Genomic DNA, 41,799 nt, shown 5'->3' with positions numbered 1-41,799 from the left:
CACCGGCGGGGCCCCGCGCGGGTTACGGCCGAACGGCCCACCCTCCGCCGATCGGCCGAGCGTGACAGGAGAAGAACGCCGCGCTGCCGGAGCCTGAGGGGAGACGGCCCGGCGACCGGCCGGGCGTCGCCCCTGCCGACACCCGGAGGGCACCATGCGCCACATCATCCGAGGTGACCGCGCGGCGCTGGCCGCGATCGCCATAGTCCTCGCCGGCTGTTCCGCGACGGCCGGCTCCCAGAACTCCGCGACATCCGACGACCGGGCGCCGAAGGCGCCGGGGAACGCACAGGAGGACTCCCACCAGAATCCGCAGCGGGACAGATCGGACAGGGCGCGGGGCGATGCCGGGGGCGGGTCCGGCGAGAGCGACCCGGCGGCGGTGCGGGCCAACGAACTGGGCGCGGTACCGGTACTCATGTACCACAAGATCACCGACGAACCCCAGAGTATCGACGACCGCACCCCCCAGGGGTTCCGCGCCGAGCTGGAGCGGCTGGCACAGGAGGGCTACGTACCGGTCACCGCACAGGAGTTCACGGGCGGAGACATGGACATACCCGCTGGAAAGCACCCGGTGGTGCTCACCTTCGACGACTCCGCCCCCAGCCAGTTCCGGCTCGGCGAGGACGGCCGGCCCGCCCCGGGCACCGCGGTGGACATCCTCCTGGACGTGGCCGGGAGCCACCCGGGCTTCCGGCCCGTGGCGACCTTCTTCGTCAACGCCGACCCGTTCGGCGAACCCGGCGGACGCAAGACGCTGAAGTGGCTGGACGACCACGGGTTCGAGATCGGCAACCACACTCTGAAGCACAGCGTCCTGGAGGACGCCGACGACGCGATGGTCCAGTGGGACATCGCCTCCAACCAGTGGCTGATCGACAAGGCGCTGCCCGACTCGCCGGTGGTGTCGATGGCGCTTCCCTACGGGGCCATGCCCCGCAACCGGCAACTCGCCCTCACCGGCGAGTACGGCGGCGTGCGCTACCGCCACCAGGGCGTCTACCTCGCCGGCGGCCACCCCGCGCCCTCGCCCTACTCCGCCGACCTCGACCCCGGCGCCATCCCGCGCATCCGCTCCCAGGAGACCGACACCGAGGAGGGCGCGTACAGCTCCTCGGCCTGGCTGGACAAGCTGGCCGACGGCACGGTCGAGCGCTACACCTCCGACGGCGATCCGGAGACGGTCAGCTTCCCCCGGGAGATGGCGCACCGGATCGCCTTCGACCACCAGGAGGCCGCACGGCCGTACTGACCCGCCGGGCCGCCTGCCCGCCGCACTGCCCGGGCGCTCACCTGGAGCGGGGGTGCGGTACGGCGACGACCTGGTCGTCGTCCTCGTAGACGATCCGGCCGGGGTCCGAGGACCGCAGGCACCGGTAGGCGACACCGTGCGCGGTGAGGATCTCCAGATAGCCGTCCACCCGCTCGATCAGGTGCCGGGCCGAGGACTTGAACCACGCCACCGCGCCGGGATTCACCGCGGGGTCGTAGACCGTGGGGTCCACGGTGGTGGGGTTGGTGTAGTTGGCGTTGTACCAGGCGTTGTTGACCCGCCGGAAGAGTTCCTGCTCCACGGTCAGCCGGCCCGCCCGGCCCAGATTGTTGACCAGTGCGAAGACACCGGGGTGGATGTCCCGTCCACCCCGGTCCGCACCCTGGAAACGCACGTACCGCTCCTGCTCCACGCCGGCTCCCGCCCTTCTCGGACCCCGTCGCGCCCCGTCCGCCCCGCCTCCCGGGCCGGGCGTCTCAGGTGACGGCGCGGGGAATGTCCTGCTCCGCCCAGACGACCTTCCCACCGGGAGTGCGGCACGAACCCCAGTTGCGGCTGAGCATGTTGACCAGTTGCAGACCGCGCCCACCCTCGTCGCTGAGCTCCGCGTGCTGGATCTGGGGCAGATCGGGGCCGGTGTCGGACACCTCCAGCGTCAGCCTCTCGTGCCGCATCACACGCAGTTGCCCGGGCCCGCCGCCGTACCGCAGGGCGTTGCCGACCAGCTCGCTGACGACCAGCTCGGCGATGTCGGAGAGTTCCTCCAGGCCCCACAGGGCGAGCCGCTCGGTGACCAGGGAGCGGGCCACGGACGCGGCGGTGCCGTCCGGCGGCAGCGGCCACACGCACAGGTCGGTGCCCGGCGGCAGCTTCCCTCCGGCGGCCACCAGCAGGACGGACTCGTCCAGGCGCTCCACGCCCCCCGGAGCGATCCCGTCCGGGTTCCGGTGCTCCAGAAGCCGGTCCACCAGCTCCGGAGCGGTCTTCGCCAGCTGCCGCAGCTGCACCTCGATGTCCCCCCGGCGCGTCTTGACCAGGCCGTCGGTGTACAGCACCAGCCGGCTCCCGGCCGGCACCCGCACGGTGGTCGCGTCGTAGGGGATCACCCCGGCGCCCAGCGGCGCCCCGGCGGGTACCTCGACCCGCGAGACGGTGCCGTCGGCGTCCACCAGCAGCGGCGGCATGTGCCCCGCGCCGGCGATGGTGCAGTTCGCGGTGGCCGGGTCGTAGACGGCGCACAGGCAGGTGGCGACCTGGTCGTCCTCCAGATCGCGGGCGGCTAGGTCCAGCCGGGCCAGTACGCGGTCGGGGGAGGTGTCCAGGGCCAGCAGCGTGCGGCCGACCGTGCGCAGCCGCCCCATCGTGGCCGCCGCGGGCACCCCGTGGCCCATGACGTCCCCCACCACCAGGGCCGTCCGGCCGCCGGGCAGGGCGACCACGTCGAACCAGTCGCCACCGACTCCGCTGGGGTCGAGACTCGGCGTGTAGTGGGTGAGGACCTCCAGGCCCGGTGTGTTCGGCGTGGCGCGGGGCAGCAGGCTGCGCTGCAGGGAGAGGACGTGCTCGCGCTCGCGCCCGTAGAGGCGGGCGTTGTCGATGAAGACCGCCGCCTTGGAGGCCAGCTCCGTCGCCAGTTCGACGTCGGCGCGGGTGAACGGGGGGCTGCCGGGGCCGCGGATGAAGTCGGCGACCCCGAGCAGCACACCGCGCGCTGTCAGCGGTACGGCCATGTAGCTGTGCACCCCGGCCTGGCGCAGTTTGAGCGCCGCGCTGGGGGTCGGGGCCACCCGCACGTAGTCGTCGCGCCTCATGCGGCTCAGCAGGACCGGCTCCTGGGCGCGCAGGCAGTGGACCGAGAGCAGCGTCTGGGGGTGGAAGGAGAGTTCGCCGGGCTCGTCCGGCTCCAGGTCCTCCATCTCGACGACCGAGGACACCGCGACGGCCCGGGTGACCGGCGGTTCCGGTCCCGTCCAGCGCTCGCCACCCCCGCCGCGCAGTACCGACTCCAGCAGATCGACGGCCGCACCGTCGGCCAGCCGGGGGACGGCGAAGTCGGCCAGTTCCTGCGCGGTCAGCTCCAGGTCGAGCGTCGTACCGATCATGGTGCTCGCCTGGTTGAGCCACGCCAGGCGGCTGCGGGACGCGCGGGGGCGGGCCAGGGCGGCGGTCGCGCGGCGCATGCGCACGGGCGTCCGGCCGCTCCGTACGGGCCGATGCCGCCGGTGGCCACCGCTGCCGTTCGCTGTCACGACTCTCCCCACTCGCACTCCGCCACCGGTGCCTCAAGGGTCTTCCAGGCCGTGGGCGGCGGCTTGTCGGGAAGATGGGGCGCTGAGCCGAACGGAGGCGTCTGTTCCGCTTCCGTCGGCCCGCCCCGAGGCTCAGCGACCGTTGACGGGTGCCGATCATCGCACACGGCCGTCGGCCGTGAACCGCTTTCCCGGAGTTCCCGGAGTTCCGCGACGAGGACCGCCGCCCTGCCTTTCGAGGGTAGGGCAGCCGTCCCCGGAGCGCCCCCGGGGAGCGGGGGAGGAGCGGTTCGCGGTCCCCGGTTCTTGACGCGCCGTCGGCCCGGTGGCTTGATGTCCCTGCTGGGAGCGCTCCCATTCGACCGGAAGGACGACTGTGCGCAACAGAGACCTCTTACGGGCGGCTTCGGCCGCCCTGATCGTACTGCTCGGGTTCCTCGGTCCGCTGGGAGCGGGTGCCGCGGTCGCCGCCCCGGCGGGCGCCGTCGCGGCCTGACCGCGGTTCGGCCGCTGCCGGGTCCGCGCGGGCCGTCCGGCCCGTGCGAACCCGGTGGGTCGGCGGAGTGCCGCCCGCCGAAGCCGCCGGACGGGCGGCCGCCACCCGGTCTTTCGGAGTCTGTCGGAGAACCCGGCGCGGGAACCGGTCCGCAGGCACTACCATCCTCGACTGTCGAACGGTGCTGCAATTACATCTGCGCTTGCAGATGTAATTGCAGCACCGTCGGCGCCGACACGCGGAGCAATGGAACGTCATGGCCGCGGCCCGGTCCGAGGGGACGGCCGCGGCCGGTGAGGGGCGACAGTGCAGCAGACCGTCAACGGCATGCCGGCCGCGGAGATCGAGGGCGCGGTGTGGCGCAAGAGCCGCCGCAGCAGCATGGGCAACTGCGTCGAACTCGCCCCGCTGCCGGACGGCGCGGTGGCCGTGCGCAACTCCCGCCACCCCGACGGCCCCGCCCTCGTCTACACCCGCGAGGAGATGACGGCCTTCCTGCAGGGCGCCAGGGACGGCGAGTTCGACGACATGGTCGGCTGAGTCACTGCCGGGCGGAGGCGGAAGAATGACTTCCGCGGGGCCGGCCGAGCCCGCGGACACCCGGGGGGACCGCTGTACGGCGCGGTGGCGGCGGTGGCACACTGAGTGTCTGTCCCTTCACCCAGGAGAGCACCCATGGCCGCCGGATCGAGCCACTCCTTGTCGATAAAGCGCCATATCGAGCACCCCAAGGGCAGCCCGACGGTGCTGCGCCTGGTGGTCGGCTCCCAGCTCCGGCGGCTGCGCAAGGAGCGCGGCATCGACCTGGAGGAGGCGGCAAAGGCGATCCGCGGCTCCACCGCCAAGGTCAGCCGTCTGGAGCGGGGCCAGGGCGCGTGCAAGGAGCGCGACATCGCGGACCTGCTCACGCTCTACGGGGTGCTGGACGAGGACGAGCGGGCGGACTTCCTCGCCCTGACCCGCCAGACGAACACCCGCGGCTGGTGGCACCGGTACAGCGACGTCCTCCCCGAGTGGTTCGAGCGGCACCTCGGCCTGGAGGAGGCCGCCTCGGTCATCCGCACCTACGAGGTGCAGTTCGTCCCCGGCCTGCTGCAGACGGAGGAGTACGCCCACGCGGTGACCCGTCTGTGCCACCCCCGCGCCTCCGCCCAGGAGAACGACCGGCGGGTCCGGCTGCGCATGGAGCGGCAGGCGCTGCTCACCCGGCCGGACGCCCCGCGTCTGTGGGCGGTCCTGGACGAGGCCGCCCTGCGGCGCCCGCTCGGCGACACGGAGGTGATGCGTGGTCAGCTCCGCCACCTGATCGAGGCGGCGCGGCGGCCGAACGTCACGCTGCAGGTCGCGCCATTCGAGACCGGCGGCCTGGCCGCGGTGGGCGGGCCGGTGACGATACTGCGCTTCCCCGAGCCGGATCTGCCCGACATCGTCTACCTGGAGCAGCTGACCAGCGCCCTCTACCTGGACAAGGAGGAGGACGTCGACCACTACCTGTCCATCATGGACCGGCTGTGCGCGGTCGCGGAGACCCCCGCGGACAGCGTGGGCTTCCTGGAAGGGCTTGTGGACAGGCTCGGCTGAACACGGGGCGGGAGCGCCCCGTTCATCCGTGCGGGGCCGCCCTCTCCCGGAGGAGGGCGGCCCCGCACGCGGCCCGGCGGCAGGCCTCAGGGCATACGGGCGACGCCTCCGAACTCCTGCCACTCCCACGTGCGCTGCCTGGGCCCCACGTCGGAGTCCGGGCGCCAGGTGGAGACCTCCACCAGACCGGGCTCGAGGATCTCCAGCCCGTCGAAGAACCGCTCGACCTCGTGCGGCTCCCTGACCCTGCCCCAGTTGCCCCCGGTGCTCCTGTCCATGAACTCGGTCACGGACCTGCGCGTCCCGGCGTCCTCGCTGACCAGCTGGCAGATCACGAAGAAGCTCCCCGGCGCCAGCCGGTCGGCCACGCGCTTGACCACGCCGGCCGGGTCCGCGGAGTCGGGAACGCAGTGGAAGACGGAGTTGAACAGGGCGGCGACGGGACGGTCGAAGTCGATCAGCCGGGCGGTGTCCGGGTGGTCGAGGACGCCGTCGGTGTCGCACATGTCCGCCTGGATGACGGTGGTGTTCTCGTTCTCCGCCAGCAGCGCGCGGCCGTGGGCCAGCACGATCGGGTCGTTGTCCACGTAGACCACGCGCGCATCGGGGTCCACCCGCTGCGCGACCTGGTGGACGTTGTCCTGGGTGGGCAGGCCGGAGCCGTGGTCTATGAACTGCCGGATCCCGTAGTCCCGGGCCAGGACACGCACCGCGCGCTGCAGGAAGCGGCGGTTGTTGAGCGCCAGCGCCTGGGTGCTGGGGACGACCTCCAGCAGTTTCTCGGCCGCCTCCCGGTCGACGGCGTAGTTGTTCTTGCCACCCAGGTAGTAGTCGTACATGCGTGCGGCCGTGGGGACGGTGACGTCGATCTTGCTGGTGAGGGGTTCCCTGGACTGGTTCATCCGGGCCTTCACAACCTTCCGCCTGGGAGATGTGTCGAGATTGGGGCGGCACCCGCCGAGTGGGGCCCATGCTGCCAGGCACGGCCCCTCCTCGCTGCGGAAAGACGAACACTCGCCGACCGCTTTCCGCAGCGCGCCCCGGTGGCCCGGTCGGCGACAACTCCCCTGATCCCGAAGCCGGTTGAGCGGAAGCGGGGAAGGCCGCCGAGCCGCGGGCGGACGGCGTCAGGCGGAGTCGCGGACGACGAGGGAGGTGGGGAGCACCTTGTGCCGCCGCGCACCGCCGGGTTCGCCGATCTCCCGCAGCAGCAGCTCGGTGATCGTCCGCCCGATCTCCTCGACCGGCTGCCGAACGGTGGTCAGCGGCGGGTCGGTGTGCCGGGCGACGATCGAGTCGTCGAAGCCCACCACCGCCACGTCGTCCGGCACCCGCCGCCCCTGGCGGCGCAGTTCGGCCAGGGCGCCAGCCGCCATCACGTCGGAGGCGGCGAAGACCGCGTCCAGCCGGGGACGGCGCTCCAGCAGCCCGCGCATGGCGGAGCGTCCGCCCTCCTCGGTGAAGTCGGCGGGGGCGACCAGCTCCCCGCCGGACTCCCGTCCGGCCTCCTCCAGCGCGTCCCGCCAGCCCCGCAGACGGCTGTCGGCCACATCCATGTCCGGCGGGCCGGTGATGGTCGCGATCTCGCCCCGCCCGCGCTCGATCAGGTGGCGCACCGCGTCGCGCGCCCCTCCGATGTTGTCCGAGTGCACATGGTGCAGCGGCTCGGCCGGGGAGCGGCGCCCGGCCAGAACGGTCGGCAGACCGAGCTCCTCCAGCAGGCCGGGCAGCGGGTCGTCGCGGTGCACCGAGACCAGCAGTACGCCGTCCACCCGGCGCGCGGTGAGGAAGCGGGTGAGCTGGTCCATCTCCCGCTGGTCGCGGACCAGGGTGAGCAGCAGCTGGATCTGGGTGCCGGCCAGGCCGTTGCTCACCCCGCGGATCACGGCGGAGAAGTAGGGCTCCGAACCCAGCCGGCTCTCCGACTCGGGTATCACCAGGGCGATGGAGTCGGTCCTGCTGGTCACCAGCGACCGCGCCACGGAGTTGGGCACGTAGCCCAGTTCGGCGATCGCCGTCTGCACCGCCTGCCGGGCCGCGTCGCTGACCAGGGCGGAGCCGTTGAGGACTCGGGAGACGGTGGTGCGCCCCACCCCGGCCCGGGCGGCCACGGTCTTGATGGTCGGCCGCCGAGTGGCCCCCATGGCGTACCCGCCTCCTTCTGCCTCCATCACGCCGCGCACGGCGCTCACCAGCGCATTGTGCCAGACGGCCGTGTGGCGACCGGTGTGGCGCCGGTGCTCGCGAAGGGCCTCGGCAGGCAACGGATCCTGTCCCCGTCCTTGACAGCGCCCGTTCCTGAGGACAGTCTTCCACAACCTGATGGGAACGCTCCCACCTTCGAGTGGGAACGATTCCACCCGCCGGGCCCGTGCGGCCCGTCGGGGCCGTACCGCGGTGATTTCCGTCGCCGCCCGCAAGGAGGACGCCATGGGCAGGGCCCGCAAGCTGTTCGGTACAAGAGTCGTGGCCGCCGCGTCGGTCGCCGCCCTCACGCTCGTGGCGGGCTGTTCGGGCGGCGGCGACAGCGACGGAAAGACCGAGGACGGGAAGACCGTCATCACCATGGGGCTGTTCGGTGTCATGGGCATCAAGGAGACCGGTCTCCTCGAGAAGTACATGGAGGAGAACCCGGACGTCGTCATCAAGGCCGAGATAGCCGGCGACGAGCAGACGTACTACACCGCGCTGCAGACCCGGCTGGCCGCCGGCAGCGGCCTCAAGGACATCCAGGGCATAGAGGTCGGCCGAGCCAAGGAACTCGCCGACACCCGGGCCGACAGGTTCGCCGACCTCTCCGGCGTTCCGGACACCGACCACTTCCTGCCCTGGAAGCAGAGCCAGGTCACCACCGGCGACGGCAGGGTGATCGGCCTGGGCACGGACATCGGCCCGATGGCGGTCTGCTACCGCAAGGACATGTTCGAGGAGGCGGGACTGCCCGCCGACCGGGAGGAGGTCGCCGCACTCTGGGACGGCGACTGGTCGAAGTACGTCGAGGTCGGCAAGGACTTCAAGAAGAACTTCAAGGGCGACGCCGCCTATCTGGACAGCGCCAGCGGCCTGTTCAACGCCATGATCTACGGCAGCTCCGAGCAGTTCTACGACAAGAGCGGCAAGCTGATCTACCAGGACAACCCGGCCATCAAGGACGCCTGGGAGCTGGCCACCGGAGCGGCCAGGGACGGACTGACCGCCAAACTCCGCCAGTTCCAGCCCGGCTGGGACCCCGGCCTGGCCAACAGCAGCTTCGCCACCACCGTCTGCCCGGCCTGGATGCTCGCCCACATCAGCGAGAAGGCCGGCGAGGCCAACAAGGGCAAGTGGGACGTGGCCAAGGCCCCCAAGGGCGCCAACTGGGGAGGCTCCTTCCTCGGCGTCATGGAGAACAGCCCCGTGAAGGAGGAGGCCAAGAAGCTGGTGGCCTGGCTGACCGCGCCGGAGCAGCAGGAGCACATCTTCAAGGAGATCGGCAACTTCCCCTCCTCCGCGAAGGCCCTTGAGTCCCCGGCGGTGACCGGGGCGGAGTCCGAGTACTTCAACAACGCCCCGATCGGTGAGGTCTTCGGCGCGGCCGCCCAGGACATCCCCGACGAGCAGGTGCTCGGCCCCAAGGACGGCACCATCAAGGACACCTTCTCCCAGGGCCTCCAGCTCGTCGAGCAGGGCAAGAGCCCGGCCGAGGCCTGGGAGACCACCGACGAGCGCATCAGGAAGGCCGTCGACTGACACCCCTCCCGGGGCAACCCGGGGCCCCGGCGGCCACCGCCTCCCCGTGCGGCCGCCGGGGCCCCGTCCCCACTGCCTCCCAACAAGCACTCCCAGGAAGGAAGCCCTCCGTGGCCACCTCCACCCCGGCATCCGGCCTCGGCGGGCCGCAGAGCGGACCGGCCGGCCCCACCAAGGAGAGCCCCGACGACCGGAAGGGCGCACGTCCCCGGCGGCCGTGGAGCACCCTCCTGCACCGCTTCGACATCAAGGCGGCCCCCTACGCGTTCGTCGCCCCCTTCTTCGTCGTCTTCGGCGCCTTCAGCCTCTACCCGCTGCTCTACACGGCCTGGATCTCCCTCCACGACGTGGAGCTGGCGACCATGGACATCATGGAGTGGGAGGGCTTCGGGAACTACTCGCAGCTCTGGCAGGACGACCGCTTCTGGAACGCGCTGGCGAACACCTTCACCATCGGCGTGATCTCCACCGTCCCGCAGCTGCTGATGGCCCTCGGCCTGGCTCACCTGCTGAACTACAAGCTGAAGGGATCGGCGTTCTTCCGGGTCGCCGCCCTGACGCCCTACGCCACCTCGATCGGCGCCGCCGCGCTGGTGTTCACCATGCTCTTCGAGCGCGACTTCGGAATGATCAACTGGTTCCTGAGCCTGTTCGGGGTCGACAACGTCGACTGGGAAAGCAGCAAGTGGCCCGCCCAGTTCGCGATCTCCTCCATCGTGATCTGGCGCTGGACCGGCTACAACGCCCTGCTGTACCTGGCCGCGATGCAGGCCATTCCGCAGGAGCGGTACGAGGCGGCGGCCATCGACGGCGCCTCGCGCTGGCAGCAGTTCACCAAGGTCACCGTCCCCGGCATCCGCTCCACGATCGTCTTCACCATCGTGCTGTCCACCATCGGAGCCACCCAGCTCTTCGGTGAGCCGCTGATCTTCGGCCAGGGACCGAACGGCGTCAGCGGCGGAGCGGACAACCAGTACCAGACGCTCGGCCTGCTGCTGTACGAGGAGGGCTGGAAGAACTACGAGATGGGACGGGCCGCCACGGTCGCCTGGGCGATGTTCCTCCTGCTCATCCTCGCCTTCGTACTGCAACGCGTCGTCAAGCGCGTCAAGTCCCGCACGTCCTGACCAGGGAGCGGTAATCCGATGACCACCGACACCGCCCGCCCCCGGGCGGACGTACCCGAGCCGCTCGCGGACACCGTCGCGCCCGCCGGCCGCCGTATCCGGCTGTCCCTGCGCCCGAGGGCGGGCCAGCAGCGGAAGGCCGGGCCCGTCGCCTACGCGCTGCTCGCCCTGGCCGCGCTGCTCTCCCTCTTCCCGCTGTACTGGACGATGGTGGCGGCCTCCACCGACAACACCCGGGTCTCCCAGACCCCGCCGCCGTTCCTCCCCGGCCCCAACCTGCTGAAGAACCTCTCGGCGGCCTGGGAGGACGCGGCGATGGGCACGGCGCTGGTCAACAGCCTCATCGTCGCCATGACGATCGCCCTGTCCACCGTCCTCTTCGCCACCCTGGCCGGCTTCGCCTTCGCCAAACTGCGCTTCCGCGGCCGCAACATCCTGCTGATGCTGGTCATCGGCACGATGATGGTGCCGCCGCAACTGAGTGTGGTGCCGCTGTTCATGATGATGACCGAGCTGGGCTGGGGGCAGAAGCTGCCCGCCGTCATCTTCCCCACCCTGGTCAGCGCCGTCGGCGTGTTCTTCATGCGGCAGTACCTGCTGGAGGCGCTGCCCGACGAGCTCATCGAGGCCGGCCGCGTGGACGGCGCGCACAGCCTGCGGATCTTCTGGAGCGTCGTCCTGCCGGTCGCCCGCCCGGCGATGGCGGTGGTCTTCATGATCACCTTCGTGCACGCCTGGAACGACTTCTTCTGGCCTTTCATCGTGCTCGACATGACCAACCCCACGATCCCCGTGGCCCTGACCCAGCTCAGCGCGGGATACGTGCGCGACCAGTCGCTCATCATGGCCGGCGCGCTGCTGGGCACCCTGCCGCTGCTGGCGATGTTCGTCGTCTTCGGCAAGCAGATCGTCGGCGGCATCATGCAGGGCGCGGTCAAGGGCTGACACGGCACCGGCCGGAAGGCCCGGGCGACCCCGCGGTCCCGGGTCTCCCGGCCCCGACCACCTGATCCCCCCCGACCACCTGCTCCCACTCCTCGACACCACCGATCCGGAAAGGACCTTCGTGGCCACCGCATCCCGTACAGCCGAACCCGCCCCGGCGACCCGGAGCGCCCGGGTGTTCCCGCCCGGCTTCCTGTGGGGCACCGCGACCGCCGCCTACCAGATCGAGGGCGCCGCCTCCGAGGGCGGCCGCACCCCCTCCATCTGGGACACCTTCTCCCGCACCCCGGGCAGGACGCGCAACGGCGACACCGGCGACACCGCCTGCGACCACTACCACCGCTGGCGCGAGGACCTGGAGATCATGGCCGGCCTCGGGGTGGGCGCCTACCGGTTCTCCGTCTCCTGGTCGCGCGTCCAGCCCGGCGGCGGCCCCGCCTCCCGCGAGGGACTGGACTTCTACAGCCGCCTGGTGGACGGGCTGCTGGACAAGGGCATCCAGCCCGTCGTCACCCTCTACCACTGGGACCTGCCGCAGGAGCTGGAGGACGCCGGCGGCTGGCCGGAGCGTGCCACCGCCGAGCGGTTCGCCGAGTACGCCTCGCTGGTCGCCGGCGCGCTCGGCGACCGGGTGGGCACCTGGACCACCCTCAACGAGCCGTGGTGCTCGGCCTTCCTCGGCTACGGCTCGGGCGTCCACGCCCCCGGCCGCACCGACCAGGCGGACTCCCTGCGCGCCGCCCACCACCTCAACCTCGCCCACGGGCTGGGCACCCAGGCCCTGCGCGCCGCCCTCCCGGCCGAAGCGCAGACCTCCGTCACGCTCAACCTCCACCACGTGCGGCCCCTGACCGGTGACCCCGCCGACACCGACGCCGCACGCCGCATCGACGGCGTCGCCAACCGGGTCTTCACCGGCCCCATGCTGCGCGGCGAGTACCCGCAGGACGTCCTGCGGGACACCGCGCACCTGACGGACTGGTCGTTCGTGAGGGACGGCGACCTGGCCGACATCCACCAGCCACTGGACTTCCTGGGCGTCAACTACTACAGCCCCACCCTCGTCTCCGCCGCCTCCGGCCCCGGCTCCCACAACGCCGACGGGCACGGCGCGAGCGAGCACAGCCCCTGGCCGGGCGGCGGCGACGTCGCCTTCCACCGCACGCCCGGCGAGACCACGGCCATGGGCTGGACGATCGACCCGACCGGCATGTACGACCTGCTGCTGCGGGTCAGGGACGACTTCCCCGGCATGCCGGTGGTCATCACCGAGAACGGCGCGGCCTTCGACGACTACGTCGACCCCGAGGGCCGTGTGCTGGACCCGCAGCGGATCTCCTACCTCCACGGTCATCTGGCGGCGGTGCACCGGGCCATCGAGGCGGGGGCGGACGTGCGCGGCTACTTCCTGTGGTCCCTGCTGGACAACTTCGAGTGGGGATACGGCTACAGCAAGCGCTTCGGCGCGGTGTACGTGGACTACGCGACCGGCACGCGTATCCCCAAGTCCAGCGCCCGCTGGTACGCGAAGGTGGTCCGCGACGGCGCCCTGCCGCCGGAGCCCGGCACGGGCGCCTGACCGCATCCGACCGCGCCTGGGAGCCAGGGACCCCGGCCGCGGGCCCGGCTACCGATCCGCCGGCCGGGCCCGCGGCCGGCCCTTCCCGGGAGGTCGGGCGGGGCGCGGCCGGCCGTCCCCGCGCTCCTCGCGCCACTCCCGCGCGACCTCCTCGGCGTCGAAGGGCTCCAGGCCCAGTGGAGGGCCGGGCGGCGGCATCCGCAGCGCCGCGCGGATCCTCTCGTTGATCCCCGCCACGATCCGCCGTACCTCCGGCTCCGAGCGGGCCCGGCGGGCGGCGGCCAGGGCGTCCTCCGCCTCCTTGCGCAGGGCGAGCGCGGGTGGCAGGTAGGACAGCCCCTCGCGGCTCATCTTCTTCCTGACCCACCACAGGTCGTCATAGGGCTGGTCCAGGTCGGGCAGCGGCCTGCCCATGCCCGGCAGGGCGTCGAACTCACCGCGTTCGGCCGCCTCGCGGATCTGCCGGTCGGCCCACGTCTCGGAGTCGATCCCGGGCGGTTTGCGTTCGGTCACGGTGCGGTCCTCCCTGAGTGCGGCGGCGGTGGCGGGCTTTCGCGGAAGGTGCTGCTGCGGTCCAGGTTACGCGGGAGCCGGCCCCGCGGGACGGGAGCGCTCACCCGGCCAGGGCGAGCACGGCCTCCACGGTGTCGGCCTCCGCCGGGGGGACGGTCCGGCTCAGCGCCTTCCAGCCGATCCCCGTTCTGCGCCGGGGGAGCCTGCCCGCCAGGTAGGTGATGACGACCGGGGCGTCCTCGGGCCCGGCCTCGCGGAACAGCGCGGCGAGCAGGGCGACCTTCTCCGTGCGCGACGGGGTCCGCGCGATGCGGTGGGAGACCTGGGCGACTTCGGCCAGCAGCATGTCCCCATCCTCACCCTGACGGCCGTCACCGGACGCTGGACAGTGCCGGGTGGCACAACTCCACGCTGCTGGGGGGGGCGACGCGGTGCGGGAGGTCGCGGCCCTCAGGGAGCGGCTGGAGGGCGAGCTGCAGATCCACGGCAGCGGGAACCTGGCTCGGAGCCTGATGGCGCACGGCCTGATCGACGAGTACCGCCTGCTGACCTATCCGGTGATCCTGGGCGGCGGCAAGCGCCTGTTCGACGGCGGTGCCGTGCCGGCCGCGCTGGAGCGGATGGGAGGCGGGACGACCTCCACCGGGGTGGCGATCAACACCTACCGGGCGGCGGGGAGCCCCCGGCACGGCTCGTTCGACCTGAAGGAGTGAGCCGGGCCAGGGGCCCGCGGCCGTGGGGGGCGATGGTTACGAAGCGGCATCGAACGGGCCGCCGTTGGTGATCTCCACTACGTGCCGTAGAGCTTGACGTCGCACTTGCGACTTGTAAAGAAGCGGATGCAAACGGGCAGTAAGGACACGGCAAACAGGATAAACCGGTTGTTGAATGTTCGACTATCTCGTGATGAATCTGCTGAAAAATGGATAACTCACCCCATCCTGTCTCCAGGGGGATCGTAGGTCGTAGTGGCGTGAAGAAGCTGTTAACCTCCGGCAAGTTTGCGGACTGGAAGAGTCCGCTTTTGTGTGAACGTCCCCCGGGGCGGGCGGCGCCACCGTCGGCCCCGGGGCCGGAGCCCTTCCGCCGCCCGCGGTGCGCGGAACGTGCCCGCCGCCCCTCGGCCCGCTCGCCGCGGGGCCGCGGCCATCGCCGGGCTCCACGACCCGTAAGGAGGTGGCGCGCGTGGACGGGGTGGAGACAGCCCAGTTCGGCGCCGTGGTGGTACTCGGTCTGCTGGTCCTCTTCTATGGAGGGACCTTCCTGATCTCGACCCGCATCGGGAAGAGGAAGGAGAACGCCGACGGATACATGACGGCCGGCCACAACATCGGCTTCGGGATCTCCGCCGCCAGCATGACGGCGACGTGGATCTGGGCGTCCTCGATGTACGCCTCGGCGACGTCGGGCTACACCTACGGCATATCGGGCCCCATCCACTACGGGCTCTGGGGTGCCCTGATGATCCTGTTCATCTACCCCTTCGGCAAGCGCATCCGGGCCGTCGCCCCCAAGGCGCACACGCTGGCCGAGGTCATGTACGCACGGCACGGCCGCTCCAGCCAGCTGATGCTCGCCGGCTCCAACCTCGTCGGCAGCCTCATCAGCCTGATGTCGAACTTCATCGCCGGCGGCGTGCTGATCTCGATGCTGTCGCCGCTCAACTTCATCCAGGGCGTCTTCGCGGTGGCCGCGGGCGTGCTGCTCTACACCCTGTGGTCCGGTTTCCGCGCCTCCGTGCTGACCGACTTCGTGCAGGTCGTCGCGATGCTCGGGGCGGTGGCCGTGCTCGTCCCGGTCATCTTCTTCGCGGCCGGCTTCCCGGCGGCGTTCGAGACCGGGGCGGCGAACCTGACCGCCCAGCAGGGCGACTTCTTCTCCAGTGACGCCTTCATGAACCAGGGCGCCCCCTACATCGCCGCGGTGCTGGCCTACGCCATCGGCAACCAGACCATCGCGCAGCGCCTCTTCGCCGTGCGGCAGGACCTGATCAAGCCGACCTTCGTCACCGCGACCGTCGGGTACGGCGCCATGGTGATCGGCGTCGGCATGCTCGGCGTGCTCGCCCTCTACCTGGGCTTCGAGCCGACCGGCGGCGACGTGAACAACCTCATCCCCGAGATGGCCGCCGACTACCTGCCGCCGGTGCTGCTGGCGGTGTTCTTCCTCATGATCGTCGGCGCGCTCTCCTCCACCGCCGACTCCGACCTGTCGGCCCTCTCCTCGATCATGATGGCCGACGTCTACGGCCAGAACGTGGCGGGCAAGGAGAAGGCGAACCCGAAGACGATGCTGCTGGTCGGCCGCATCACGATGGTGGTGGCCACCGCCGCGGCAGTGGCCTTCGCCAGCCTCCAGCTGAACATCCTCGACCTGCTGGTCTTCGTCGGCGCGCTGTGGGGGGCGCTGGTCTTCCCGGTGCTGGCCAGCTTCTACTGGGACAAGGTCACCAACAAGGCGTTCACCACCTCGGTCATCGCGGCGCTCGCGGTGTTCCTGCCGGTCCGCTTCGGCTGGATCCCCATGGACGGCGTCACCGGCATCGCCGTGGACGTGCTCTCCGTCATCGGGATCGGCGTGGTCCTCGGCCTGATGGTGTTCGGCTTCCTCGGGCTCCGCGCCGCGAAGATCACCGGTGTGCTGTCGGCGGCGGCCGCCGCCCCGTTCGCCATCGGATCCCTGCACGAGTACGCGACGCTGTCCGGCTCCCTCGTCGCCTACTCCGTGAGCACCGTCATCTGCTGGGCGATGTCCGCGGGCAGCGGCGAGAGGTTCGACTTCGCCCTCATCGCCCGGCGCACCGGCGACTTCGACGACGGTGACACCGACGGCACGGGGAACGCCGGAGGCGCGGCCGCCGCCGTCCCGCGGCAGACGGGCGACGGCGACGGCGAGCCCGAACCCGCCGGAAGCACCAAGTGAGGCGAGCGAGCGAGTGAGCGAGGAGGAGGCGCGGTGAGCACCATCGCCCTGAGTACGTACATCCTGATATGGCCCGTCATCGTGGCCGTCGTCCTGTTCGTGGTCGGCCGCGCGTTCTACTGCGAGTGGGCCGAGGCCCGCCGCGACGGACGGAGCCTGATCTGAGCCGTGCGGCGCGGGCCGGCGGCGGAGCCGGCCCGCGCCGCGCTCTTCCGGCCGCCCGCGAGCCCCGCGGCGGGCCGCCGCCCGCGACCGGCGACCGTCGTACCGCCTGAACGCTCAACCTCCGAGATGTCCGCGGGTGTTCGCAAAGGCGGAGATTCGGTGACCGTCCCGCGGTGGGGTAATCTCACCGTGTCCGCACGTTTGTCGGATGACAAACGTGACGGCCTGTGAACGTGGTGTGAACACACCGCCTGCCCGTCCGGATGCGACCGGAGGAGCACGGCACGTGACGAACCCTGTGGCGGACGAGCGGAGCGACGGCGGACATGGCTGACACCACGGTTGGCGAGCCACGCCCTGAGGAACGCGGCAGGACCGCCCGCGGCCGGAGCGCCGGCAAGGCGGGGGAGCGGGAGCTGAGGCGGCTCCTGGCCGGCCTGACGGCGGTCCGGGACGGCGACTTCGGCACCCGGCTGCCGGACGGCGCCGACGGAGTCCTCGGCGAGATCGCCACGGTCTTCAACGGCATGGTGGACCAGCTGTCGCTGTTCACCTCCGAGGTGACCCGCGTCTCCCGCGAGGTCGGCAGCGAGGGGCGCCTGGGCGGCCAGGCCCAGGTACCCGGCGCCGGCGGGGCCTGGCGCGATCTGACCGACTCGGTCAACTTCATGGCCGGCAACCTCACCACCCAGGTCCGCTCCATCGCCCAGGTGACCACCGCGGTCGCCAAGGGGGACCTGTCGCAGAAGATCCGGGTGGACGCGCGCGGGGAGATCCTGGAGCTGAAGGAGACCATCAACACGATGGTCGACCAGCTCTCGGCGTTCGCCGACGAGGTCACGCGGGTGGCGCGCGAGGTGGGCACGGAAGGCAAGCTCGGCGGCCAGGCGGACGTCAAGGGCGTCTCCGGAACCTGGCGGGATCTGACCGACTCGGTCAACTTCATGGCCGGGAACCTGACCGGACAGGTGCGCTCCATCGCCCAGGTCGCCACCGCGGTCGCCAAGGGGGACCTGTCGCAGAAGATCCGGGTGGACGCGCGCGGGGAGATCCTGGAGCTGAAGGAGACCATCAACACGATGGTCGACCAGCTCTCGGCGTTCGCCGACGAGGTCACGCGGGTGGCGCGCGAGGTGGGCACGGAGGGCAAGCTCGGCGGCCAGGCCGCGGTGCGCGGAGCCTCCGGCACCTGGAAGGACCTGACCGACTCCGTCAACGTGATGGCCTCCAACCTGACCGGGCAGGTGCGCTCCATCGCCCAGGTCGCCACCGCCGTCGCGCGCGGCGACCTGTCGCAGAAGATCACCGTCGAGGCCAAGGGCGAGGTCGCCGCCCTCGCCGACGTCATCAACACGATGGTCGACACGCTCTCCGCCTTCGCCGACGAGGTCACGCGGGTGGCGCGCGAGGTGGGCACCGAGGGCATCCTCGGCGGCCAGGCCAGGGTGCCGGGCGTGGCGGGCACCTGGAAGGACCTGACCGACAACGTCAACTCGATGGCGAACAACCTGACCGGGCAGGTCCGCAACATCGCCCAGGTCACCACCGCCGTCGCGCGCGGCGACCTCACCCGCAAGATCGACGTCGACGCGCGCGGGGAGATCCTGGAGCTGAAGACCACCATCAACACCATGGTCGACCAGCTCTCCGCCTTCGCCGCGGAGGTAACCCGGGTGGCCCGCGAGGTCGGCAGCGAGGGGCGCCTGGGCGGCCAGGCCGAGGTCGAGGGCGTATCCGGCACCTGGAAGCGCCTGACGGAGAACGTCAACGAGCTGGCCGGGAACCTCACCCGCCAGGTCCGCGCCATCGCCGAGGTCACCGGCGCCGTCGCCGAGGGCGACCTGACCCGCTCGATCACCGTGGACGCCTCCGGAGAGGTCGCCGACCTCAAGGACAACGTCAACTTCATGGTCCAGTCCCTGCGCGAGACCACCCGGGCCAACCAGGAACAGGACTGGCTCAAGACCAACCTCGCCCGCATCTCGGGCCTGATGCAGGGCCACCGAGACCTCGCCGTCGTCGCCGAGCTGATCATGGACGAGCTCACCCCGCTCGTCGGCGCCCAGTACGGCGCCTTCCACCTCGCCGAGGACGACGACGAGGGCACCGAGCTGCGCCTGGTCGGCTCCTACGGCCACCCCGCGGCGGCCGTAGGAGCCGAGCCGCCGCGCTTCAGGCTCGGCCAGTCCCTGGTCGGCCAGGCCGCCCGCAGCCGCCGCGCCATCACCGTCGACGACCTGCCCGCCGGCTACGTCACCGTCTCCTCCGGCCTGGGCGCCGCCGAGCCCACCAGCCTGATCGTCCTGCCGATCACGGCCGAGGACCAGGTGCTCGGCGTCATCGAGCTGGCCTCGGTCACCCCCTTCACCGCGCTCCACCAGGACTTCCTGGGCCGGCTCATGGAGACCGTCGGCGTCAACGTCAACACCATCGTCGCCAACGCCCGCACCGACGAGCTGCTGGCCGAGTCCCAGCGCCTGGCCGCCGAACTCCAGGAGCGCTCCGAGGAACTCCAGGTCCAGCAGGACGAACTGCAGCGCTCCAACGCCGAACTGGAGGAGAAAGCGGCCCTCCTGGCCTCCCAGAACCGCGACATCGAGACCAAGAACCTGGAGATCGAGCAGGCGCGGCAGGAACTGGAGGACCGCGCCCAGCAGCTGGCACTGGCCTCGAAGTACAAGTCGGAGTTCCTGGCCAACATGAGCCACGAGCTGCGCACCCCGCTCAACAGCCTGCTGATCCTCGCCCAGCTCCTGGCGCAGAACCCGACCCGCAACCTCACACCCAAACAGGTCGAGTACGCGGGCATCATCCACTCCGCCGGATCCGACCTGCTCCAGCTGATCAACGACATCCTGGACCTGTCCAAGGTCGAGGCCGGCAAGATGGACATCAACCCCGAGCGCGTACCCCTGCGCGGCCTGCTGGACTACGTCGAGGCCACCTTCCGGCCGCTCACCACCCAGAAGAGCCTCGGCTTCACGATCACCACCGCGCCCGGCGTCCCCGTCGACCTGTTCACCGACGACTCCCGGCTGCGGCAGGTGCTGCGCAACCTGCTGTCCAACGCGGTGAAGTTCACCGAGTCCGGCGGTGTGGCCCTGAGGATCGGACCGGTCGCCCCGGACGAGCTGCCCCCCACCGTCCGGCTGCACGGCTCGGCCGTCGCCTTCCGGGTGGAGGACACCGGCATCGGCATCCCCGAACAGCAGCTGGAGACCATCTTCGGCGCCTTCCAGCAGGCGGACGGGACCACCAGCCGCAAGTACGGCGGCACCGGACTGGGCCTGTCCATCAGCCGTGAGATCGCCTATCTGCTGGGCGGCGCCATCACCGCCGAGAGCGCCCCCGCGCAGGGCAGCGCCTTCACCCTCTACCTGCCCGTGGCACGGCCCGACTTCACCGCCGCGCCGGACGCCTCCCCCCGGGCCGGGGCCCAGGAGGGGGCCGGGCCCGGCACAGTCCAGGAACCGCCCGCCGAGCCGCAGCGGCCGCGCAAGCGGCGGCTGCTGGTGATCGAGGACCGTCCCCGCGGCCTGCTCTCCCTGGTGGCGGAGAACGCCGTGGCGGACCTTGCCGAGGGCGCCGGGGACACGGGCGACCCGCGCGGCCCCGTGGAGGTCGTCACCGCGGTCGGGGCGCAGGAGGCCGCCGCCGCGCTCGCCGCGGAGGCCTGCCACTGCGTGGTGCTCCAGCTCGACATGCCCGACGAGGCGGCCATGGGCTTCCTGGAGGCCATGGACGGCGACGCGGCCCTGCGCCGGGTCCCGGTCCTAGCGCACAACAACCGGCGTCCGGACCCGGCGCGGGAGCGCGCCCTGCGCTCCCGCGCCGGCAGCCGGCCGATGGAGCTGCTCTTCGGCCTGGACGAGCTGCGCGAGCGCATCGCGCTGCACCTGACAGCCGAGGGGCCGGGCGACGTGCTCCCGCTGGTGCGCACCGAGGAGAGTGCCGAGCCGGCGGCTCGGCCCGAGGAGGCGGACGGCTCCCTGGCGGGCCGCACGGTGCTGGTCGTCGACGACGACGCGCGCAACGTCTACGCCCTCACCGGCATCCTGGAACTCCACGGAATGCACGTCCTGCACGCCGACAACGGCCGCAAGGGCATCGAGACCCTCACCGCCCACCCCGGCGTCGACGTGGTGCTGATGGACGTGATGATGCCGGAGATGGACGGCTACGCCGCGACGGCGGCGATCCGGGCCATGCCCGAGTACGCCGGTCTGCCCGTCATCGCGGTGACGGCCAAGGCGATGCCCGGAGACCGGGAGAAGAGCATCGCCGCCGGAGCGACCGACTACGTGACCAAGCCGCTGGACGCCCGCGACCTCGTCGCGTGCATCCGCCGCTGCCTGGACGCGTAGTCCGGGCCCCGCCCGCCAGCCGACCACCTCTTCCGAGGAGCAGCGCAGTGCATACCCAGCGGCCGGACGAGTCCGTCCCCGAGGATGGACCGCCCAGCGCTGCCCCGGCGCGGGAAGCGGCGGCCCCGGCACCGTCCGTGCGGCAGCCGTACGAGGGCAGGGTGTACGAGCGCGGGGAGTACGACGGGGCCCCGCCGCGCGACGGCGCGGACGCCCGCGTCGGCAGACTGGCCGCCACCGTCGAGCGGCTGCGCCGCGAGGTGCGCGAGGCCCACGCGGCGGCCGAGGGCCGCGCCCTGATCGAGATGGCCAAGGGCATCCTGGTCGAGCGGCTGGGCTGCGGCCCGGCGCAGGCCGCCAGGCAACTGGACACCCTCGCCGACCAGGCAGGCCTCTCCCGGCTGGAGCTGGCCGCCGACCTCATCGACCAGGCCGCCCACGACCGGGTCACCGAGGCGGCCCGCGAGTTCCTGGCCAGGGCGGGAGAAGGCGACGGCGGTCACGGGGACCGGGAGGGCGGCCGGTGCGAGGACGGCGGGCAGACCCCCTCGCTGTCGGTGCGGCTGCGTACCGCGGAGAGCGGCGCACTGGCCGCCGACGACACCCAGGCGGTCGCCGAATCCCTGCTGGAGCACGCGCTGACCCCCCTGGGCGCCGTGGCGGTGGCCATCTGGGCCGCCGGCACCGACGCCTCCCTGACCCTGGCCGGCTTCGCGGGCTACGCGGCCGAGGAGGCCGCGCGGTGGCACTACGTACCGCCGGGGGTGGCCACCCTCGCCCGCCGGGCCCTCACCGAGCGCCGCCCCGTGTGGTTCGCCTCCCCCGCCGAGTCCGGGCTGCCCACCCTGGGCCGCGGTCAGGCGCCCCGGGGATGCCGGGTCACGGTCCCCGCCGACAACGGCGGCCGCATCCTGGGCGTCCTGGAGATCTGCTGGCCCGGCCCGCTGGAACCGCAGCCCCCGCAGGTCCAGCGGCAGATCGAGGCCCTGGCCGAACTGTGCGCCCACACCCTGGACAGCCGCGCGGGGAGCGCGATGGAGGCGGGGGATGTCCTCCAGGCACGGCGCCCGGGTGCCTCGGAACTGGTGGACTTCGCCGACGGCCTGCTGGACCCGGCCCTGGTGCTGGTGCCCCAGCCGGACGCCGAGGGCCGGCTCGCCGACTTCCGCATCCACCACGTCAGCGCCCACTTCGTCGACCCGGCGGGCCGTCCGCGCGGCGCCGTCGCCGGATCGCTGCTGCTGGAGGCCTACCCGATGGCGGTGGGCGAGAGCGGCCTGTACGAGAGGATCGAGCACGTCCACGCCACCGGCGAGCCGTTCCGCGCCGAACGGATGGTGCTGCGCGCCCTGGTCGGCCAGGTGCCGCTGACGGTGGAGGCGGCCGTCAGCATCAGCCGCCACGGCGAGAACGTCCTGCTCATCTGGCGCGTCCAGGACGAGGCGGCACGGCTGGCGAGCGTGCTCCAGCACGCCCAGCGCCTGGGCCGCATCGGCGGCTTCGAGGAGAACCTGGTCACCGGCGAGATCGTCTGGAACAGCCAGCTCTTCGCCCTCCACGGACTGCCGCCCACCGCCGCGCCGATCCCCCTGGAACAGCTTCCCGCCCACACCCACGCCGACGACGAGGCCGCCATCGGGCGCTTCCTGCGCACCCTGCTGCACCACCGCCGCCCCGCCACCACGGCCTTCCGCCTCCAGCGGACCGACGGGATCGTGCGGCACATCCGCGTGGTCGCCGAACCGGCCCTCGACGAGGGGGGCCGGCTGGTCGCGGTGCGCGGCGCCTACCAGGACGTCTCCGCACAGCACTGGACGGAGGTCGCGCTGGGCGCCACCCGCGACCAGCTGGCCCAGACCGAGCAGCAGGCCGCCGAGCGCAACCGCATGACCCTCCAGCTCCAGCGCGCCATCATGCCGCCCACCCGGGGCCCCATCGACGCCGGAGGGCTGGACATCGCGGTGCGCTACCGCCCCGCCGAGAAGGACCACCTGGTCGGCGGTGACTGGTACGACGCCGTCGTCCTGCCGTCCGGCCAGGTGCTGCTCTCCGTCGGCGACGTGGCCGGCCACGGCATCGAGGCGGCCACCGGCATGGTCGTCCTGCGCAACGCCCTGCGCGGTCTGGCCACCACCGGAGCCGGACCCGCCCAGATACTGGCCTGGCTCAACACCGTCGCCCACCACCTCACCGAGAACGTCACCGCCACCGCCGTCTGCGGCCTGTACGACCCGGACACCCGGACACTGCGCTGGGCCCGGGCCGGCCACCCGCCGCCGGTCCTGGTGCGCCGGGGGGAGGCCGCCACGCTGCCGCTGGTCGGCGGACTCCTGCTCGGCGCCATCGCGGAGGCCGGCTACGAGGAGGAGAAACTGGCGCTGGAGACCGGCGACATGCTGCTGATGTACACCGACGGCCTCATCGAGCGCCGGGACCGCTCCCTGCAGGAGTCCCTGGACCAGCTCATGGCCCTCGCCCGGGACTCCGGCGCCACCCTGGACAAGCAGCTCGACCGCCTGCTGACCCACAGCAACTCCGACACCGACGACGACACCTGCGTCGTCGGCGTCCGGATGCGCTGACCAGGCCCTCCAGGTCCTGGCGCCCGGCCGTTCCCGCTGCCGCCGGCCCGCCGTTTCCGCTCCCGCGCACCGGGTACCTGCGCCGTGCACCCGAACGCGACACACGGTGAGGACGACGGTCATGGGCGAGACGAACAGGCACCAGGAGCAGGGCGAGGGCGAGCACGGCCACGGGGCCGGGCGCCGCACCGACCCGGCCGACCGGGGCCCCGGAGCCCACTCCGGCCGGGAGACGCCGATGGAGCACCGCACCGTCCCCGGCACGGCGAGCGCCGCCGAGGGCTTCTCCGGCGGCGGCACCGTCGAGGGCGAACCGCTCAAGGGCGTCGAGGCCGAGGAGGACGCCTCCGGCAAGGCCCGGCGGGCGGAGGAGGACGCCTCCGGCTCCGGCCGGGAGCCCGGAAGCTGAGATCCGGGGCGGGCGGCCCGGGGCGTCGCCGGACGCATCCCGCCGCGCCGGGGCTCAGCGCCGCAGCGGGACGAAGCGCACCCGCAGCCCCGGCACCGCCTGAGCCGCCGCCGCCAGCGCCTCCCGCGGCACCACGCCGACCACCGGATAGCCCCCCGTGGTCGGATGGTCGGCGAGGAAGACCATCGGCTCGCCGCCCGGCGGCACCTGCACCGCGCCCGCCACCATGCCCTCGCTGGGCAGCTCGCCCCGCACCGACCTCTCCAGGGCGGGCCCCCCGGTCCGCAGACCGATGCGGTTGCTCTCGGCGGACACCCGGTAGACCCCCCGGGCCAGCGCGCGCAGCGCGGCCGGGGTGAACCAGTCCTCGCGCGGCCCGGGCACCAGCGGCAGCACCAGCTCGCCCGACGGCGGCCCCGGAGCGGCGGAGGCGACCGCGTCGGCCCAGGGCACCGGCCCCGCCACCGGCCCCACAGGCAGCAGCGCCCCCGCTGACAGCGGCGCCGGGCCGAGCCCGGACAGCAGATCGGTGGAGCGGCTGCCGAGCACCGGCTCGACGCCGACGCCGCCGGCCACGGCCAGATAGCTGCGCACCCCGGCCCGCGCGGCACCGACCTCCAGCACCGCCCCGCCCGGCACCCGTACCGCCGCTCCCCACGGCGCCGGCCGGCCGTCGAGCCGCACCGGGCACGGAGCGCCGGTCACCGCCGCCACCACAGCCCGGTCCGGGCGCACCGCGCATCCGGTGAGGGTGGTCTCCAGCGTCGCGGCACCGGGCTCGTTGCCCACCAGGCGGTTGGCGAGCCGGTGGGCGGGGGAGTCCAGCGCCCCCGAACGCGGCACCCCCAGATGGGCCAGGCCCACCCGGCCCAGATCCTGCACGGTGGTCAGCGCACCCGGCCGCAGGACCTCCAGCACACCCGCGCCCGTCATACCACCGCCTCGAAACGCACCCGGGTGCCCGGGGCCAGCAGCGCGGCCGGCTCCCGGCACACGTCCCACAGCACCGCGTCCGTCCGGCCGATCAGCTGCCAGCCGCCGGGCGAGGTGCGCGGATACACCCCCGTGTACGCCCCGGCCAGCCCCACCGAGCCCGGCGGCACCGAGGTGCGGGGGACGGCACGGCGGGGCACGCCCAGCTCACCGGGCAGCCCGGTGAGATAGCCGAACCCGGGGGCGAACCCGCAGAAGGCCACCCGGAACTCGGTGCGCGTGTGGATCGCGACCGCCTCCTCCTCGTCCACCCCCCACAGCGCCGCCACCCCGGCCAGATCGGGGCCGTCGTAGCACACCGGCAGCACCACCGCGGCGGTGTCCGCCGGGACGGCGCCGGGGAACTCCCTGCCCCGCAGCCACCGCGCCACCGCGCCCGGGTCCTCCAGCCCGTCCAGCAGGACGGTGGCCGCGGCCGGGACGATCTCCTCCACCTCGGGAAGCTCTCCGGTCTCCCGCAGCCGCACCAGCTCGGCGTGGAGGGCCTGGGCCCGCTCGGCGCCGTCCACCTCCAGCAGCAGGGCGCGCCTGCCCATGGGCAGCACCCTCCTCACCCTCACGGCACGAACGCCTCGATCCGCACCCCGGCCTCCGCGAGGGCCTGCCGCACCCGCCGGGCGAGCGCGACGGCGCCCGGGGTGTCGCCGTGCACGCACAGCGACCTGGCGCCGGCGGCGACCTCCCCGCCTTCGCCGGTGGACACACTCCCGCGCAGCGCGATGCCCAGCGCCTGGGAGACCACGGCGTCCGGCTCGTGGATCACCGCCCCCGGTTCCCGCCGGGACACCAGCGTGCCCAGCGCGGTGTAGCCGCGGTCGGCGAACGCCTCGGCGACCGCGGGCAGCCCGGCCTCCTCGGCGGCCCCCAGCAGCAGCGACCCGGGCAGCCCCAGCACCGGCAGCTCCCCGCCCGCCAGCAGCACCCCGGACACCACCGCCCGCGCCTGGCTCTCGTCGTGCACCGCCCGGTTGTAGAGCGCGCCGTGCGGTTTGACGTACGCCACCCGCGCCCCGGCGGACTCGGCGAACACCCGCAGGGCGCCGATCTGGTAGGCGATCTCGTCGGCCAGCTCGTCCTCGGGGACCTCCATCGGCCGCCGCCCGAAACCCGCCAGGTCGCGGTAGGCGACCTGGGCGCCGATCGCCACCCCCCGCTCGGCCGCCTGCGCGCACACCCGGCGCATGGTGGAGGGGTCCCCGGCGTGGAAACCGCAGGCGATGTTGGCGCTGCTGACGACCGAGAGCAGCGCCTCGTCGTGGGTGAGCTCCCACCGTCCGAAGCCCTCGCCCAGGTCGGCGTTGAGATCGATCACCGGGGCCGCGCCCTCCACCGGATCCACCGGGCCCACCGAATCCACCGGACTCACCGCCCCCTCGTCCCGCTGTGTCATGCCACGAGAGTAGTTCCGCGACGGGGACGAACGCGTACGCTTCCGCGGCTCCGTCAGCGCCGGCGGTGAACCTCCGGGGTCTCCGGGGGAGCCGCCTTTGCCTCCCCGGGAGCCCGCCCGTACCTCCGCGCCACCGCGCCCAGGTGGTGGAGGACGAGGAGCAGCAGCCCGACATCGTCCAGGTACACCGGATCCGGAAGCAGGTCGACGGGAAAGACCGTGTAGACCAGCGCCACCCAGAACGCGGCCCTGGCGCTCACGGGGATGTCCGCGCCGCGCAGGAGCAGATAGGTGCGCACCAGCCTGACCAGCAGGACGGCGGCGACGGCCAGTGTCGCGGCGGCGAGCACCGCGCCGACGGCGATCAGTACGACCTGCCAGGTCTCCAACGGACCTCCTCGCTCGCCGCCCGGCGGGCGGCCCGGGGCCGGGACGGACGCCCTCCCCCTCTTCTGCTCGCCGTCCCCGGGCGGAAACGCGCGGGGCTCCCGTCCGGCGGCGGGGGCGCGGGGGTACGGGGGTGCTCAGCCGCGCGGCGGCAGCCGGTGCAGCTCGACCGCTTCCAGCCGCCCCGCCCCCACCACCGCCGTCATGTAGGTGCGGTACGGCTGGGAGCGCCGGTCGGTGGGGGAGCCGGGGTTGAGCAGCCGCAGCGGCCTGCCGCCGGCCGTGGCGGCGGTGGTGTCCCAGGGGATGTGGCTGTGGCCGAAGACCAGGACGTCCAGATCGCCGAAGCGCTCGGCGCACCGCTTCTCCCGTCCCTGCTTCGGGCCCGTCTCGTGGATGGCCCCCAGGCGCAGCCCGTCCAGCTCGGCGCGGGCCACCTCCGGCAGCCGGGCGCGCAGTTCGGGCCCGTCGTTGTTGCCGTACACACCGATCAGGCGCCGGGAGCGCTCCTGGAGGAGGTCGAGGGTGGCGGCGTCCACCCAGTCGCCGGCGTGGACCACCACGTCCGCCTCCGCCACGCGCTCCAGCAGCTCGCCGGGCAACCGCTTGGCGCGCCTGGGCAGGTGGGTGTCGGACATGATCAGCACAAGCACGATTCCCACCGTAACCCGCGCGTCCCCGCCGTCCCGCTCCCCGCCGGGCCGGCGTACACCATGCGGACAGCCCGCCCGTACTCTGCGCGCCCGCCGTAGTGTGATCGCCGACACGCCCACGCCGGATCCGGCCCGCACCCGGGGGAGCACATGACGCGCACCGACGACACGATCAGATGGGGCATCCTCGCCACCGGCGGCATAGCCGGAGCCTTCGCCCGCGACCTCGCGGCCCTGCCCGGCGGTGAACTCCTCGCGGTGGGCTCGCGCTCGCCCGAGTCCGCCCGCCGCTTCGCCGACGAGCACGGCGCCCCGCGCGCCTACGGAAGCTGGGCCGAACTGGCCGCCGACCCGGACGTGGACGTGGTCTACGTCGCCACGCCCCATTCGGCGCACCTGGAGGCCGCCACCGTCTGCCTGGAGGCGGGCAAGGCGGTGCTGTGCGAGAAGCCCCTCACCCTCAACCTCGCCCAGGCGCGGGAGATGGTCGCGCTGGCGCGCCACAGGGGCGTCTTCCTGATGGAGGCCATGTGGACCTACTGCAACCCGGTGGTCCGCCGCATGCTCGACCTCGTCGCCGACGGCGCGATCGGCGAGGTGCGCTCGGTCCACGCCGACTTCGGCATCGTCGCCCCTTCGGACGCCTCGCACCGCCTGCGCGACCCCCGGCTGGGGGGCGGCGCCCTGCTGGACCTGGGCGTCTACCCGGTCTCCTTCGCCCACCTCGTCCTGGGCGAGCCCTCCTCCGTCGCCGCCTGGGCCCATCTGACGCCCGAGGGCGTGGACGAGACCACCGGAGTCCTGCTGGGTTACGACAGCGGAGCCGTCGCGACCCTCTCCTGCTCCATCGCCTCCGCCAGTCCCACCGTGGCGGCCGTCAGCGGCACCCGGGGGCGCATCGAGCTGCCGCACGGCTTCTTCGCCCCGGAGTCCTTCGTACTGCATCGCGAGGGGCGAGAGGCCGAGGAGGTCCGGGTGCCGCGGGCCGAGGGCGGCACCGGCTACGGGCCCGAGGCGGCCGAGGTGATGCGCTGCCTGCGGGAGAAGGAGACGGAGTCCCCGCTGGTGCCGCTGGACGGGACGCTGGCGGTGATGACGACGCTGGACGCCGTCCGCGAGCGCGTCGGGGTCCGCTATCCGGGGGACGGCTGACCGTTCGCCGGGCACCCGGTGAGCGATGGCGCGGCCGGGGTCCGCGGGGCGGTTGCGATCGCCCTGCGGGCCCCTCATCTGCCACGATGCCGAGAGCGCTCTCATTCCTCGGTCGACAGGAGCGCCGGGAGGGTTCCCGCCTCCAAGAGGTTTACAGATCAAGGGTATTGACGGCCCATCCGGTCGCATACAGGATCAGCGCCGTGCGCATGACAGTGCGCCTGTGTCTCCGTGTGTCCAAGTGTTGAAAACTTCGACCACCCCGAGGGAGCCGCCATGGAACAGCCGCTGCACGCACGAACGGGGCCCGGGGAAGGAGGCCGGCGAAGGCGGCGCGGACGAACGGCCGCAGCGACCCTCGGCGCCCTCCTCGCCCTGCTCGCCTCCGGCCTGACCCCCGCCGCGTCGGCCGCCGCGCAGGACCGCGTCCTGGACGACTTCGACAGCGCCGTGCCCGGCCCCATCGGCACCTACGGCAGCACCCCCGAGGACACCCCCCGGCTCAGCCAGGTCGCCGCCGAGGCCCGCCCGGGCGCCAACGCCTTCAACCGCGCCATGCGCGTGGAGTACGACATCGCCGCCTGGGGCGGTTTCGACCACTCCCTGACCGGCGCCGAGGACTGGAGCGGCCACGAGGGCTTCTCCTTCTGGGTCAAGGGCACCGGCAGCGGGGAGCGCGTCCAGTTCGAGGTCAAGGACGGCGGCCCGAACGCCGGTCAGGCCGAGCTGTGGGCCGGCTACTTCACCGACGACACCGACGGCTGGAAGCAGGTGCGCACCCCCTTCGAGGACTTCGTCCGGCGCCCCGACTACCAGCCCGCCGGCGCCCCGGACGACGGCGTGCTGGACCTGACCCGGATGTGGGGCTACGCCGTCAACCTGCCCACCGCCTCCGGCGCCCTGGAGTTCGACCAGGTCGAGCTGTACGGCGTGGGCGGGGTGCGGGCCCGCGTCACCACCGACCGGCCCGTCTACACCGTCGAGCACGGAGGCACCGCCACCGTTGAGGTGTCGGTGGGCACCACCGGCGGCGTACCGCTGGCCGAGCCCGTCACCGTCACCTACGCCACCGGCGAGGGCACCGCGGAGCCCGGCGAGGACTACACCCCGGTCGAGGGCACCCTCACCTTCCCCGCCGGCACCCCCTCCGGCACGGTGAGGACCTTCACCGTCGACACCGAGCGCGACGACGAACCGGCCACCGCCAGGACCATCCCCGTCACCCTCTCCGCCGACGGCGCACGCGCCCCCGACGACCCGCCCACCGTCGTCATCGACGCGCACGGCCTGCCGTACCAGGACCCCCGGCTCCCGGTGGACAAGCGCGTGAAGGACCTGCTGTCCCGGATGACGGTGGACGAGAAGATCGGCCAGATGACCCAGGCCGAGCGCGGGGCCCTGGAGGCCCAGGACCACATCGCCTCCTACGAACTGGGCTCGCTGCTGTCCGGCGGCGGCTCCAACCCCGCCCCCAACACCCCCGAGGCCTGGGCCGACATGATCGACGGCTTCCAGCTGCGCGCCCAGCAGACCCGGCTGCAGATCCCGCTGATCTACGGAGTCGACGCCGTCCACGGCCACAACAACGTCGTCGGCGCCACCGTCTTCCCGCACAACACCGGCCTCGGCGCCGCCCGCGACCCGGAACTGGTCGAGGACACCGCCCACGCCACCGCCAGGGAGGTCCGCGCCACCGGCGTCCCCTGGAACTTCAGCCCCTGCCTGTGCGTCAGCCGCGACGAGCGCTGGGGACGGGCGTACGAGGCCTTCTCCGAGGACCCGGCGCTGGTCACGCGGCTGGCCACGGCCGTCCAGGGCTACCAGGGCCGCGCCGACGGCCGGGACCTGAAGGACGCCGACCGGGTGCTGGCCACCGCCAAGCACTACGTCGGCGACGGCGGCACCGAGTTCGGCTCCTCCACCACGGGCACGTACACCATCGACCAGGGCGTCACCAGGACGACGCGCGAGGAGCTGGAGACCGTCCACCTCGCCCCCTTCGTGGAAGCCGTCGACGAGGGGGTCGGCACCGTCATGCCGTCCTTCTCCAGCGTCGACTTCCCCGGTGACGGCCAGGGGCCGGTCAAGATGCACGCCCACGCCGACCTGATCACGGACGTCCTCAAGGGCGACCTCGGCTTCGACGGATTCGTGATCAGCGACTGGGAGGCCATCGACCAGATCCCCGGCGACTACGCCTCCGACGTGCGGACCTCGATCAACGCCGGACTCGACATGATCATGGTGCCGTACGACTACAAGGGCTTCACCTCCACCCTGCGCGAGCAGGTCGGCTCCGGCGCCGTGCCCATGGCGCGGATCGACGACGCGGTGACCCGCATCCTCACCAAGAAGTTCCAGCTCGGCCTGTTCGAGAAGCCCTACGCCGACCGCACCCACCTGGACTCCGTCGGCTCCGCACCCCACCGCGAGCTGGCCCGCCGGGCCGCCGCCGACTCCCAGGTGCTGCTGAAGAACGAGGGGAACCTGCTGCCGCTGAGCGGCGACGGGAAGCTCTACGTCGCCGGATCCAACGCCGACGACATCGGCAACCAGGCCGGCGGCTGGACCATCTCCTGGCAGGGCTCCTCCGGCGACATCACCGAGGGCACCACCGTCGTCGAGGGCATCCGCCAGGCGGCCCCGGACGCCTCCGTCACCTTCAGCGAGGACGCCTCCGCGCCCACCGACGGGCACCGGACGGGCATCGTGGTGGTCGGCGAGACTCCTTACGCCGAGGGCGTCGGCGACGTCGGCAACGGGCACGACCTCCAGCTGTCCGAGGCGGACAGGAAGGCGATCGACACCGTCTGCGGCGCCATGGACTGCGCGGTGCTGGTCGTCTCCGGACGCCCGCAGATCATCACCGACCAACTCGGCGACATCGACGCCCTGGTGGCCTCCTGGCTGCCGGGCACCGAGGGCACGGGCGTGGCCGACACCCTCTTCGGCGAGCGGCCCTTCACCGGCCGCCTGCCGGTGAGCTGGCCGCGCTCGGACGCGCAGGTCCCGGTCAACGTCGGCGACGCCTCCTATGACCCCCTCTACCCGTACGGCTGGGGTCTGCGCACCGACAGCGCCCGTGACCGGCTGGAGGACGTCCAAGACGAGCTGCGGGAGCGCCGCGACATCGCCTCCCGCGTCGCGGCCGTCCACGTCCGCCTCGCCCTGAAGCGCTCCAACTTCCGGGACGACGGCACGGTGCGGAACGCGGACGCGGTCCTGAAGCGCCTTTCCAGGGCCGCCGCCCTGCTGGAGAAGTCGAAGGCCGACTCCTACCTCCAGGCGGACCAACTCGCCTCGGTGGCCCGGGACATCGCCCAGGCCACCCTGCTGAAGGCCGGTGACGGCGCCCCGGAGCGCGCGGTGTCCCGCACCGCGGACGCCGACCACGCCCTGGCTTCCGGCGACTACGCCAAGGCCGTCCGTCACCTGGCCGAGGCCCACCGCCTGGCCCGCTGACCGTCAGCCCCACCTGCCCGAACCGGCCCGCCGGGCGCCCCGTCTCCAACGGGGCGCCCGGCGGACCGCCGCTTTCCGGAGGACGGGCGACCGTCGGCGAAGCCGGCGGTTCCCGCCCGTGACCGGTGACTTCGCGGCGACGCGCACCACCCGACCACGATTCACCGCCCGGCGGAGGCTGAAGGCGGCTCCTGGTGGTGGATCCGCCGCCGGGTGACCTGACGGACGCCGGTCCCGCCACGGGGGTGGTGAGGGGCGGCCGGGCCCCGGCCGCTCCTCACCACCCCTCACGGTTGCCCCACCGCGCCGACAAGCCGGGCCGACTGCCCGCGGCGAGGGACTATCGTGCTGCCGTGACCGGACCGGCGCAGCGCCCCATCCTCTTCCTCGACGTCGACGGACCGCTCATCCCGTTCGGTGCGCCGTCCCACCGGTCCCGGCGGACGCCCGTGCCCGCCCCCGCGGCGCCCGGCGGGCCGGGAAACCCGCTGCTGGAGCGGCTCGACCCCGCCGCCGGGCCGCGTCTGGCGGCGCTGGGCTGCGACCTGGTGTGGGCTACGACCTGGATGGACGAGGCCAACGAGGCCGTCGCCCCGCGCATCGGGCTGCCGAGGCTGCCCGTGGTGAGGTGGCCGGACACCTTCGCCGGCCATGGGCCGCAGGGCCTGCACTGGAAGACCCCTCATCTCGTCGAGTGGGCCGGCCGCCGCCCGTTCGTCTGGATCGACGACGAGATCGGCGCCTTGGACCGCCTCTGGGTCGACGCACAGCACCGGGCGCCGGCGCTGCTCCACCGTGTCGACCCGGCCAGGGGGCTCACCGACGAGGACTTCACCGCACTCGCCGCCTGGCTCGGCGCCGGCGCGCTCTGATGCGCGGCGGTCGCCGCGCCGCGCCGGGGCAACCGGGCCGGCCCGTCCACCCGCCAGGGGGCGGCGTCCCGTTCACCGTCCGAGGTGGCCGGTGTCGCCGAGGACGGCGACCTGGCGGTTGTGGAAGAAGTCGTCCTCACGGAGGACGGTGATGCTGCCGGACGGAGCCCGGAAGCTGACGGAGCCCAGCGACCCGAACGGCATCCCGATCCAGAACGCCACGACGAAGGTCAGGGCGAAACCGTGCGTCACGACGATCTGGTGCCCGCACGGGCGCCGCAGGATCTCGTCCATGGCCGCGTAGACGCGCCGCGCGCACTCCGCCCTGGTCTCGGCTCCCCGTACGCCCTCGTGGTGGCCCATCCGGTCCCCGGCGGCCGGTGGCGGGACGAACCGCCGGTCCAGCCACTCCTGCGGCCTCCCCTCGGCCTCCCCGTAGGGCTTCTCCCGCAGCCTGCGGTCCAGCAGTGCTTCCACGCCCAGCAGTCCGGCCACGCGGTCGGCCGTCTGCCGGGCGCGCAGCAGATCCGAGGAGACCACCTCCACCTCGGTCCCTTCGGGGATCCGGGCCCGTAACGCCTGGGCGATGGAGGCCGCCGCGCGCCTGCCCGCGGGCGTGAGAGACGAGTCGTGCCATCCGCCGACGACTTTTTCCACGTGGTGCGTCGCCTCCGGGTGGACGATGACGTGGACGCTGCGCATCGAGTGGGCTCCTGCCGGGAGTGGCCGCTGCGGGAGGACGGACCGTCAGCGACGGCAGCCCACACGCTCGGTGGACAGGGCCAGGTCGTCCAGGAGCAGGTCGTAGGGGCCGGGGGCGGGGTCGCCCTGGTAGAGCTGCCAGCCGATGCGGACGGTGTCGACGTCGGGGAGGACGAAGTCGACCGGATTGCCGCCGTGGCGGGTGGTGGTGACGGTCAGATCCGGCTTGGGCTCGCCGTCGATCCAGACCGAGACGCGGTTGTCGTCCGCGTCCGTCTCCCACTCCAGGCACGTCCACTTCCCGGCCTCGGCCGGGGCGGACTCGCGCCAGTCGGTCCAGTCGCCCGTCGGCCCGCCGTCGGAGCCCACGCCCCACAGCTGCGTCCCGCCGCCGACGGTCGGCACGTACTGGCCGCCGATGGGTCGCACCACGCTGCCGTCACCACGGCCGGTGGCCTCGACCAGGGTGAAGTGGGCCCAGTCCGGGGCGGTGGGGAAGGCGTCCACACGGACCTGTATCCGGCCGAAGAAGCTGTTGCCCGGGGCGTCGAAGTCGTCGACCTCCAGGAAGGCGTGGCCGTTGCCCTCGGTGCGCAGGTGCAGCACCCGCCCCGGCCGGTGCCCTCCTGTGTGGCGGCGGTGGCGTCCGGCGGACCGCTCCACGGTCAGCGTGCCGTGCCGGGTGTCCACGCCCCAGTCCGTGCTGGTGCCCGCGCCGCGCGGCAGGTCCTCGAAGTCCTCGCAGAACAGCAGGGCGGGGGAGGGGGCGCAGCCGCGGTGCGGCGGGCGTTCGCCTGGCCGGTCGTGGGTGGGAGAGGGGCCGCGCCGCCGGTGGCGGCGAGGGCGGTGACGACGGCCAGGGCGAGGGCGCCGAGCAGGCCGGACAGCCGCCGGGAGGGTGGTGGCCATCGTCGAGGTGCTGGTGGCGTCGGGGACGAGGTCGTCGCCGGGGTAGGTACTGGCGGCCTCCTCCTCGGTCGCGCCCCAGGTCAGCAGCCGGGGGCGGAGCCGGAGCGCGTAGAGCGCGGAGGCCGCGGTGAGGGGGAGCAGGCGGGCTCCCCGCCGGTGTCCGCTCATGTCTCCAGCATCGCGCCGCCGCCCGCGCCCCGCCACTCGTCCGGCGGGTGCTCGGAGGGGGTTCCCTCGCGGAGCGGGCCGGGTCAGCCCAGGGCGGCCAGGGCCGCGTCCAGGCGCCGGGTGGCCTCGGAGGCGACGGGCTCCATGGCGGCAGCCCGGTGAGGGTCACCATGGTGTTGGGATCGAGGACCTGGACGACCGTCTGGTCGCCGTCTCGGCGCACGACCACGTTGCACGGGAGCAGCAGGCCGATGTCGCGGTCGTTCTCCAGTGCCCGGTGGGCCAGTTGCGGGTCGCAGGCGCCCAGGATCAGGTAGTCCTCGATGTCCTGGTCGAGCTTCTTCTTCAGGATGGCGGTGACGTCGATCTCGGTGAGGACGCCGAAGCCCTGTTCGGCCAGTGCGTCGCGCACGGCGGTCACGGTGGTGTCGAAGTCGGTGCTCACCCGGACGGTGCGGTCGTAGCTCACGTCGTAACTCTCCTGTGCTCGGTGGTGTCACGGGCCGGTGCGCGGCGCCCGTTTCCGCTCGCCCCGGCGGGTACCCGCCGGAGTAGGGGCTACGCGGCACCCGACTCCCAAAATACCCCCCTGGGTATGTGTTACGGTGGTGATCACATCCCCCGGGGCAGAGCGATCCGGAAGGAGCGGCACCGTGTTCTTCGTCGACACCGTGGAGATCCAGGGACTGGGCAATCGCGGCTATCTCGCCGGGGGCCGGTCGGCGGCCGTCGTGGTGGACCCGCCGCGGGACATCGACCGGATGCTCGCACTGGCGGCCCGGCGGGAGGTGCGGATCGCCCTCGTCGTCGAGACCCATGTGCACAACGACTACGTCACCGGCGGGCTGGAGCTGGCCCGTGTGACGGGCGCGGAGTACCTGGTGCCCGCCGGCGCCCGTGTGTCGTACCCCCGGACGCCGGTGGCCGACGGCGACACCGCCGGAATCGAGGAAGGGCTGGCGCTGCGCGCGCTGGCCACCCCCGGCCACACCCCGCACCACACCTCCTACGTCCTGGAGGAGGACGGACGCGCGGTCGCCGTCTTCACCGGCGGCTCGCTGCTGATCGGCGCCGTCGGACGGCCGGATCTGGTCGAGCCCCGTATGACGCGCGAACTGGCCCGCGCCCAGCACGCCTCCGCCCACCGGCTGGCCGACGAGCTGGACGACGACGTGCCCGTGATGCCGACCCACGGCTTCGGCAGCTTCTGCTCCTCCACCCAGGCCGAGGGCGACTCCACCACCGTCGGCAAGGAACGCGAGACCAATGACGCGCTGGTCAAGGATGTCGACGAGTTCGTCGCCGACCTGCTCGCCGGCCTGGACGACATCCCCGCGTACTACGCCCACATGGGGCCGGTGAACTCCACCGGACCGGAGCCGATCGACCTCACCCCGCCCCGGCGCGCGGACGCGGGGGAGATCGCCGCCCGGCTGGCCGCGGGGGAGTGGGTGGTGGACCTGCGCAGCCGTGTGGCGTTCGCCGAGGGCCATGTGGCGGGCGCGTACAACTTCGAGGCCGACGGCAAGCTCGCCACCTACCTGGCCTGGCTGATCCCCTGGGGCAAGCCGGTCACACTGCTGGCCGAGAGCTCCGAACAGCTCGCCGACGCCCAGCGGGAGCTGGCCAGGGTCGGCATCGACCGGCCCGCCGCGGCCGCCACCGGCGGCCTTGCCGACTGGCTCGGCGACGGCGAGCAGCCGCGCTCCTTCCCCCGGGCGGCCTTCGCCGAGCTGGCCGGCGTCCGCGAGCGCGGCGAGGAGGTGGTGGTGCTCGACGTGCGCCGCGACTCCGAGCGCGCGAACGGCTATGTCGAGGACTCGGCCCACATCCCGATCCACCAGCTCCACGAGCGCGTCGCGGAGGTGCCCGACGGGACCGTCTGGGTCCACTGCGCCAGCGGGATGCGCGCGACGATCGCCGCCTCGATGCTGGACGCGGCCGGCCGTGAGGTGGTCGCCGTGGACGACCCCTTCGACGCGGCCGAGCAGGCCGGGCTGACCGTCGTACGGCCCTGAGGGTCCCTTCCGCCTCGCCGGCCCGCACCCCCGCCACCCGCACCACCCACCGGAGGAGAGCACCATGTCCCTGTTCCGCCGCGGCCCCGGCCGCGTCGACCCGGCCGAGGCCGACCGGCGTACCGCCGAGGGCGACGCCGTCCTGCTGGACGTGCGCGAGGACGCCGAGTGGAAGGCCGGCCACGCTCCGTACGCCGTCCATCTGCCGCTGTCCCGTCTGGTCGAGGGCGCGCAGCTGCCCGGTCATCTGGAGGGCAAGCCCGTGGTGGCCGTCTGCCGTTCCGGCAACCGCTCGCAGAAGGCCGCCAGGCTGCTGGCCGAGCGGGGTGTGGAGGCGGTGGACGTCACCGGGGGCATGGCCGCGTGGGAGAGGCAGGGCCTGCCCGTGCGCGACGGGCGCGGACGCCCCGGCACCGTCGCGTGACCGTCCCGGCCCTGGTCCTGGCCCTGGCGGCCGGGGCCGTGGTCGGCTGGTCGCTGGGCGCGCTGGGGGCCGGAGGCAGCATCCTGACCGTGCCCGCCCTGATCTACCTGCTCGGCTTCACCCCGGCCGAGGCCACCACGGCCTCCCTGCTGATCGTCACCGCGATGTCGCTGACGGCCCTGGCCGCATACGCCCGGGCCCGCCAGGTGCGCTGGAAGGCCGGATCCGTCTTCGCCGCCGCCGGGCTGCTGCCGGCGGCCGCCGCCGGCGCCCTGGCCACCGAGGTGCCCCCCGCCGTGCTGACCGGAGCCTTCGCGACCGTGGCCGCGGCTGCCGCGGCCGTGATGTTCCGCGGCGCGTCGGCGGCCGGAGCGGACGGCGCGGGGAAAGGCGGCGCACGGCCGCTGCGGACCGCCGGAGCGGGGGCCGGGCTGGGCGCGCTGACCGGACTGCTGGGCGTCGGAGGGGGCTTCCTGGCCGTGCCCGCCCTGCGCACCGTCCTGGCGCTGCCGATACGGGCCGCGGTGGGCACCAGCCTGCTGGTGATCGTGGTGAACGCCCTGGCGGCCCTGGCCGCCCGCGGTGATACGGCCGACGGCATCCACTGGGCGGCGCTGCTGCCCTTCGCCGGTACGGCCGTCCTGGGCGCGTGGGACGGCAGGCGGCTGGCGGCCAGGGTCCCCGCCGGCGTCCTGCAGCGGGTCTTCGCGGCCGTGCTGCTGGCGGTGGCCGCCGTGATGCTCGCCGACGCCCTGCCGTGACCCCTCGCAGGTCCCGCGGCCGGGACCTGCGAGGCCGGGGTCAGGCCAGGGAGAGGAAGAGCTTCTCCAGCCGGGCCCGCATCTGCTCGCGGTCCAGGGCGGCCGCGGGATCACCGTCGGGGCTGTCGGTCAGACAGCGCTGCAGACCGGTGGCGATGACCGCGAAACCGGCCTTGTCCAGTGCCCGGGAGGCCGCTGCCAGCTGTGTGACGACCTCCTCGCAGTCCCGCCCCTCCTCGATCATCTTGATCACTCCGGCGATCTGGCCCTGCGCCCGGCGCAGCCGGTTGACCACCGTCTTCAGTTCCTCGGCCGCCATCGCCAGTTCCACGGAACCTCCCCTTTCATACCCCGCCGGGTACCCTACCTGCCGGGTCGTCCTGCCCCGCGTTCGGAAGGAAACATCTCACACGTGTCCACCACCCCCGCACTCACCGTCGAACAGAGCAGCTCCCGCATACACGAGCTGACCGTGGTCGACGTGCGCACCCCCGGCGAGTACGCCTCCGGCCACCTGCCCGGCGCCCACAACATCCCCCTGGACCGCCTCCAGCAGGCACTGCCCGCCCTGCGGACCGCCTCCGCCCGCGGGGACCTGCTGGTGGTGTGCGCCTCCGGAGCCCGCTCGGCGACCGCCTGCGCCGTCCTGGCCGAGCACGGCATCACCGCCGCCACCCTCGAGGGCGGCACCGCCGCCTGGACCGAGCGCGGCCACGACCTGCACCGGCCCGTCGGCGCCCGTACCGCCTGGGCCATGGAGCGGCAGGTCCGGCTCACCGCCGGCTCCCTGGTCCTGCTGGGCCTGATCGCCGGCCGCCGCAAACCGGCCGCCCGCCTGATCTCCGCGGGCATCGCAGGCGGCCTGGTCTTCTCCGCCCTCACCGACACCTGCGGCATGGCCCGCGTACTGGCCAAACTGCCCCACAACCGCCCACGGCCCGCCGACCTGGACGCCACCCTGGCCGCCCTGGCCGACTGACCCGCGCCCCCGCGCCCTTGGTGTCGCACCGGTACTCCAGGGGTACCGCGGGGCGGGACGGCTTAGAGGCCGTGTACGGATGGGAGGAAGCGGATGTCCGAGATGACCGCGGTGCGGCTCACCGGCTGGCAGAAGCCCCCGGAGGTGACCCGGGTCCCGGTACCCGAACCCGGCCCGGAAGAAGTCCTGCTGAAGGTGGCGGGCGCCGGGGTGTGCCACTCCGACCTGCACGTCATGGACTGGCCCGCCGGCGCGCTGCCCTACGACCTGCCCTTCACCCTGGGCCACGAGACCTCCGGCTGGGTGCACGCCCTGGGGCCGGGTACGCAGAACACCGGGCTGCGCGAGGGCGACGCGGTGCTGGTCTACGGCCCCTGGGGCTGCGGGGTGTGCCCCGCCTGCGCCCGGGGGGCGGAGAACTACTGCCACCGGGCCGCCGAGCTGCGGGCCGCCGGCGGAGGGCTGGGCCTGGACGGCGGCATGGCCGAGTACATGCTCGTCCCCTCCACCCGGCTGCTCGTACCGCTGGGTGACCTGGACCCGCGCACCGCCGCGCCGCTGACCGACGCCGCGCTGACGCCCTACCACGCGATCAAGCGCTCCCTGCACAAGCTGGTGCCGGGAACTGCGGCGGTGGTGATCGGTGTGGGCGGGCTGGGACACATGGCCGTCCAGCTGCTCAAGGCGCTGAGCCCGGTCGACGTCATCGCCGTCGACCTCGCCCCGGACAAGCTCGACCTGGCCGCCGGGGCGGGCGCCGACCACTGCGTGCCCGCCGGAGAGGGGGACGCGGACCGGATCCGCACGCTGACCGGAGGCCTCGGCGCCACCCTGGTGCTGGACTGCGTCGGCGCCGACGCCACGATGGCCACCGCCGCCGCGTGCGCCGCCGTGGAGGCCGACATCACCGTCGTCGGACTGGCCGGCGGCACGCTGCCCGTCGCCTTCGGCGCCGTGCCCTTCGAGGCCGCGGTGTCGATCCCGTACTGGGGCACCCGGCCGGAACTGGCCGAGGTCGTCGCCCTCGCCCGCGCCGGGCGGATCCGCCCGCATGTGGAGGTGCACCCGCTCGGCGAGGCGGGCGAGGTCTACCAGCGGCTGCGTGACGGCCGGGTCGACGGCCGGGCGGTACTGGTGCCCACCGCCGAGGTCTGACCCGCCCCGCCGTCCGCCGTCCGCGAGTGTGCCCCTTCGGCCCCCATGGAGCGGGGCGCGATCGGGTACCCGATCGCCATGGCGGAGCCCGCACCAGGTGGAGGGCTCGAGGAAGGAGGCGGTGGCCGTGCCCGACAAGGAGCACCACGAGCTGCCGGACACCGGGGACATCGGCCGGCGGGTGGCCCTCCAGCGCGAGCGGCTGGGCCTCACCCGCGAGGAGGCCGCCGTACGGGCCGGCATGGCGCCGGGGTATCTGCAGTACCTGGAGGAGCACCCCTCCGCCCCGAGCGGGCCGGGGCTGCTCAGGCTGGCCGCCGCACTGGAGACCTCCGTGGAGTGGCTGCGAGGCGGCGGCACCGGCGCCCCGCCCGGACGGGGACGGGCCCCGGGCCGCCCCCGGTACCTCGAGCTCGACGAGGAGGAGTGCTGGGCCAGGCTCTCCACGCACGGTGTGGGGCGCGTCGCGGTCACCACAGCCGAGGGGCCCGCCATCATCCCGGTGAACTACCAGGTCGCGGACGGCGTGATCGCCTTCCGCACCAGGCCCGGCTCCGCGCCCTCGGCGGCTGTGGGGCACGAGGTGGCGTTCGAGGTCGACTACGTGGACGACGCCTTCCGGCGCGGCTGGAGCGTCCTGGTCGTGGGCAGGGCCCGGGCCGCGGACGAGGAGGAGACCCGCCACCTGGCCGACCGGGAGCCCAGCGGGCCCTGGGCCGGGGGAGAGGAACGAGACCTGTGGGTGGTCGTCCGCGCCGAACGCGTCACCGGGCGCCGTATCCACACGGACGGCTGACCACCCGGGCATGACCGCCCCGTCGGGTGTGACGTCATCATCGAAGAGAAATAATGTGCCAAGCGTACGATAATCCTGAATCTGAGGGACCCGAGCGGGCGCGGACGGAACGGAGACCATGACGACCGGGCAGGCGGAAGAGGCGGAACAGGCGGAGAAGCCTGGCGGGGCGGCACAGGACCGCTACCCCAGACCTCCGGTGTCACTGGAGGAGGCCGAGTGGGTGTGGCGGACCCTGGCCTCCCAGGCCATGGAGGAGGGCGCGAAGCCGGAGACGGTGCGGCTGGCCGTGGTGACCGGCCTGGCCCGGGCCTCCGGCGCACGCTACGGCGACCTGCTGCGGTGCACGGTGCGGTCGCTGGACCTGGGGGCGGGCCGGGTGGACGTCGAACACGGCAAGCACCGCGTCCCGCGGCGGCACGGCCTGGACGCGGGCACGGTGCTGGTGCTGCGCCGCTGGATGGACGTCCGCGCCGACCTGTGCGCCGAGCTGGAGGGCTCGGTTCCCGAGGCGCTGCTGCTGACGGTCCACCACACACACGACAACGGGGTGACGGTCGCGGCCGGGCTGCCCATCACCCGGCAGGGCCTGGTGCTCTCCTGGCGCCGCTTCGTCCACCGCACCAACGCGGCCCACGCCGGCCGGCGCCCCCCGCTGCCCACCCGCTTCGAGCAGCTCCGTCGCGCCTGGACCACCGCCGGGGCGTGACGCGCGGGCCCTCAGCGCTCCCCGGGGCGCCGAGGGGTGTAGCGCACGGGCAGGTGGCGCAGGCCCCGCAGCATTCCGGATCTCCAGGCGAGGTCGGCGGGATCGGCGTCGAGCGCGAGATCGGGAAGGCGTTCCAGAAGGCACTCCAGCGGGACGGCGGCTTCCAGGCGGGCGAGCGGTGCGCCCAGGCAGTGGTGGATGCCGTGGCCGAAGGCCGAGTGGCCCCGGGTGTCGCGGCGGATGTCGAAGCGATCGGGGTCGGGAAAGCGCGACGGGTCGCGGGACGCCGAGGCCGGCACGGCGAGCACGGACTCCCCGGCGGGGACGACGGT

At 73.2% G+C, this 41,799-nt stretch carries 37 protein-coding genes and 2 pseudogenes (1 of these 39 cut by a window edge); 23 read left to right on the top strand and 16 right to left on the bottom strand.

Translation table 11 applies throughout. From position 1 onward, the window contains the following. Positions 1–154: 154 nt before the first annotated feature. Complete coding sequence (locus IQ279_RS10420; RefSeq protein ID WP_206348089.1) at positions 155–1,255, top strand: polysaccharide deacetylase family protein; 1,101 nt, start codon at positions 155–157, stop codon at positions 1,253–1,255. Positions 1,256–1,292: 37 nt separating this feature from the next. On the opposite strand, the gene IQ279_RS10415 is transcribed toward IQ279_RS10420, so the two are convergent. Then, on the bottom strand, positions 1,293–1,688 hold the full coding sequence (locus tag IQ279_RS10415; RefSeq protein ID WP_206348088.1) for a hypothetical protein: 396 nt from the start codon (positions 1,686–1,688) through the stop codon (positions 1,293–1,295). A 64-nt stretch (positions 1,689–1,752) separates the two neighbouring features. Further along, entirely contained in the window at positions 1,753–3,456 is a 1,704-nt protein-coding gene (locus IQ279_RS10410) for an ATP-binding SpoIIE family protein phosphatase (RefSeq protein WP_206348087.1), read from the bottom strand. An 892-nt stretch (positions 3,457–4,348) separates the two neighbouring features. Between IQ279_RS10410 and IQ279_RS10405 the strand changes: the two genes are divergently transcribed. Both IQ279_RS10405 and IQ279_RS10400 read left to right on the top strand, forming a co-directional pair. After that, positions 4,349–4,561, top strand: coding sequence for a DUF397 domain-containing protein (locus IQ279_RS10405; protein ID WP_241027925.1), 213 nt, complete (start codon positions 4,349–4,351; stop codon positions 4,559–4,561). A 135-nt stretch (positions 4,562–4,696) separates the two neighbouring features. Next, the gene (locus IQ279_RS10400) at positions 4,697–5,602 is read left to right on the top strand and encodes a Sco1979 family transcriptional regulator (protein ID WP_206348085.1); all 906 of its coding nucleotides are present in this window, start codon (positions 4,697–4,699) and stop codon (positions 5,600–5,602) included. Positions 5,603–5,688: 86 nt separating this feature from the next. Here IQ279_RS10400 and IQ279_RS10395 read toward each other — a convergent pair whose 3' ends face one another. Further along, on the bottom strand, positions 5,689–6,504 hold the full coding sequence (locus IQ279_RS10395; RefSeq protein WP_206348084.1) for an SAM-dependent methyltransferase: 816 nt from the start codon (positions 6,502–6,504) through the stop codon (positions 5,689–5,691). 225 nt (positions 6,505–6,729) lie between these two features. Next, complete coding sequence (locus tag IQ279_RS10390; RefSeq protein WP_206348112.1) at positions 6,730–7,746, bottom strand: LacI family DNA-binding transcriptional regulator; 1,017 nt, start codon at positions 7,744–7,746, stop codon at positions 6,730–6,732. A gap of 286 nt (positions 7,747–8,032) precedes the next feature. Here IQ279_RS10390 and IQ279_RS10385 point away from each other — a divergent pair, with 286 nt between their 5' ends. The 4 genes from IQ279_RS10385 (at position 8,033) to IQ279_RS10370 (ending at position 12,982) form a co-directional block, all read left to right on the top strand. Further along, on the top strand, positions 8,033–9,331 hold the full coding sequence (locus IQ279_RS10385) for an ABC transporter substrate-binding protein (protein WP_206348083.1): 1,299 nt from the start codon (positions 8,033–8,035) through the stop codon (positions 9,329–9,331). Positions 9,332–9,441: 110 nt separating this feature from the next. Further along, on the top strand, positions 9,442–10,458 hold the full coding sequence (locus IQ279_RS10380; RefSeq protein WP_206348082.1) for a carbohydrate ABC transporter permease: 1,017 nt from the start codon (positions 9,442–9,444) through the stop codon (positions 10,456–10,458). 18 nt (positions 10,459–10,476) lie between these two features. Then, positions 10,477–11,403: a carbohydrate ABC transporter permease gene (locus tag IQ279_RS10375; RefSeq protein WP_206348081.1), complete on the top strand. Its 927-nt coding sequence runs from the start codon at positions 10,477–10,479 to the stop codon at positions 11,401–11,403. Positions 11,404–11,524: 121 nt separating this feature from the next. Continuing rightward, a complete protein-coding gene (locus IQ279_RS10370) occupies positions 11,525–12,982 on the top strand; it encodes a GH1 family beta-glucosidase (RefSeq protein WP_206348080.1) in 1,458 nt (485 codons plus the stop codon). A gap of 48 nt (positions 12,983–13,030) precedes the next feature. Here the strand turns inward: IQ279_RS10370 and IQ279_RS10365 are convergent, their stop codons facing one another. Both IQ279_RS10365 and IQ279_RS10360 read right to left on the bottom strand, forming a co-directional pair. Continuing rightward, entirely contained in the window at positions 13,031–13,495 is a 465-nt protein-coding gene (locus tag IQ279_RS10365; RefSeq protein WP_206348079.1) for a DnaJ family domain-containing protein, read from the bottom strand. 142 nt (positions 13,496–13,637) lie between these two features. Then, a pseudogene (locus IQ279_RS10360) lies at positions 13,638–13,841 on the bottom strand (ATP-dependent DNA ligase); the annotation flags it as partial. A 49-nt stretch (positions 13,842–13,890) separates the two neighbouring features. On the opposite strand from IQ279_RS10360, the gene IQ279_RS10355 reads away from it, so the two are divergent. The 6 genes from IQ279_RS10355 (at position 13,891) to IQ279_RS10335 (ending at position 23,937) form a co-directional block, all read left to right on the top strand. Continuing rightward, positions 13,891–14,208, top strand: coding sequence for a dihydrofolate reductase family protein (locus IQ279_RS10355; protein WP_206348077.1), 318 nt, complete (start codon positions 13,891–13,893; stop codon positions 14,206–14,208). Between the two features lie 472 nt (positions 14,209–14,680). Next, positions 14,681–16,417, top strand: coding sequence for a sodium:solute symporter family protein (locus tag IQ279_RS10350; protein ID WP_307792294.1), 1,737 nt, complete (start codon positions 14,681–14,683; stop codon positions 16,415–16,417). A gap of 33 nt (positions 16,418–16,450) precedes the next feature. Beyond that, entirely contained in the window at positions 16,451–16,582 is a 132-nt protein-coding gene (locus IQ279_RS27940; protein ID WP_307792293.1) for a putative transporter small subunit, read from the top strand. 326 nt (positions 16,583–16,908) lie between these two features. After that, positions 16,909–20,946 carry a HAMP domain-containing hybrid sensor histidine kinase/response regulator gene (locus IQ279_RS10345; protein WP_206348075.1) on the top strand — a complete coding sequence of 1,346 codons (4,038 nt, stop codon included), beginning with the start codon at positions 16,909–16,911 and terminating at the stop codon, positions 20,944–20,946. A 47-nt stretch (positions 20,947–20,993) separates the two neighbouring features. After that, positions 20,994–23,528, top strand: a complete 2,535-nt coding sequence (locus IQ279_RS10340) for a SpoIIE family protein phosphatase (protein ID WP_206348074.1) — start codon at positions 20,994–20,996, stop codon at positions 23,526–23,528. A gap of 121 nt (positions 23,529–23,649) precedes the next feature. Then, positions 23,650–23,937 (top strand): hypothetical protein, encoded by a 288-nt coding sequence (locus IQ279_RS10335; RefSeq protein WP_241027886.1) that lies wholly within the window; start codon positions 23,650–23,652, stop codon positions 23,935–23,937. 54 nt (positions 23,938–23,991) lie between these two features. Here IQ279_RS10335 and IQ279_RS10330 read toward each other — a convergent pair whose 3' ends face one another. From IQ279_RS10330 to IQ279_RS10310, 5 genes are all read right to left on the bottom strand, one after another. Beyond that, a complete protein-coding gene (locus tag IQ279_RS10330) occupies positions 23,992–24,870 on the bottom strand; it encodes a 5-oxoprolinase subunit C family protein (RefSeq protein WP_206348073.1) in 879 nt (292 codons plus the stop codon). Next, positions 24,867–25,466 carry a 5-oxoprolinase subunit B family protein gene (locus IQ279_RS10325; protein WP_206348072.1) on the bottom strand — a complete coding sequence of 200 codons (600 nt, stop codon included), beginning with the start codon at positions 25,464–25,466 and terminating at the stop codon, positions 24,867–24,869. The genes IQ279_RS10330 and IQ279_RS10325 overlap by 4 nt, the downstream gene beginning before the upstream one ends. 20 nt (positions 25,467–25,486) lie before the next feature. Beyond that, positions 25,487–26,320 (bottom strand): LamB/YcsF family protein, encoded by an 834-nt coding sequence (locus IQ279_RS10320; RefSeq protein WP_206348071.1) that lies wholly within the window; start codon positions 26,318–26,320, stop codon positions 25,487–25,489. A 53-nt stretch (positions 26,321–26,373) separates the two neighbouring features. Beyond that, the gene (locus tag IQ279_RS10315; protein ID WP_206348070.1) at positions 26,374–26,709 is read right to left on the bottom strand and encodes a YkvA family protein; all 336 of its coding nucleotides are present in this window, start codon (positions 26,707–26,709) and stop codon (positions 26,374–26,376) included. Between the two features lie 135 nt (positions 26,710–26,844). Beyond that, a complete protein-coding gene (locus IQ279_RS10310) occupies positions 26,845–27,360 on the bottom strand; it encodes a metallophosphoesterase family protein (protein ID WP_206348069.1) in 516 nt (171 codons plus the stop codon). 150 nt (positions 27,361–27,510) lie between these two features. Between IQ279_RS10310 and IQ279_RS10305 the strand changes: the two genes are divergently transcribed. The 3 genes from IQ279_RS10305 to IQ279_RS10295 all read left to right on the top strand — a co-directional run bounded on the left by IQ279_RS10305 (position 27,511) and on the right by IQ279_RS10295 (position 32,846). Continuing rightward, entirely contained in the window at positions 27,511–28,512 is a 1,002-nt protein-coding gene (locus tag IQ279_RS10305) for a Gfo/Idh/MocA family protein (RefSeq protein ID WP_206348068.1), read from the top strand. Positions 28,513–28,788: 276 nt separating this feature from the next. Continuing rightward, positions 28,789–31,974 (top strand): glycoside hydrolase family 3 N-terminal domain-containing protein, encoded by a 3,186-nt coding sequence (locus tag IQ279_RS10300; protein ID WP_206348067.1) that lies wholly within the window; start codon positions 28,789–28,791, stop codon positions 31,972–31,974. Positions 31,975–32,327: 353 nt separating this feature from the next. Continuing rightward, entirely contained in the window at positions 32,328–32,846 is a 519-nt protein-coding gene (locus IQ279_RS10295; RefSeq protein WP_206348066.1) for an HAD domain-containing protein, read from the top strand. A 72-nt stretch (positions 32,847–32,918) separates the two neighbouring features. Here the strand turns inward: IQ279_RS10295 and IQ279_RS10290 are convergent, their stop codons facing one another. From IQ279_RS10290 to IQ279_RS10280, 3 genes and pseudogenes are all read right to left on the bottom strand, one after another. Next, positions 32,919–33,548 (bottom strand): histidine phosphatase family protein, encoded by a 630-nt coding sequence (locus IQ279_RS10290; RefSeq protein ID WP_206348065.1) that lies wholly within the window; start codon positions 33,546–33,548, stop codon positions 32,919–32,921. 45 nt (positions 33,549–33,593) lie between these two features. Then, positions 33,594–34,625, bottom strand: coding sequence for a hypothetical protein (locus IQ279_RS10285; RefSeq protein ID WP_241027885.1), 1,032 nt, complete (start codon positions 34,623–34,625; stop codon positions 33,594–33,596). 83 nt (positions 34,626–34,708) lie between these two features. Continuing rightward, positions 34,709–35,094: pseudogene (locus IQ279_RS10280) on the bottom strand (DUF302 domain-containing protein). A gap of 184 nt (positions 35,095–35,278) precedes the next feature. Between IQ279_RS10280 and IQ279_RS10275 the strand changes: the two are divergent. The 3 genes from IQ279_RS10275 to IQ279_RS10265 all read left to right on the top strand — a co-directional run bounded on the left by IQ279_RS10275 (position 35,279) and on the right by IQ279_RS10265 (position 37,828). Continuing rightward, positions 35,279–36,643 carry an MBL fold metallo-hydrolase gene (locus IQ279_RS10275; protein ID WP_206348064.1) on the top strand — a complete coding sequence of 455 codons (1,365 nt, stop codon included), beginning with the start codon at positions 35,279–35,281 and terminating at the stop codon, positions 36,641–36,643. Between the two features lie 64 nt (positions 36,644–36,707). Beyond that, positions 36,708–37,067, top strand: coding sequence for a rhodanese-like domain-containing protein (locus tag IQ279_RS10270; protein ID WP_206348063.1), 360 nt, complete (start codon positions 36,708–36,710; stop codon positions 37,065–37,067). Continuing rightward, positions 37,064–37,828, top strand: a complete 765-nt coding sequence (locus IQ279_RS10265; protein WP_206348062.1) for a sulfite exporter TauE/SafE family protein — start codon at positions 37,064–37,066, stop codon at positions 37,826–37,828. The genes IQ279_RS10270 and IQ279_RS10265 overlap by 4 nt, the downstream gene beginning before the upstream one ends. A gap of 40 nt (positions 37,829–37,868) precedes the next feature. Here the strand turns inward: IQ279_RS10265 and IQ279_RS10260 are convergent, their stop codons facing one another. Continuing rightward, positions 37,869–38,159 carry a metal-sensitive transcriptional regulator gene (locus IQ279_RS10260; RefSeq protein WP_206348061.1) on the bottom strand — a complete coding sequence of 97 codons (291 nt, stop codon included), beginning with the start codon at positions 38,157–38,159 and terminating at the stop codon, positions 37,869–37,871. Positions 38,160–38,240: 81 nt separating this feature from the next. On the opposite strand from IQ279_RS10260, the gene IQ279_RS10255 reads away from it, so the two are divergent. The 4 genes from IQ279_RS10255 to IQ279_RS10240 all read left to right on the top strand — a co-directional run bounded on the left by IQ279_RS10255 (position 38,241) and on the right by IQ279_RS10240 (position 41,467). Beyond that, a complete protein-coding gene (locus tag IQ279_RS10255) occupies positions 38,241–38,807 on the top strand; it encodes a rhodanese-like domain-containing protein (protein WP_206348060.1) in 567 nt (188 codons plus the stop codon). A 102-nt stretch (positions 38,808–38,909) separates the two neighbouring features. Beyond that, positions 38,910–39,962, top strand: coding sequence for an NAD(P)-dependent alcohol dehydrogenase (locus IQ279_RS10250; protein WP_206348110.1), 1,053 nt, complete (start codon positions 38,910–38,912; stop codon positions 39,960–39,962). Positions 39,963–40,089: 127 nt separating this feature from the next. Continuing rightward, positions 40,090–40,758, top strand: coding sequence for a helix-turn-helix domain-containing protein (locus IQ279_RS10245; protein ID WP_307792292.1), 669 nt, complete (start codon positions 40,090–40,092; stop codon positions 40,756–40,758). 118 nt (positions 40,759–40,876) lie between these two features. After that, complete coding sequence (locus IQ279_RS10240) at positions 40,877–41,467, top strand: tyrosine-type recombinase/integrase (RefSeq protein ID WP_206348058.1); 591 nt, start codon at positions 40,877–40,879, stop codon at positions 41,465–41,467. 11 nt (positions 41,468–41,478) lie between these two features. Here IQ279_RS10240 and IQ279_RS10235 read toward each other — a convergent pair whose 3' ends face one another. Beyond that, positions 41,479–41,799, bottom strand: partial view of a cytochrome P450 family protein gene (locus IQ279_RS10235; RefSeq protein ID WP_206348057.1) — the 3' end only. Its footprint extends 822 nt past the window's final position; only the last 321 of its 1,143 coding nucleotides appear in the window; the start codon falls outside the window, past its right edge; it ends in the stop codon at positions 41,479–41,481.

Origin of the sequence: Streptomyces verrucosisporus, assembly GCF_017114865.1 — a bacterium.
Classification (GTDB): domain Bacteria; phylum Actinomycetota; class Actinomycetes; order Streptomycetales; family Streptomycetaceae; genus Streptomyces; species Streptomyces fenghuangensis.
This window is presented reverse-complemented; position numbering and strand designations above follow the sequence as displayed.

Coding starts and splice junctions, on each gene's coding strand:
- IQ279_RS10420 (WP_206348089.1), top strand. CDS start 155: ATGCGCCACATCATCCGAGGTGACCGCGCGGCGCTGGCCGCGATCGCC.
- IQ279_RS10410 (WP_206348087.1), bottom strand. CDS start 3,456: ATGCGCCGCGCGACCGCCGCCCTGGCCCGCCCCCGCGCGTCCCGCAGC.
- IQ279_RS10405 (WP_241027925.1), top strand. CDS start 4,349: ATGCCGGCCGCGGAGATCGAGGGCGCGGTGTGGCGCAAGAGCCGCCGC.
- IQ279_RS10400 (WP_206348085.1), top strand. CDS start 4,697: ATGGCCGCCGGATCGAGCCACTCCTTGTCGATAAAGCGCCATATCGAG.
- IQ279_RS10395 (WP_206348084.1), bottom strand. CDS start 6,504: ATGAACCAGTCCAGGGAACCCCTCACCAGCAAGATCGACGTCACCGTC.
- IQ279_RS10390 (WP_206348112.1), bottom strand. CDS start 7,746: ATGGGGGCCACTCGGCGGCCGACCATCAAGACCGTGGCCGCCCGGGCC.
- IQ279_RS10385 (WP_206348083.1), top strand. CDS start 8,033: ATGGGCAGGGCCCGCAAGCTGTTCGGTACAAGAGTCGTGGCCGCCGCG.
- IQ279_RS10375 (WP_206348081.1), top strand. CDS start 10,477: ATGACCACCGACACCGCCCGCCCCCGGGCGGACGTACCCGAGCCGCTC.
- IQ279_RS10345 (WP_206348075.1), top strand. CDS start 16,909: ATGGCTGACACCACGGTTGGCGAGCCACGCCCTGAGGAACGCGGCAGG.
- IQ279_RS10335 (WP_241027886.1), top strand. CDS start 23,650: ATGGGCGAGACGAACAGGCACCAGGAGCAGGGCGAGGGCGAGCACGGC.
- IQ279_RS10330 (WP_206348073.1), bottom strand. CDS start 24,870: ATGACGGGCGCGGGTGTGCTGGAGGTCCTGCGGCCGGGTGCGCTGACC.
- IQ279_RS10325 (WP_206348072.1), bottom strand. CDS start 25,466: ATGGGCAGGCGCGCCCTGCTGCTGGAGGTGGACGGCGCCGAGCGGGCC.
- IQ279_RS10320 (WP_206348071.1), bottom strand. CDS start 26,320: ATGACACAGCGGGACGAGGGGGCGGTGAGTCCGGTGGATTCGGTGGGC.
- IQ279_RS10305 (WP_206348068.1), top strand. CDS start 27,511: ATGACGCGCACCGACGACACGATCAGATGGGGCATCCTCGCCACCGGC.
- IQ279_RS10300 (WP_206348067.1), top strand. CDS start 28,789: ATGGAACAGCCGCTGCACGCACGAACGGGGCCCGGGGAAGGAGGCCGG.
- IQ279_RS10290 (WP_206348065.1), bottom strand. CDS start 33,548: ATGCGCAGCGTCCACGTCATCGTCCACCCGGAGGCGACGCACCACGTG.
- IQ279_RS10285 (WP_241027885.1), bottom strand. CDS start 34,625: ATGAGCGGACACCGGCGGGGAGCCCGCCTGCTCCCCCTCACCGCGGCC.
- IQ279_RS10270 (WP_206348063.1), top strand. CDS start 36,708: ATGTCCCTGTTCCGCCGCGGCCCCGGCCGCGTCGACCCGGCCGAGGCC.
- IQ279_RS10250 (WP_206348110.1), top strand. CDS start 38,910: ATGACCGCGGTGCGGCTCACCGGCTGGCAGAAGCCCCCGGAGGTGACC.
- IQ279_RS10240 (WP_206348058.1), top strand. CDS start 40,877: ATGACGACCGGGCAGGCGGAAGAGGCGGAACAGGCGGAGAAGCCTGGC.